Source organism: Micromonospora sp. CPM1 (genome assembly GCF_023896895.1).
GTDB classification, from domain to species: Bacteria; Actinomycetota; Actinomycetes; order Mycobacteriales; family Micromonosporaceae; genus Micromonospora; species Micromonospora tulbaghiae.
On sequence record NZ_JAMHIU010000026.1, the window covers coordinates 1 to 56,137 of the forward strand.

The 56,137-nt window shown below is 73.4% G+C and carries 52 protein-coding genes, 1 tRNA gene and 1 pseudogene (1 of these 54 cut by a window edge); 24 read left to right on the plus strand and 30 right to left on the minus strand.

Annotated features, from left to right (window positions below):
- Positions 1–103 precede the first annotated feature (103 nt).
- Together M8C11_RS25480 and M8C11_RS25485 are read left to right on the plus strand one after the other, a co-directional pair.
- A complete protein-coding gene (locus M8C11_RS25480; RefSeq protein WP_120573303.1) occupies positions 104–775 on the plus strand; it encodes a BON domain-containing protein in 672 nt (223 codons plus the stop codon).
- 133 nt (positions 776–908) lie between these two features.
- Positions 909–1,967, plus strand: a complete 1,059-nt coding sequence (locus tag M8C11_RS25485; RefSeq protein ID WP_252453916.1) for a glycosyltransferase family 4 protein — start codon at positions 909–911, stop codon at positions 1,965–1,967.
- Positions 1,968–1,971: 4 nt separating this feature from the next.
- Here M8C11_RS25485 and M8C11_RS25490 read toward each other — a convergent pair whose 3' ends face one another.
- Positions 1,972–3,507, minus strand: a complete 1,536-nt coding sequence (locus M8C11_RS25490; RefSeq protein ID WP_252453834.1) for a serine/threonine-protein kinase — start codon at positions 3,505–3,507, stop codon at positions 1,972–1,974.
- A 177-nt stretch (positions 3,508–3,684) separates the two neighbouring features.
- On the opposite strand from M8C11_RS25490, the gene M8C11_RS25495 reads away from it, so the two are divergent.
- The 5 genes from M8C11_RS25495 (at position 3,685) to M8C11_RS25515 (ending at position 10,011) form a co-directional block, all read left to right on the plus strand.
- Entirely contained in the window at positions 3,685–4,518 is an 834-nt protein-coding gene (locus M8C11_RS25495) for a patatin-like phospholipase family protein (protein WP_091422409.1), read from the plus strand.
- A complete protein-coding gene (locus tag M8C11_RS25500; protein WP_252453836.1) occupies positions 4,519–5,544 on the plus strand; it encodes a 1-acyl-sn-glycerol-3-phosphate acyltransferase in 1,026 nt (341 codons plus the stop codon).
- A 56-nt stretch (positions 5,545–5,600) separates the two neighbouring features.
- Positions 5,601–5,921 carry a divalent-cation tolerance protein CutA gene (gene cutA, locus M8C11_RS25505; protein WP_104114519.1) on the plus strand — a complete coding sequence of 107 codons (321 nt, stop codon included), beginning with the start codon at positions 5,601–5,603 and terminating at the stop codon, positions 5,919–5,921.
- Between the two features lie 47 nt (positions 5,922–5,968).
- Positions 5,969–9,385, plus strand: coding sequence for an SCO7613 C-terminal domain-containing membrane protein (locus M8C11_RS25510; RefSeq protein ID WP_252453839.1), 3,417 nt, complete (start codon positions 5,969–5,971; stop codon positions 9,383–9,385).
- 257 nt (positions 9,386–9,642) lie between these two features.
- Complete coding sequence (locus M8C11_RS25515) at positions 9,643–10,011, plus strand: hypothetical protein (protein WP_252453842.1); 369 nt, start codon at positions 9,643–9,645, stop codon at positions 10,009–10,011.
- Positions 10,012–10,117: 106 nt separating this feature from the next.
- Here M8C11_RS25515 and M8C11_RS25520 read toward each other — a convergent pair whose 3' ends face one another.
- Positions 10,118–10,897, minus strand: a complete 780-nt coding sequence (locus M8C11_RS25520) for a glucose 1-dehydrogenase (RefSeq protein WP_308212784.1) — start codon at positions 10,895–10,897, stop codon at positions 10,118–10,120.
- Between the two features lie 285 nt (positions 10,898–11,182).
- On the opposite strand from M8C11_RS25520, the gene M8C11_RS25525 reads away from it, so the two are divergent.
- Complete coding sequence (locus M8C11_RS25525; protein ID WP_252453848.1) at positions 11,183–12,235, plus strand: acyl-CoA desaturase; 1,053 nt, start codon at positions 11,183–11,185, stop codon at positions 12,233–12,235.
- A gap of 120 nt (positions 12,236–12,355) precedes the next feature.
- Positions 12,356–13,504 (plus strand): FHA domain-containing protein, encoded by a 1,149-nt coding sequence (locus tag M8C11_RS25530; protein ID WP_252453851.1) that lies wholly within the window; start codon positions 12,356–12,358, stop codon positions 13,502–13,504.
- Between the two features lie 78 nt (positions 13,505–13,582).
- Here the strand turns inward: M8C11_RS25530 and rocD are convergent, their stop codons facing one another.
- The 5 genes from rocD to M8C11_RS25555 form a co-directional block, all read right to left on the minus strand.
- Positions 13,583–14,797: an ornithine--oxo-acid transaminase gene (gene rocD, locus M8C11_RS25535; protein WP_199733096.1), complete on the minus strand. Its 1,215-nt coding sequence runs from the start codon at positions 14,795–14,797 to the stop codon at positions 13,583–13,585.
- Positions 14,797–15,612, minus strand: a complete 816-nt coding sequence (ddaH, locus tag M8C11_RS25540) for a dimethylargininase (RefSeq protein WP_199733097.1) — start codon at positions 15,610–15,612, stop codon at positions 14,797–14,799. The genes rocD and ddaH overlap by 1 nt, the downstream gene beginning before the upstream one ends.
- A gap of 289 nt (positions 15,613–15,901) precedes the next feature.
- Positions 15,902–16,798: a thrombospondin gene (locus M8C11_RS25545; RefSeq protein WP_252453854.1), complete on the minus strand. Its 897-nt coding sequence runs from the start codon at positions 16,796–16,798 to the stop codon at positions 15,902–15,904.
- A gap of 135 nt (positions 16,799–16,933) precedes the next feature.
- Complete coding sequence (locus M8C11_RS25550) at positions 16,934–18,391, minus strand: RICIN domain-containing protein (RefSeq protein WP_252453857.1); 1,458 nt, start codon at positions 18,389–18,391, stop codon at positions 16,934–16,936.
- 5 nt (positions 18,392–18,396) lie between these two features.
- Positions 18,397–19,146, minus strand: a complete 750-nt coding sequence (locus M8C11_RS25555; RefSeq protein WP_252453859.1) for a cellulose binding domain-containing protein — start codon at positions 19,144–19,146, stop codon at positions 18,397–18,399.
- Between the two features lie 274 nt (positions 19,147–19,420).
- Here M8C11_RS25555 and M8C11_RS25560 point away from each other — a divergent pair, with 274 nt between their 5' ends.
- A complete protein-coding gene (locus tag M8C11_RS25560; RefSeq protein ID WP_252453861.1) occupies positions 19,421–20,230 on the plus strand; it encodes a DNA-formamidopyrimidine glycosylase family protein in 810 nt (269 codons plus the stop codon).
- A 1-nt stretch (position 20,231) separates the two neighbouring features.
- Here M8C11_RS25560 and M8C11_RS25565 read toward each other — a convergent pair whose 3' ends face one another.
- The 4 genes from M8C11_RS25565 to M8C11_RS25580 all read right to left on the minus strand — a co-directional run bounded on the left by M8C11_RS25565 (position 20,232) and on the right by M8C11_RS25580 (position 25,234).
- A complete protein-coding gene (locus M8C11_RS25565) occupies positions 20,232–21,104 on the minus strand; it encodes an aminoglycoside phosphotransferase family protein (RefSeq protein WP_252453863.1) in 873 nt (290 codons plus the stop codon).
- Between the two features lie 57 nt (positions 21,105–21,161).
- Positions 21,162–22,583 (minus strand): WGR domain-containing protein, encoded by a 1,422-nt coding sequence (locus M8C11_RS25570; protein WP_047892010.1) that lies wholly within the window; start codon positions 22,581–22,583, stop codon positions 21,162–21,164.
- 78 nt (positions 22,584–22,661) lie between these two features.
- A complete protein-coding gene (locus M8C11_RS25575) occupies positions 22,662–24,044 on the minus strand; it encodes an FAD-dependent oxidoreductase (protein ID WP_252453865.1) in 1,383 nt (460 codons plus the stop codon).
- A gap of 41 nt (positions 24,045–24,085) precedes the next feature.
- Positions 24,086–25,234: a glutamate--cysteine ligase gene (locus tag M8C11_RS25580; RefSeq protein WP_252453867.1), complete on the minus strand. Its 1,149-nt coding sequence runs from the start codon at positions 25,232–25,234 to the stop codon at positions 24,086–24,088.
- Positions 25,235–25,409: 175 nt separating this feature from the next.
- Here M8C11_RS25580 and M8C11_RS25585 point away from each other — a divergent pair, with 175 nt between their 5' ends.
- The 4 genes from M8C11_RS25585 to M8C11_RS25600 all read left to right on the plus strand — a co-directional run bounded on the left by M8C11_RS25585 (position 25,410) and on the right by M8C11_RS25600 (position 29,777).
- Positions 25,410–25,694, plus strand: a complete 285-nt coding sequence (locus tag M8C11_RS25585) for a DUF6412 domain-containing protein (RefSeq protein ID WP_252453868.1) — start codon at positions 25,410–25,412, stop codon at positions 25,692–25,694.
- Between the two features lie 126 nt (positions 25,695–25,820).
- The gene (locus M8C11_RS25590) at positions 25,821–26,567 is read left to right on the plus strand and encodes a membrane protein insertase YidC (protein ID WP_120573316.1); all 747 of its coding nucleotides are present in this window, start codon (positions 25,821–25,823) and stop codon (positions 26,565–26,567) included.
- A 76-nt stretch (positions 26,568–26,643) separates the two neighbouring features.
- Positions 26,644–28,068 (plus strand): carbohydrate-binding protein, encoded by a 1,425-nt coding sequence (locus tag M8C11_RS25595; protein ID WP_252453870.1) that lies wholly within the window; start codon positions 26,644–26,646, stop codon positions 28,066–28,068.
- 143 nt (positions 28,069–28,211) lie between these two features.
- Entirely contained in the window at positions 28,212–29,777 is a 1,566-nt protein-coding gene (locus M8C11_RS25600) for a cellulose binding domain-containing protein (protein WP_252453872.1), read from the plus strand.
- Positions 29,778–29,790: 13 nt separating this feature from the next.
- Here M8C11_RS25600 and M8C11_RS25605 read toward each other — a convergent pair whose 3' ends face one another.
- Together M8C11_RS25605 and M8C11_RS25610 are read right to left on the minus strand one after the other, a co-directional pair.
- A complete protein-coding gene (locus M8C11_RS25605; protein ID WP_252453875.1) occupies positions 29,791–30,453 on the minus strand; it encodes a DedA family protein in 663 nt (220 codons plus the stop codon).
- Between the two features lie 70 nt (positions 30,454–30,523).
- Positions 30,524–31,117 carry a DUF1349 domain-containing protein gene (locus M8C11_RS25610; protein ID WP_252453878.1) on the minus strand — a complete coding sequence of 198 codons (594 nt, stop codon included), beginning with the start codon at positions 31,115–31,117 and terminating at the stop codon, positions 30,524–30,526.
- Between the two features lie 53 nt (positions 31,118–31,170).
- Between M8C11_RS25610 and M8C11_RS25615 the strand changes: the two genes are divergently transcribed.
- Both M8C11_RS25615 and fabG read left to right on the plus strand, forming a co-directional pair.
- Positions 31,171–32,823 (plus strand): alpha-amylase family protein, encoded by a 1,653-nt coding sequence (locus M8C11_RS25615; protein WP_252453881.1) that lies wholly within the window; start codon positions 31,171–31,173, stop codon positions 32,821–32,823.
- A gap of 61 nt (positions 32,824–32,884) precedes the next feature.
- Positions 32,885–33,643, plus strand: a complete 759-nt coding sequence (gene fabG, locus M8C11_RS25620) for a 3-oxoacyl-ACP reductase FabG (RefSeq protein WP_013288301.1) — start codon at positions 32,885–32,887, stop codon at positions 33,641–33,643.
- On the opposite strand, the pseudogene M8C11_RS25625 reads toward fabG, so the two are convergent.
- A pseudogene (locus tag M8C11_RS25625) lies at positions 33,616–34,085 on the minus strand (hypothetical protein). The gene fabG and the pseudogene M8C11_RS25625 sit on opposite strands and share 28 nt — an antisense overlap.
- The gene (locus tag M8C11_RS25630; protein ID WP_121683832.1) at positions 34,078–34,488 is read right to left on the minus strand and encodes a hypothetical protein; all 411 of its coding nucleotides are present in this window, start codon (positions 34,486–34,488) and stop codon (positions 34,078–34,080) included. Before M8C11_RS25630 ends, M8C11_RS25625 begins: the two are co-directional and overlap by 8 nt.
- Positions 34,489–34,619: 131 nt before the next feature.
- Between M8C11_RS25630 and M8C11_RS25635 the strand changes: the two genes are divergently transcribed.
- A complete protein-coding gene (locus M8C11_RS25635; RefSeq protein ID WP_252453884.1) occupies positions 34,620–35,516 on the plus strand; it encodes a Gfo/Idh/MocA family protein in 897 nt (298 codons plus the stop codon).
- 12 nt (positions 35,517–35,528) lie between these two features.
- Here M8C11_RS25635 and M8C11_RS25640 read toward each other — a convergent pair whose 3' ends face one another.
- On the minus strand, positions 35,529–36,467 hold the full coding sequence (locus M8C11_RS25640) for a hypothetical protein (RefSeq protein ID WP_252453886.1): 939 nt from the start codon (positions 36,465–36,467) through the stop codon (positions 35,529–35,531).
- A 472-nt stretch (positions 36,468–36,939) separates the two neighbouring features.
- On the opposite strand from M8C11_RS25640, the gene erm reads away from it, so the two are divergent.
- Positions 36,940–37,746, plus strand: coding sequence for an ErmE/ErmH/ErmO/ErmR family 23S rRNA (adenine(2058)-N(6))-methyltransferase (gene erm, locus M8C11_RS25645; RefSeq protein ID WP_252453888.1), 807 nt, complete (start codon positions 36,940–36,942; stop codon positions 37,744–37,746).
- On the opposite strand, the gene M8C11_RS25650 is transcribed toward erm, so the two are convergent.
- Complete coding sequence (locus tag M8C11_RS25650) at positions 37,730–37,924, minus strand: DUF2795 domain-containing protein (protein ID WP_091422483.1); 195 nt, start codon at positions 37,922–37,924, stop codon at positions 37,730–37,732. The genes erm and M8C11_RS25650 overlap by 17 nt on opposite strands.
- Positions 37,925–38,013: 89 nt before the next feature.
- Here M8C11_RS25650 and M8C11_RS25655 point away from each other — a divergent pair, with 89 nt between their 5' ends.
- A complete protein-coding gene (locus M8C11_RS25655) occupies positions 38,014–39,270 on the plus strand; it encodes an erythromycin esterase family protein (protein ID WP_252453890.1) in 1,257 nt (418 codons plus the stop codon).
- A 34-nt stretch (positions 39,271–39,304) separates the two neighbouring features.
- Here the strand turns inward: M8C11_RS25655 and M8C11_RS25660 are convergent, their stop codons facing one another.
- From M8C11_RS25660 to M8C11_RS25670, 3 genes are all read right to left on the minus strand, one after another.
- The gene (locus M8C11_RS25660; RefSeq protein WP_252453892.1) at positions 39,305–41,485 is read right to left on the minus strand and encodes an MMPL family transporter; all 2,181 of its coding nucleotides are present in this window, start codon (positions 41,483–41,485) and stop codon (positions 39,305–39,307) included.
- Between the two features lie 28 nt (positions 41,486–41,513).
- Positions 41,514–42,059 carry a TetR/AcrR family transcriptional regulator gene (locus M8C11_RS25665; RefSeq protein ID WP_120574154.1) on the minus strand — a complete coding sequence of 182 codons (546 nt, stop codon included), beginning with the start codon at positions 42,057–42,059 and terminating at the stop codon, positions 41,514–41,516.
- A 91-nt stretch (positions 42,060–42,150) separates the two neighbouring features.
- Positions 42,151–42,741 carry a PadR family transcriptional regulator gene (locus tag M8C11_RS25670; RefSeq protein ID WP_252453894.1) on the minus strand — a complete coding sequence of 197 codons (591 nt, stop codon included), beginning with the start codon at positions 42,739–42,741 and terminating at the stop codon, positions 42,151–42,153.
- A 56-nt stretch (positions 42,742–42,797) separates the two neighbouring features.
- Here M8C11_RS25670 and M8C11_RS25675 point away from each other — a divergent pair, with 56 nt between their 5' ends.
- Entirely contained in the window at positions 42,798–43,976 is a 1,179-nt protein-coding gene (locus M8C11_RS25675; RefSeq protein ID WP_252453896.1) for an NAD(P)/FAD-dependent oxidoreductase, read from the plus strand.
- A 1-nt stretch (position 43,977) separates the two neighbouring features.
- On the opposite strand, the gene M8C11_RS25680 is transcribed toward M8C11_RS25675, so the two are convergent.
- Entirely contained in the window at positions 43,978–44,379 is a 402-nt protein-coding gene (locus tag M8C11_RS25680; protein WP_252453898.1) for a helix-turn-helix domain-containing protein, read from the minus strand.
- Between the two features lie 89 nt (positions 44,380–44,468).
- Here M8C11_RS25680 and ligD point away from each other — a divergent pair, with 89 nt between their 5' ends.
- Together ligD and M8C11_RS25690 are read left to right on the plus strand one after the other, a co-directional pair.
- Positions 44,469–45,428: a non-homologous end-joining DNA ligase gene (gene ligD / locus M8C11_RS25685; protein ID WP_252453900.1), complete on the plus strand. Its 960-nt coding sequence runs from the start codon at positions 44,469–44,471 to the stop codon at positions 45,426–45,428.
- A 119-nt stretch (positions 45,429–45,547) separates the two neighbouring features.
- Positions 45,548–46,744 carry an NAD(P)/FAD-dependent oxidoreductase gene (locus M8C11_RS25690; RefSeq protein ID WP_135241828.1) on the plus strand — a complete coding sequence of 399 codons (1,197 nt, stop codon included), beginning with the start codon at positions 45,548–45,550 and terminating at the stop codon, positions 46,742–46,744.
- 104 nt (positions 46,745–46,848) lie between these two features.
- On the opposite strand, the gene M8C11_RS25695 is transcribed toward M8C11_RS25690, so the two are convergent.
- Positions 46,849–47,580 (minus strand): DUF1275 family protein, encoded by a 732-nt coding sequence (locus M8C11_RS25695; RefSeq protein WP_252453901.1) that lies wholly within the window; start codon positions 47,578–47,580, stop codon positions 46,849–46,851.
- On the opposite strand from M8C11_RS25695, the gene M8C11_RS25700 reads away from it, so the two are divergent.
- Positions 47,573–48,013 (plus strand): hypothetical protein, encoded by a 441-nt coding sequence (locus tag M8C11_RS25700; RefSeq protein WP_252453903.1) that lies wholly within the window; start codon positions 47,573–47,575, stop codon positions 48,011–48,013. The genes M8C11_RS25695 and M8C11_RS25700 overlap by 8 nt on opposite strands.
- Entirely contained in the window at positions 47,997–49,148 is a 1,152-nt protein-coding gene (locus tag M8C11_RS25705) for a cupin domain-containing protein (RefSeq protein WP_305884566.1), read from the plus strand. Before M8C11_RS25700 ends, M8C11_RS25705 begins: the two co-directional genes overlap by 17 nt.
- Before the next feature lie 46 nt (positions 49,149–49,194).
- On the opposite strand, the gene M8C11_RS25710 is transcribed toward M8C11_RS25705, so the two are convergent.
- The 8 genes from M8C11_RS25710 to M8C11_RS25745 all read right to left on the minus strand — a co-directional run.
- Positions 49,195–51,153, minus strand: coding sequence for a LuxR family transcriptional regulator (locus M8C11_RS25710; RefSeq protein ID WP_252453905.1), 1,959 nt, complete (start codon positions 51,151–51,153; stop codon positions 49,195–49,197).
- A 138-nt stretch (positions 51,154–51,291) separates the two neighbouring features.
- The gene (locus tag M8C11_RS25715) at positions 51,292–52,269 is read right to left on the minus strand and encodes an ABC transporter permease (protein WP_252453907.1); all 978 of its coding nucleotides are present in this window, start codon (positions 52,267–52,269) and stop codon (positions 51,292–51,294) included.
- The gene (locus M8C11_RS25720; protein ID WP_252453909.1) at positions 52,266–53,165 is read right to left on the minus strand and encodes an ABC transporter ATP-binding protein; all 900 of its coding nucleotides are present in this window, start codon (positions 53,163–53,165) and stop codon (positions 52,266–52,268) included. Before M8C11_RS25720 ends, M8C11_RS25715 begins: the two co-directional genes overlap by 4 nt.
- Positions 53,162–53,557, minus strand: coding sequence for a GntR family transcriptional regulator (locus tag M8C11_RS25725; protein ID WP_252453918.1), 396 nt, complete (start codon positions 53,555–53,557; stop codon positions 53,162–53,164). Before M8C11_RS25725 ends, M8C11_RS25720 begins: the two co-directional genes overlap by 4 nt.
- Positions 53,558–53,688: 131 nt before the next feature.
- Positions 53,689–53,760 (minus strand) — tRNA-Arg (locus M8C11_RS25730).
- A 76-nt stretch (positions 53,761–53,836) separates the two neighbouring features.
- The gene (locus tag M8C11_RS25735) at positions 53,837–54,532 is read right to left on the minus strand and encodes a winged helix-turn-helix domain-containing protein (RefSeq protein WP_026267749.1); all 696 of its coding nucleotides are present in this window, start codon (positions 54,530–54,532) and stop codon (positions 53,837–53,839) included.
- A gap of 405 nt (positions 54,533–54,937) precedes the next feature.
- A complete protein-coding gene (locus M8C11_RS25740) occupies positions 54,938–55,612 on the minus strand; it encodes a DUF305 domain-containing protein (RefSeq protein WP_120573334.1) in 675 nt (224 codons plus the stop codon).
- Positions 55,613–55,622: 10 nt separating this feature from the next.
- Positions 55,623–56,137, minus strand: partial view of a DUF3105 domain-containing protein gene (locus M8C11_RS25745; protein WP_120573335.1) — the 3' portion only. The gene runs 322 nt beyond the window's last position; the window shows 515 of its 837 coding nt (coding positions 323–837); its start codon lies off the right edge, out of view — the gene reads right to left on this strand; the stop codon is at positions 55,623–55,625.

Sequence of the window (56,137 nt, forward strand, 5' to 3'; positions counted from 1 at the left end):
GTGACGGAGCCAAGGGGGTTGGCTCCGTCACCCGCCGCCCCTCCTCGTTTCTCACCCGGTACGGGTGAGCACGCCTCACCCGTACCGGCGGCAGGCTCGGGGCATGACCACCACGTCCGCCGTGCGTACCGACCAGGAGATCCAGCGCGACGTCCTCGCCGAACTGGACTGGGACGCGCAGACCCGGGCCACCGAGGTCGGCGTGACCGTGTCGCGGGGCGTCGTCACGCTCACCGGGCAGGTGGACAGCTACGCCCGGCGGTGGGCCGTCGAGCGCTGCGCGCACCGGGTACGCGGCGTACGGGCGGTCGCCAGTGACCTGGCGGTCGACCTGCCCGCCACGGACCTGCGTACCGACGCCGACATCGCGATCGCGGCGAGCCGGGCGCTGGAGTGGGACAGCTTCGTGCCCGCCGAGCGGCTGGACGTGACGGTGGCCGACGGCTGGGTGATGCTGCGCGGCGAGGTCGAGTTCGGCTTCCAGCGCCGTACCGCCGAACGGGAGCTGCGCCGGCTGCGCGGCGTACGCGGCGTGACGAACCTGGTCGAGGTGCGGCCACCGACCCCGCCGAGCGACGAGCAGAAGCGGCTCGACCTGCGCAGCCTGCTGCTGCGGCGCACCGGAACCGAGCGGATCGACGCCCGGGTCGACGGCGACACAGTGGTGCTCGACGGCGTGGTGAGCGCCTGGTGGCAGCGGGAGGACGCGGAACGGGCCGCCTGGGCGCTGCCCGGCGTACGGGAGGTGCACGTCGGGATCGTGGTGGCCGGCTGAACGGCTGTCGTTTACCGCGGGCCGGGTCGGGAACCCGCGCCCAGCGGGGTACGCCGGGGACCGACGGGGAGGACTCGTGGCCGTGAACCAGCAGTCCCCGGAGCGCGCGTGGGCCGGTCCGTTGCGGATCGCCATGGTGGTGCCGCCGTGGCTGTCCGTGCCGCCGCCCGGCTACGGCGGGCTGGAGACGGTGGTGGCGGGCCTCGTCGACGCGCTCGTCGACCGGGGGCACCGCGTCACGCTGTTCGGCGCCGGCACCGAGCACGGAACCGCCGCCGACTTCGTCTCCACCTGCGACGACCTCCAGTACGAGCGGATGGGCGAGTCGCTGCCCGAACTGGCGCACCTGGCCCACGTGGACCGCCTGGTCGACCCGGCCGGCTTCGACCTGATCCACGACCACACCACGATCGGCCCGATGGTGGCCGGCCGCCGCCGGGTGCCCACCGTGGCCACCGTGCACGGCAACCCGGTCGGCGAGTACGGCACGGTGCTCGGCAACACCGACAACGGGGTGGGGCTGGTCGCGATCTCGCACACCCAGCGCCGGGCGAACCCGGGGCTGCCCTGGGCCGGCACCGTGCACAACGCGATGCCGCTGCGGGACATCCCGCGCAAGCGCAGCCCGGGCGCGGGCCCGGTGCTCTGGCTGGCCCGGTTCAGTCCGGACAAGGGCCCGGACGTGGCGATCGCGGCCTGCCGGGCGGCCGGGCTGCCGCTCACGCTCGCGGGCAAGTGCAACGAGCCGGCCGAGCGCCGCTACCTGGAGCAGGTGGTCCGGCCGCTGCTCGGCGACGACGTGACGCCCGTGGTGAACGCCGACCGGGCGACCGCGCTGCGGATGCTGCTGGACGCCCGCTGCCTGATCATGCCGATCCAGTGGGCGGAGCCGTTCGGCATGGTGATGGTGGAGGCGATGGCGACCGGTACGCCCGTGGTGGCGCTGGGCCGGGGCGCGGTGCCGGAGCTGGTCCGTGACGGGGTCACCGGTTTCGTCTGCGACGACCCGGGCGAGCTGCCGGCGGCGTTGCGGGCGGCGGCGGACCTGGACCCGGCGGACTGCGTGGCGCACGTGGCGGAGAACTTCTCGGTGGAGCGGATGGCCGCCGACTACGAGGCGGTCTACCGGGGCTTCCTGGCCGCGCGGAAGCCCGCACGGGCACCCCGGACGGTCGCGCCGGCCGTCGGCTGACCCGTCAGGTCTGCCCCGCCACGAGTTCCGCCGCTGCGGCATCGAGTCGCCGCGCGTACCCGGGGCTGATGCTGCCCTCGCGGCGACGCTCGTCGATCTTGCCGCGGAGCCGGTCCACGGCGGCGGTCACCTCGGTCTCGCCGTTCGCGGCGACCGCGTTGCGCAGCAGGTTCCGCAGGTCCACCCCGACGTCCTCGCGGATCTGGCCCTCGGTCAGCCCGGCCTCGATCAGCCCGTCCACCCGTTCGGCGGCGTCGGCCTGACCGGCGGCCGGCGGGCGGGCGCCGCCCGTCGACGGCGGAGTAGTCGGCGCGGCCGGCGGCGTGGTGGCCGGCGCCTCGGCCACCGGCGGTTCGGCGGTCGACGGCTGTACCGGCCCGGCGGTCGGCAGCACCCGGGGGCCGGCGGGCCGGTCCGGTGTCAGCGCGGATGCCAGCAGCACCGCCGCGGCGACCACTGCGACGCCGACGGCCGCCAGCGTGAGGGTCCGGCGCCGGCCCGGCGCGGCGGCCGGGACCGGCGGCGCGTCGGGGACCTGTCCCGGCTCCGGAACCGGCGGCGCGGCGGGAACCTGCCCCGATTCCGGGACCGGCGGCGCGGCGGGAACCTGGTCCGGGGCCGGCGGCGCGGCCGGGCCGGCCGGCGGCGGGGAGGTCAGGGCGGGCAGCGTCATGGTCGGCGCCAGCATGGTGGCCGCCTGCGGGTCCGCGGGCAGCATCTGGTCGCGCAGCACGGCGGCGACCCGGCGCGCGGTGGGCCGGCGACGCGGGTCGCGGGCCAGGCAGCGCAGGCAGATCTCCGCGACCGGGCCGGGCAGCCCCGGTACGTCGTCCAGTGTGGGCTCCGGGCTGTCCGCCAGCGCCGCGCTCAGTTGCTCCCAGGTCTCCGCCGGGTACGGCGGCTGCCCGGTCAGCGTCTCGAACAGCAGCACGCCGAGCGAGTACACGTCGGTGGCGGGCTGGGCGGGCGCGCCGTCGAGCCGTTCCGGGGCCACGTACGCCGGGGTGCCGAACGTGCCGCCGTCCTCGTCGTCGTCCGGCGTGCCGATCCGGGTGGCGATGCCGAAGTCGAGCACCTTCGCGCCGGTGGCGGTCATCATCACGTTGGCCGGGGTCACGTCGCGGTGCACGATGCCGAGCCGGTGTGCCGCGGCCAGCGCCTCGGCCACCTGCGCGCCGGTCTCCACCGCCGTCGGCCAGGGCAGCGGCCCCTGGGTCAGCAGGTGTTCCAGCTCCTCGCCGCTGAGCAGCTCCATCACCACGAACGAGGTGATCGAGCCGTCCGGGGCCACCGTCTCGCCGTAGTCGTGCACGGCGGTGACGTGCGGATGGTCGAGCTGGGCGGCCGAGCGGGCCTCCTCGCGCACCATGTCGCGGAACCGCGCGTCGGCGGCGAGCGAGGGGGCGAGCACCTTCACCGCCACCACCCGGTCGAGCACCTCGTCGCGGGCACGCCAGATCACCGACATGCCACCGGCGCCGATCCGGTCGATGAGCCGGTACCGCCGGGCCAGCAGACGGCCGGCCTGGAGTGTCGCCATCAGCTCGCACCTGCCTGGGCTCGGGAGCGCTATCAGGTTGCGTGAATGTGTCTTACCTGTCAACAGTCCCCGCGGAGCCGATTGCGCGGCGCGCATCAGCGATGGCTCGCGGTGACGGCCGGGACCAGCGGGGACGGCCCGCCCGGCCGATTGTGGGCCGCGTGCCAGGATGAACGCATGGCAGCGGGTCCGGTGGCGTTCGTGCTCGGCGGCGGGGGAGTGCTCGGCGCGGTCGAGGTGGGGATGCTGCGTGCCCTGTTCCGCGCGCGGATCAAACCCGACCTGGTGCTGGGCACGTCGATCGGCGCGGTCAACGGCGCCCTGGTCGCCGCCGACCCGACCGAGGCGGTCACCGACCGGCTGGTCCGGCTCTGGGCGTCACCCGAGGCCAGCGAGGTGTACGGCGACTCGGTCGCCCGGCAGCTGCGCCGGTTCGCCGCCCGTACCCACCTGCACTCGCCCCGCCCGCTGTACCGCCTGCTGGAGAGCACGCTGGGCGAGGAGACCACCTTCGCCGACCTGGCCGTGCCGTTCCGCTGCTGCGCCGCGAACATCGAGCGTGCCGCCGAGCACTGGTTCCACACCGGACCGCTGGTGCCGGCGGTGCTCGCGTCCGCCTCGGTGCCCGGTCTGCTGCCCCCGACCCAGATCGACGGTCAGCACTACATCGACGGCGGGGTGGTCAACTCGATCCCGGTCGGCGAGGCGGTCCTGCTCGGCGCGAAGCAGATCTTCGTACTCCAGGTGGGCCGGATCGAACGCGAGCTGAGCCCGCCGCGCCGCCCCTGGGAGATCGCCCAGGTGGCGTTCGAGATCGCCCGCCGGCACCGGTTCGCGCGGGAGATGGCGGCACTGCCCGAGGACGTCGAGGTGCACGTGCTGCCCACCGGCGGGCTGGAGCCGCGCGACGACAGCCCGTGGGCGTACCGGGACACGGCGGCGGTGGGACGGCGGATCAGCCGGGCGTACACTGCCTCCCGCCGATACCTGGACACCGCGCTGGAGCGCTGAATGCCGCTGCCGCCCCGCTGGCTACGCCGGCTGGTGCTCGCTCCTGGAGTGGTGCTGCTGGCCGTCCTCGTGGTGACCACGCTGCCCGGCTGGGCGCTGCTGGCGCTCGCCGCGTCCCCGCTGGTGCCGGGACGGCTGCGCCCGCTGCGGCTGCTCTGGATCGGCACCGTCTACCTGGTCTGGGACGCCGCCGCGCTGCTCGCCCTGTTCCTGCTCTGGCTCGCCTCGGGCTTCGGCGCGTACAAGCGCGCGCCGGCCCTCCAGCGGGCCCACTACGTGCTGGCCGGCTGGTTCCTGCGGTTCATGTTCTGGCAGGCCCGGTGGACGCTGCGGCTGAGCATCGACGTGGTCGGCACCGACCCGGACACCGCCCTGCCGGGCCGCCCCGAACTGGTGGTCTGCCGGCACGCCGGGCCGGGCGACTCGTTCATCCTGATCCACGCGCTGGTGAACTGGTTCAAGCGGGAACCCCGGATCGTGCTCAAGGAGACGCTCCAGTGGGATCCGGCCATCGACGTGCTGCTCAACCGGTTGCCCAACCGGTTCATCGCGGCCGGGCCGGACGGGCGGGGCTCGGTGGTGCGGCAGATCGCGCACCTGGCCACCGGCCTGGACGACGACGACGCCTTCGTGATCTTCCCGGAGGGCGGCAACTTCACCCCGTCGCGGCGGCTGCGCGCGATCGACCGGCTGCGGTCGCTCGGCCTGGAACGGATGGCGCGGCGGGCCGAGCGGATGCAGCACGTGCTCGCCCCGCAGCCGGGCGGGCTGCTCGCCGCGCTCGACGCCGCGCCGGACGCCGGGGTGATCTTCGTGGCGCACACCGGCCTGGACCAGATGCTCACCGTCGCGGACGTGTGGCGCGAGCTGCCGATGGACAAGCGGATCGTGATGCGGTTCTGGTCGGTGCCGCCGGAGGAGGTCCCGACCGGCGAGCAGGAACGCATCGACTGGCTGTTCGACTGGTGGGCCCGCATCGACACCTGGATCGCGGCCAACCGCAACGGCGCGGCCGACGACGCCTGAGCGGAATCGCCGCGCGTGTTCAGCGCGGTGCCAGGTCCGCCGCGTAGGGTGCGCTGGTGGACCAGATCTGCGTGGTGACGACTGTGGTGGACGCCCGCGGGGTGGCGGACGTGCTGGCGGCCGCGGCCGTCGCCGGCCGGCTCGCGGCCTGCGCCCAGGTCGGCGGCCCGGTGGACAGCACCTACTGGTGGCAGTCGGCGATCCAGACCACCGCCGAGTGGCAGGTACGGTTCAAGACCGCACCGGACCGGGTCGACGCCCTGGTCGACCAGCTCCGCGCCAACCACCCGTACGAGGTGCCGGAGATCCTGGTCAGCCGGGAGGACAGCGGCAACCCCGCGTACACCACCTGGGTACACGAGCAGACCCGGCCCTAGGTACTCCTACTCTGTCCGTCCGCCCCGCCGCTGACGAAGCTGGCGGGGTGGAGAACACCGGCTACCCCTGCCCCGGTTGCGGCGCCCCGGCCGACCTCGTCGCCGGCTGCCGCACCTGCGGCCGTCCGCCCTACCCGCCCGCCGCCGAGGTGGTCCGGCTGGACCGGGAGATCGCCGAGCTGGCGCCGCGCGTCGAGGCGGCCCGGCTCGCGTACCAGGATCTGTCCGGCCGGCTGGTCACGGCCCGGCAGCGGCGGGCGGCGCTGGCCGCCCGGATCCGCCAGGAGATCCCCGCGCCGCGCGCCGCCGGTCCCGCGCCGCTGCCGGCGCCGACGCCGCCGCGTCCGGTTCCGGTTCCACCCACCCCCGCGGTACGCCCCGGCGGCGCGGAGACCTCCACCCGCGCGGTCCAGGGCCTGCTGTTCGTCCTCGGTGGACTGCTGCTCGGCACCGCCGCCGTGGTGTTCACCGCCGTCGCGTGGGCCACGTTCGGGGTGGCCGGCCGGGCGCTGATCCTGCTCGCCGTCACCGCGCTCGCCCTGGTCGCGCCGCTCGTCGCCCGGGCGCGCGGGCTGCGCGGCACCGCCGAGACGCTCGCCTCGGTGGCGCTGCTCCTGGTGGTCCTGGACGGGTACGCCGCCTGGTCGGTGGACCTGTTCGGGGTGACCGGCCTGCCCGGCAGCCGGTACGCGGCGCTGGTGACGGCGATCGGTGCGGCGGTGGCGGCCGGGTACGCCCTGGTCAGCCGCCTCACCGCACCCTGGTTCGCGGCGTGGCTGCTCGCGCAGCCGGTGCTGCCGCTGGCCGCTGCGGCGTTCCGGCCGACTGCCGCCGGCTGGGCGCTGGTGCTGACCGCCGTGGCGCTCGGCGACCTCGCGGTGGTGGTCGCGCTGCGCCGCCGTACCTCCGGCACGCGCGCGGCGCTGGTGGCCGGGCGGGTGCTGGGCTGGACCGGGCACGGCGTGGCGCTGGTCCTGGCGGCCGGCTGCGCGCTGGTGCCGCTGGCGCTCGGCCACGCGGCGGGTACCCCGCTGCTGGCCGGCGGTCCGCTGCTGGTGGTGGCGCTGGCAGTGGTCGCCGGCGCGCTCGCCGCCGGTGGCCGCCTCTGGCGCGGGACGGCCGCCGGGCTGCTGGTGCCGGTGCTCGCGGTCGCGTTGGTCCGGCCGGTCGGCGAGCTGCGTCCCGGTCTGCTGCTGCTCGCCGCCGGCCTGGTGGTGGCGGCGCTCGCCGGTGCGGTCCGGGCGCTGCCGGCGCCGGTCCGGACCGGCCCGCTCGTGGGCGCGCTCGCCGTGGCCGCCGCGCTGGGCCAGGTCACGGTCGTGCTCACCGGCATGGTCGGCGCGGCCACCGCGACTGCCGGCTTCCCGGCCTGGCAGGGCGGCCGGGACGTGCCGGTTCCGTCCTGGGGCTGGCAGCTCCCGGTGGCCCTGCTGCTGACCGCCGGGGCGGTCGCGCTGCTGACGCCCCGGGCCGTCCGGCCGCTCGCCGGCGTGGCGGCCGCCGGGCTGGTCGCCCTCGCGGTGCCGGCCGTGACGGTGACGCCGTGGCCGCTGGTGCTGGTCGTGGACCTCGCGGCGGCCACCGCGCTGCTGCTGGCGGCGGTGGTCCGGCCGCGCGGGGGACGGGTCGTCGTGCCGGCCGCCGCGTCGGCCGGGGCGGTGCTGCTCGGGCACGCGCTGCTGGTCGGCTGCGCCGCCCCGGCCAGTGCCGTCGCCGTACTCGCCGTCACGGTGGTGCTCGGCGCGGCGCTCGCCACGCTGGGCCGGCGCGGACAGGGCGCGCAGCCGGTCGTCGGCGGCGTCGCGCTCGCGGTGGCGCTGATCGCCGTACCGGCGGGCGTGGCGGTCGCGCTGCTCGGCCTCGGCGCGCCGGCCTGGTGGCAGCTGCGCGGTGCGACCGCCGCCGTCGTGGTGCCGGTGGTCGTCGTCCTCGCCGTCCGTCGCCTGTGGACCGACCTGAGCGGGTACGCCTCGACGGGGCTCGCCGTGGCGCTCGCCGGGGTCGGCCTCGGGCCGCTCGTCGCGCCGGGCGGGGAACCGGTGGCGCTGTACGCCGCGGTGGGGGTGCTGCTGGCGCTCGCCGCCGGTGCCGGCTCCCGGCCGGCGGCCGCGCCGCGTGCGGTGGGTGCCGCGCTTGCCGGATTGGCTCTGCTGGCCGGCGCGCGGACCGTGCTGCTGGTGTTCGCGAACCTGCCGGTGCGGCCCGGGGCCGGGGTGCCCGCCGCCGCGACGGCGTCCGCCGAGACCGCCCGCGCCGGGCTGGTGCTGCTGCTCCTGGGTGCCGCCGCCGGGGCGTACGCCGCGACGGATCACCGCGTCGCGTGGTGGCTCGCCGCGTCGCCGTTCGGCGCGGTGGCGCTGCCCGTGCTGGCGGAGGCGGCCGGGGCGCCGTGGCCGGTGGTGCCGGCTGTGGCGTTCGGGATCGGGCTGGCCGCGCTGCTGGCCGCCGCGCTCACCGGTGCGCACCGCGCGGTGCTCGTGCCGCTGGGCGTGGTGCTGGCCGTTCCCGGGTTCGGCGGCCTGCTCGCCACCCGCGCCGCGACGCTCGCCGCGCTCGGTGTGCTGGTGGTGGCCGGTGCGGTGACAGGGGTGGCCGGACGGCCGGCGGTGGTCCGGATCGTGGGGTGGCTGGGCGCCGTCACGGCGGCCACCGGGTTCGCTGTCGTCGCGTCACTCACGGCCGGCCAGCCGCTGCGTACCGGAGCCTTCGCGGTCCTCGCCGTCGCGGCCGTGACGCTGCACGCGGCGCCACTGCTGCGGCTGATCCGATCGGGCGGCCCGGACGGCGTCGGCGCAGAGCGGGCCGGCGCGTGGGCGCTGGAGGCGGCGGCGCAGGCCGTGGCGCTGCTCGCGCTGCTGCTCGCGAGCGGCTCGTTGCGGCACGCGGCGGCGGTCTGCGTGCTGTGGGGCGTGGCCGTCGCGGTCCGGGTGCTGCGCCGGGGCGAGTCGCCGGCCGGGCGTCGCGCGCTGGCGGCGGTGGCCGCGGGCAGCGAGCTGGTCGGCGGCTGGCTGGTGCTCGCCGCGCGCGGGGTGGTCGTGCTGGAGGCGTACACGCTGCCGGCGGCGGCGCTCGCCCTGGGCGCCGGGGTGCTGGCGCTGCGGCACCGGCCCGGGCTGACCAGCTGGCTGGCGCTCGGCCCCGGGCTCGGCGCGGCGTTGCTGCCGAGCCTGGTGTCGGTGCTGGTCCTCGGTGAGCCGCAGCCGTGGCGGCGGCTGGCGCTCGGCGCGGCGGCAGTGGCAGTGGTGTTCGCCGGGGCGGCCCGGCGCTGGCAGGCGCCGGTGGTGCTGGGTGCGGCCACGCTGGTGCCGCTGGCGCTGCACGAGTTGGCCCGGGGCTGGGACCTGCTGCCGCGCTGGATCTTCCTCGGCCTCGGCGGGCTGCTGCTGATCGGGCTGGCCGCCACCTACGAGCGGCGCCGGCGCGACGTGGTCCGGCTGCGCGACGCCGTCGCCCGGCTCGGTTGAGCCGAGCGACGAAGCCCTCTCACCCACAGTGGTGAGAGGGCTTCGTCGCGTCAAAATTGATCGACGGCAATTATTGCTCCGTAACATCGACGCCGCGAAGGGGGCAGGGAAAGCGGGTCCCGAGAGCTCAACGCGTAGCGGGGCCGGCGTGGGTGCCGGCAGGGCGAACAAAGAAGGGCGTGTGCCATTGAGCAAGATCCGACGAACGCCCATATCCCTCTCAGCGAGTGGCGAGGCTGGTCGTCCTGGAGCAAGCCATGAGTGAGGTCCGGTTCCCTGACTTGAGGAACGAGATGGTTCGGGCCGTCAAAGCCCTGGCAGACCCGGCTTATCAGTGGTCGGCATGGGTTCGAAGGGAACTGCCGCCCGGCGGATACGACGAGTTCACCCATCGCATCCATATCCTTTACGACGACACGCAGGTCCTGGAGGATCCGGATGCAGCGATCGGCATCTACCTCAGATCTCAGGAGGAAGCTGATGCACTGCGGGGATTGGCGCAGGCGCTCGATTCGCTGTTCGACGAGTGTGGCACCGAGCTTCCTGACGAAGCCTACCTGCGGGCACCTGGTTGGCCGGCGGTGGTGGAGGCTGCGAACAGGACGTTGTCCAGCTTCGACGGATAGCGCGTAGCAGAAGAGTTCGCCGTGGCTCGCGGGCCGGGTGGCGTCTGAACGAGACGCCACCCGGCTTCCGCGACCGGGAACCGGGCTCGGATGGCACCGGTGCGTCTCACCTGATCGGCGAACCACCGTCGACCGGGATGGTGTGGCCGTGGATGAAGGACGCGTCGTCGCTGGCGAGGAAGCAGACCGCGCGGGCGATCTCGTGCGGCTCGCCGTACCGGCCGGCGGGCGCCTGCATGGTCAGGTCGTAGAACGGGAAGTCGCTGGTGATCTCCGCACCCTCGAAGGCGGCGGTCTTGATCACGCCGGGGCCGATGCCGACCGCGCGGATGCCCTGGTGGCCGTAGTCGTAGGCGATCTGCTTGGTGAGCCCGATGACGCCGTGCTTGGCGGTGGTGTACTCCGCGCCGACCTCGCTGGCGACCACGCCGGACGCCGACGACACGTTGATCACCACACCCTTGCCGTGCTCCAGCATGTGCGGCAGCGTGGCCTTCGTGGCGAGGAAGACGCCCTTCAGGTCGACCTCCATGACGCGGTCCCACTGGTTGTTCTCGATCTCCAGCAGCGGCACGTACGCGCCGAACACCCCGGCGTTGTTCACCAGCACGTCGATGCGCCCGTACGCGTCGAGGGCGGCGCTCACCATGGCGCGGACCGAGTCCTCGTCGGTGACGTCGGCCGCCACCGCGACCGCGTCGCCGCCGGCTTCCTTGACGCGCGTGACCGTCGCCTCGGCGCGCTCCAGGGAGAGGTCGGAGACGACCACCTTCGCGCCCTCGGCGGCCAGCTCGACGCACATGGACATGCCGAGTCCGGAGCCGACCTGGTCCGGGCTGAAGCCGCCGCCCGTCACCAACACCACCTTGTCCGTCAATCCACGCACCGCGCTGTCTCCCGTCTGTCGATCATCGTGCGGCCTGCACCTCGGCCGTTCGGATGAATGGCCCTCATCTTTACGTACAGATTAGCTGGTCAGAGGGGGTGCGCCCACCGGCGGCAGGGTTCGCGACGATGTGACGAAGATCGTTTGCGGTGCTCCGGCCCGGAGGGGTAGGGACAGCACCACCCCGGAGCCGGGGGTCTGCGGGATTACCCAGGGCGACGATCATCGCAAGAATCGGTGACGGAGAGTCGCGTACGGAGCGTGGCTCGCGGCATCGGGGGAGACATGACTACTTCCACGTCGACGGAACCCGCGGCACGGCGGGGCAGCGACTACGCGCGGCTGTCCCGCCGGGTCGCCGAGGCGGGACTGCTCGAGCGGCGGCCCGGCCGGTACGCGCTGCGGATCGCGCTCACGCTCGGCGCGTTCCTGACCGGCTGGCTCGTGGTGGCGCTCGTCGGCGACTCGTGGTGGCAGGTGCCGCTGGCCGTGGTGATGGCGGTGGCCACCACGCAGGTGGCGTTCCTCGGCCACGACGCCGGGCACCGGCAGATGTTCCGCCGGCGCGGGCCGAGCGAGGCGGCCGGACTGGTCGCCGGCAACCTGGCGGTCGGGCTCAGCTACGGCTGGTGGGTGGACAAGCACAACCGGCACCACGCCAACCCGAACCACACCGACGAGGACCCGGACGTCGGCGCGGGCGCGCTGGTCTGGACGTACGAGCAGGCCACGGCGACGCGCGGCCTGAGCCGGTGGATGGCCCGGCGCCAGGCGTGGCTGTTCTTCCCGCTGCTCCTGCTGGAAGGGCTGGCGCTGCACGTGGCGAGCGTGCAGGCACTCGTCGGCCGGGAGCCGGACGGGCGGTGGCGGGTGCCGATGCGGCACCGGGCGGTGGAGGCGCTGCTGCTCGCCGCGCACGCCGCCGGCTACCTCGGTCTGCTGTTCGCGGTCATGTCCCCGGCCAAGGCGCTGCTGTTCGTCGCCGTGCACCAGGGGCTCTGGGGGCTCTACATGGGCTGCTCGTTCGCCCCGAACCACAAGGGGATGCCGATGCCCACCGCCGACGACGAGCTGGACTACCTGCGCAAGCAGGTGCTGACCTCGCGCAACGTCCGCGGCGGCCGGTTCGTCGACCTGGCGCTGGGCGGGCTCAACTACCAGATCGAGCACCACCTGTTCCCGAACATGCCGCGCGCCAACCTGCGCCGGGCCCGGCCGCTCGTCATGGCGTACTGCGCCGAGCAGGGCGTCCCGTACGCGGAGACCGGGCTGTTCGAGTCGTACCGGCAGGCTCTGGCGCACCTGCACGACGTGGGCCGGCCGCTGCGCGCGGGCTGACCCGACCGGCTGCCGGTAGGGTCGTCGCATGGTGGAGGGCGCGCCACGGTGGTGGCGCGCGGCGCGGCGGGCCGACCGGCCCCGGCCGCGTCACGGGACGACATCGTGCGGAGCTGCGGCATGAGATTCGAGATCAGCAAGGTGCTCGACGCCATCGAGGGTCGGGTCTGCACCGACCCGTCGCTGGCCCGGGCCGTGGTCGACCTGGCCGAGGTCATCCGCTGGCAGAACCTGGACGGCGGCCGTCCGGCCAGCCTGCTGCGGCTCGGCATGGTGATCGACGCGCTGTCCCGGCAGATCGGCGAGGACAGCGTCCCGGTCTACGCGATCGTGCACCGGGCGCTGCTGTCCGACGCCGACCTGACCTCCAACGAGCGGATGGTGGTGCGTCGGTGGGCCGACGACGGCCTGGTGGAGGTGCTCGACCAGCCCGGTGACCGGATGCTGGAGGTGGCCGACCTGCTCGGCCTTCCGGTGCTCACCCGGGCGCGGCTGGACGGGCTCGTCGGGCGGTACCCGTGGATCGGGCAGGCGGGCCGGGTGCTCGCCCCGGTGCCCGGCGCCGGCGGGCCGGTCTTCATCGCGCACGTCGGCGGCGGCCAGGACCCGGCCACCGGCAGTCGATCGCCGGCCGGGGTCAAGGTGCTCTCCCGGAAGTGGCGCTGCCCCGAGCCGGGCTGCGCGCTGTTCGGCGGCGGCGGGGGCGGCGGCGCGTTCGCCGACCTGGCCGCCGTGGACCGGGTGCCGGCCGAGCAGCCGCCGCCCACGCTGCGTACCGGCGCGCCGACCTGCCCCCGGCACGGCGCGCGGCTCTCCGACGCCGGCCCGCGCCCGCGTACCGCTGTGCTCGCCGTGCGCATCGGCGGGCTGGTCCGCAAGCGGTTCGCGCTCACCGAGACCGAGCCGGTGGCGGTCGGCCGGGCGCCGGACGGGCCGGGCGGGGTGACGCTCGGCCAGTGGCTCAACGACGAGGCCCGGCGCTGGATCAGCCGCAGCCACATCCGCCTGGAGCTGCGGGTGGGCGAGGTGGTGGTCACCGACACCAGCACCAACGGCTCCGGCGTACGCCCGGGTGGCTCGATGGCCGAACAGGAGCGGCTCGCGCTGGCGCCGCAGCAGTCCCGGGTGCTCGCCGAGGGCGACCTGATCGAGCTGTACCCGGGCGTGCAGGTGGGCCGCGCCGACGACATGAGCAGCGACGCGAAGTACACCCCGAACTCGGTGATGGCCGAGGCGCCGACCATGGCGATGCGGCTGCCGCGTCCCTGACCGCACGTGCGAAGGCGCCGGGACCGTCGCGGTCCCGGCGCCTTCTCGCGTACGGAGTGAGCCTCGTCGCGTACGGCCTCAGCCGGCCAGCACGGCGGCGAGCTGCGCCACCGCGTGGTCGATCTCGTCGGCGGTGATCACCAGCGGCGGGGCGAGCCGGATGGTCGAGCCGTGCGTGTCCTTGGCGAGCACGCCCCGCTCCATCAGCCGCTCGCACGCCTGCCGGCCGGTCATCAGCGCCGGGTCGATGTCCAGCCCGGCCCACAGCCCGCGACCGCGTACCGCCACCAGGCCCTTGCCGATCAGGCCGCGCAGCCCGGCGTGCAGCCGTTCGCCCAGCTCGGCCGAACGGCGCTGGAACTCGCCGGTGGCGAGCAGCCGGACCACCTCGGTCGCGACCGCGCAGGCCAGCGGGTTGCCGCCGAACGTCGAGCCGTGCTGACCGGGCTGGAGCACACCCAGCACGTCGCGGTTCGCGGCCACCGCCGACACCGGCACGATGCCGCCGCCGAGCGCCTTGCCCAGCAGGTACATGTCCGGCTCGACGCCCTCGTGCTCGCAGGCGAACGTCGCGCCGGTACGCCCCAGGCCCGACTGGATCTCGTCGGCGACGAACAGCACGTTGCGCTCGGTGCAGACCCGGCGCACGCCCGGCAGGTAGCCCTCCGGCGGCACCACGACGCCCTGCTCACCCTGGATCGGCTCCAGCAGCACGGCCACCGTGTTCTCGTCGATCGCGGCGGTGAGCGCGTCCAGGTCGCCGTAGGGGACCACTGTGAAACCCGGGGTGTACGGCCCGAAGTCGGCGCGCGCGTCCTCGTCGGTGGAGAAGCTGACGATCGTGGTCGTACGGCCGTGGAAGTTGCCCTCCGCCACCACGATGTTGGCCTGGCCCGGCGTGACGCCCTTGACCTGGTAGCCCCACTTGCGGGCGACCTTGATGCCGGTCTCGACCGCCTCGGCGCCGGTGTTCATCGGCAGCACCAGGTCCTTGCCGCACAGCGCGGCCAGCTCGCGGCAGAAGTCGGCGAACTGGTCGTGGATGAACGCGCGGCTGGTCAGCGTGAGCCGGTCGAGCTGCGCGTGCGCGGCCTCGATCAGCTTCGGGTGCCGGTGGCCGAAGTTCAGCGCCGAGTATCCCGCCAGGCAGTCCAGGTAGCGGCGGCCGTCCACGTCGGTCAGCCAGGCGCCCTCGGCCGACGAGATCACCACGGGCAGCGGGTGGTAGTTGTGCGCCGTGTGACGCTCCGCGTCCCGGACCGCGGACGGAGTCCGCAGCATATCGTCGATGATCACTTGCTCGCCTTTCCCTGACGGAGTCGCAACGTGCAGCACTTCGGTCCGCCGCCGGCCTTGCGCAGCTCGGACAGGTCGATCCCGATGGTCTCGTAGCCCCGGTCGCGCAGCTTCGCGGCCAGGTCGGTGGCCTGCGCGGGCAGCACCACGTGCCGCCCGTCGCTCACCGCGTTCAGGCCCAGCACCTCGGCGTCGGCCATGGTGGCGTGGATCGCGTCCGGGAACAGCCGGCGCAGCACCGCCCGGCTGCCGGGGGAGAAGGCCTCCGGCAGGTACGCCACGGTGCGCTCGTCGAGCACCGTCAGCGCGGTGTCCAGGTGGTAGAAGCGGGGGTCCACGAGCTGCATGGTGATCACCGGGTAGCCGAAGACCTCCTGGAGCTGCGCGTGCGACGCGTGCGCGGTGCGGAACCCGGTGCCGGCGAGCAGGTGGTCGCCGGCCAGCAGGACGTCGCCCTCGCCCTCGTTGACGTGCTTCGGGTCGTACATCTCGAAGCCGGCGCCCTCGAACCAGGCCCGGTACGCGGGCGCCTCGTCGGCGCGCTGCGGGTCGCGGAACTGCACCGCCATGGCCTTGCCGTCGATCACGGTGCCGCCGTTCGCGGCGAAGACCATGTCCGGCAGGCCGGCGACCGGCTCGATCAGGTCGACCTCGTGGCCCAGGTCGAGGTACGTGCGCCGAAGCTGCTCCCACTGCCGGACCGCCAGGTCGGCGTCGACCGGGGCGGTGGGGTCCATCCACGGGTTGATCGCGTAGTCGACGGCGAAGTACGTCGGCCGGCACATCAGAAAGCGCTGGCGGATGGCGTCCATCGTCATGTCGTGCTCCCAGTGTCGGGCGCGCCCGGCCACGGTCGGCCCACGGGCTGGCGCCGTGGTCCAACGTTATGCGGCCCGGGTAGACGACATCCACCGCGAGAAGTTGCGTTGAGCAGCGAATCGTTGCGTTGAATCGGTCAGCGGTGAGCGATCATTGCGTCGACGCCGGACACACTTCGGGGGCGGCGAACCGCCGCCCCCGAAAGAGGTGTTGCCCGGCCGGTGAACCACCGGAGCTGATCAGGCTGCCGACGCCCCGCGTCGGCGATCGGGACAGTGCCCGTCAGAACCAGTTGCCAAACTGTGAGTCAAGCCACTCGCGGAACCGGCCCACCCAGTCGCCGTCGGTGGTGGGCCAGTCGAACTGGCCGGTCATCGCCACGATGCCGAGCACCACGGCGGCCAGGCCGACCGCGATGCCGATGAGCGCGTCGGTCTTGCCCGCCACGTGCCGGCGGCGGGTGGCGATCAGGCCCAGCACGGCGAGCACCGCGCCGGCCGCGCCGACGCCGATGCCGTACCCGGCGAGCGTGCCGGAGAGCACGAACAGCGCCCCGACCACCGAGACGATCAGGCCGAGCGTGGCGAGCAGGCTGGCCCGGGGACGCTTGGTGGTGTAGGGCTCCGGCCGGTCCACCCGGCCGTCGCGGTCTGCGTCCGTACCGTCGGGCCGGCCGTCCCGGTCCAGGTCGGTGCGGCCGTCGCGGTCGAGGCCGGTGCGGTCCGGGCGGCCGTCACGGTCCAGGTCGACGGTGCGCTCGGCGGCGGGCGTCGGGCCGACGGTCCGGGCGTCGGTCACCGGAGCGGTCCGCGTGTCGGCGTCGGCCCGCCGGCCGGTGACCGCGCGCGCCGCCGCGGCCCGGTCCGCGGCCCTCCGCCGCGCCTCCGCGTCCCGCTCGTCGTCGGCCGTCGCGATCCGGCCGTCGGTCGTGGTGGCCGCCGTCCGGCCGTCGCCGGCCGTCTTCGCGTCGAGGTCGCGGGCGTCCCGGTCGGTCGCCGCGTCCCGGGCGCGCTCGTCGTCGGTCGCCGTGGCGGCGCTGCGGTACGTGGTCCGCTCCTCGTCGCGGTCGGTGACCACCGGCCGGTCGGCCGGCTGCTCGGCGGTCCGGTCGCGCTCGTCGACCACGCCGTCGCCGTTGGTATCGGTCGCCGGAGAGTTCCGGCGGGACAGGATCTTCACGATGGCACCTCCTGATCCAGGCGCGGAGGCCGCGCATGACATGCAGGAAGTACCCAGGTGTGCCGAAATCGACACCCGCGGCCCGCTCCGCACGCTCCGACGACCGGCATCGGAGCGTGCGGAGATCGTCGGCGGTCAGGACACGGTGCGTGACCACTGCTGGTTGGTGCCCGCACCGCAGGTGTACTGCTGGACGTCCGCGCCGTCGCCGGTGCCGGCGTTCACCACGTCCAGGCACTTTCCGCTGTGCCGGGCCCGCAGCTGGAACCAGCCGCCGAGCGCGGCCCACTGCCACTGCTGGTTGGCGCCGCTGCCGCAGGTGTACTGGATGATGTTGGCGCCGTCGGCGGTGGACGCGTTCGCGACGTCCAGGCACTTGCCGCTCGCGGCGTTGACGAGGCGGAACCAGCCGCCGCCGGCGTCCTGGAACTCCCACCTCTGGTTGCCGCCGCCGTTCCAGCTCCACTGCTTGACCTCGGCGTTGTTCGCGGTGGAGCCGTTGATCACGTCGAGCACCCGGCCGCTGTGCCGGGCCGTGACGCGCTGGTACGCGGGCGAGTTGCCGGTGACGGTGCCCGCCGCGGTGTCGACTGTGACGGACGGATACCAGGTCAGGCTCATGCTGGTGGCGGTCGGGAAGCTGATCGGCAGCCACACGTACTGGGAGTCGTTGGCCGGGCCGCCCCAGGCACCCGCCCACCGGTCACCCAGATAGAGGTAGCCGGTGCCGGACGTGCCCTGGATCGGCAGCACGAAGGCCGGCTGGGAGTTGAACGTGGTGCCGTTGCCCACGTCGGTCCAGCCGCTCCACGGTCCCGAGATGCTCGGCGCGGTGGCGTACCGGGCCTGGTTCGGGCTCCAGCCCGTCGCCCCCGAGGTCAGCAGGAAGTAGGTGCTGCCCCGCTTGAACATCGCCGGCGCCTCCCGGTGCGCGCCGTCCCAGAAGTTGCCCACCAGAGCGGCGACGTTCAGGTAGTCCGACGTGAGCCGGTAGATGTGCAGGTCGTAGTTGTCGTCGGCGGCCGAGATCATGTACGCGGTGCCGTTGTCGTCGTAGAGCGTGATGTCGCGCGACATGTGCTGCCCGAGCGGCCGGAAGCTGCCGTGGTAGGTGTAGTTGCCGTCCACCGTGGCCGACGAGGCGACGGCGGCCCGCGCCTCGTTGTAGTCGGACCCGTTCTCCTTGTGCATCCACATCACGAACCGGCCGGTGCCGGCGTTGTAGACGACCTTCGGCCGCTCGATGTTGGCGACCCGCAGTTCGGCCGCCGACGACTGGGTGAGCACGTTGTTGCGGAACTCCCAGGTACGCAGGTCCGTCGAGCGGTAGACCGACACCGCCCGGAACGTGTTGTCCGGGTTGCGGTTCTCGCCGAACCAGTAGTAGTAGTCGCCGACCTTGAGCACGCCGCCGCCGTGGGCGTGCACCACGGCGCCGGTGGTGTCGGTGAACTGGGTGCCGTTGGTGACGGTCACCGGCGCCGCCAGCGCACCCGCCGGCGGCCCCAGCACCGTCGCCGCGAGGGCCACGGCGAGCACCAGCCCTGCCGCGAGGAGACGGCCGCTGCCGCCGTGCCGTGCCGTCCACCGCATGCCGGTCACCGCCCGCAGACCGGCGTGATCGTGGCAGGCGTCGCGCTGCTCGCCACCAGCAGGCCGAACGTGGTCGACGCGCCGGGCGCCAGCGTCCCGTTCCAGGAGGCGTTACGGACCACGATGTCCTGGCCGGAGCCCTCGGCCACCCCACCCCAGACCGACTGGATGCGCTCGTCACCGGCCCACCGCCAGGAGACCAGCCAGCCCGGGACCGGCTCGGTGCCGCCGTTGCGCACCGTCACCGTGGCGACGAAGCCGCCGCCCCACCTGCTGTCGATCGTTGCCGTCGCGGAGCAGAGCGACAGCGTGCGCGCCGGTCCGCCGATCACGTACGGATCCCGCGTGCCCTTGGTGTCGCCGAACCGGAACCAGTACTCGGTACCAGTGGCCAGGCCGCCGATGGTCACCGTGCCCGACCGTTCCGGCCCGGTGACGGCCTCGGCCACCGGATCGCGCCACGCGGTGGCGTCCTCGCGGCTGGCGAAAAGGCTGATGAGGAGCGGCGGGTCGTAGCCGCAGGGCGGGCTCAGCACCATCCAGTAGGTGATGCTGACGCTGGTCGTGGTGGCCCCCGTCACCTGGCCGGTGACCGGCAGCGCCGGCGGGCACGCGAACGTGGGCGTCGGGGTCGGCGTCGCCACCGAGGCGAGCGTCATCGTCGTGGTGGCGGGGGACCGGTCGGCACCGGCCGAGGCGGCCAGGCCGGTCAGGGCGAGGGCGGCGGCCAGTGCCGCGCCGAGCGTACGGAGCATCTGTCTCTCCCGAGCTGGGGGCGCCGGGGGCGGTCGGCGCCGGAGTGGTGGACCGCGATGTCGCCGCCGTGGCGGCACGGCGGAGTGCCGGAGACGACTGCCCGGCACCGGGGTGGCGCATCACCCCGCGCTTGTCCCTCCGGCGAGATCGAGCTGCTCGCAATGGCTCCCGAGCGCTACCGCCGCCAGTCTTTCAGTCGACGGACATCGATTCAATGTCGTCCCAGCGCCCGAAGTCGCCGACGGTGCCGTCCGCTGACTACGCTTGGCGGTCGTGCCAGAGGGACACTCCATCCACCGCCTCGCCGCCCGGCACGCCGAGCTGTTCGCGGGCGACAAGGTGCACGCCGACAGTCCGCAGGGCCGCTTCGCCGAGGGCGCGGCCCGCCTGAGCGGCACCGTCCTGGACGGCACCGAGGCGTACGGCAAGCACCTGCTGCACCACTACGCGGGCGAGTTGACGCTGCACGTACACCTGGGTCTGTACGGGAAGTTCGCCGACGGGCCGGGGGAGCCGCCCGCCCCGGTCGGGCAGGTGCGGCTGCGGCTGCACAGCGACCGGCACTGGCTGGAGTTGCGCGGCCCAACCGCCTGCGAGCTGCTGACGCCGCCCGAGGTGGCGGCGCTGCGGGACCGGCTCGGGCCGGATCCGCTGCGCGCCGACGCCGACCCGGACCGGGCGTACGCGCGGATCCGCCGCAGCCCCACCCCGCTGGCCGCGTTGCTGCTCGACCAGTCGGTGGTGGCCGGCACCGGCCTGATCTTCGTGACCGAGGCGCTGTTCCGGGCCGGGCTGCCGCCGCTGCTGCCGGGCCGGGAGCTGACGCCGGCCGGCTGGGCCGAGCTCTGGGCGGACCTGGTGATGCTGATGACCCGCGCGGTCGAGCGGGGCCGGATCGACACGGTGCGCGACACCGACCTGCCGGAGGTGACCGGCCGCGCGCCGCGCGTCGACCGGCACGGCGGCGAGGTGTACGTCTACCGCCGCCCCGGCGCGCCCTGCCACGTCTGCGGCACGGCGGTCAGCCGGGGCGCGCTCGCGGGACGCAACCTCTACTGGTGCCCCACCTGCCAGGCGGGCTGAGTCACATCTCGTCGAGCAGCCAGCGGGCCGCCTCGACGTTGCCGGGGAACACCTGGTCGCCGCCGATGCTCCAGGCCACCGTCTGCCCGATCGCCCAGCCGCGTACCCGCTTCCGGTCCAGGCCCAGCTCGGCGCTGAGCCGGTCGAGCCGGTGCCGGACCGCCGCCGGGGAGTGACCCAGCTCCGCGCCGCGCACGAGCGGCACCACAGCGAACTCCCGCTCGCCGACCAGCGGCTTCGGGTCGATCACCAGCCACGGCTCGCGCCCGGCGGCCAGGACGTTGCCGGCGTGCAGGTCCTGGTTGACCAGCACCTGCTCGCCCTGGCTCGGTGCCAGGTCGGCGAGCAGCCCGAGCGCGGCGTCGAGCAGGCGCCGCTCGTACGGGCGGCCGGCCCGCCGCCAGTTACCAGGCATCCGTTCCGCCCAGCCGGCCGCCTCCTCGGCCAGCGGCGTGAACGGCGCACCGGCCGGGACCGTGAGCCCCGGCAGCAGGCCGATCGCGACGTCGAGCGCCGCGTCGGCCGTCAGGGAGTGCAGCGGCGTGCCGGGGTCGCACCGCTCGACGAGCAGCGCGCGCCGGTCGGCGTCGTGGGCGAGCAGACGGATCGCGCCCCGCCCGTCCCAGTGCGCCAGCGCGGTGGCCTCGTGGACGCTGTCGTCGTCCGGGTACTGGAGCTTCAGGACCGCCCGGGTGCCGTCCGGCAGCGTCGCGGGCAGCGCCAGCGAGGCGAACGCGTACGCGAACGGCGGCCCGACCGTCAGCTCCCACCGCGCGACGCAGTGGGCCAGCCGGCCGGGCAGCTCCGCGAGCCACGCCCGGCCGGCCTCCGTCCGCTCGACCCAGCGCAGCCCTTCGGGAATGTCGCACCGCATCGGGACATCCTGACCGGTGCGGCGACGATCCGCAGGCCCGGCCCGGCCGGTGTCTCGTCAGCGCAGCCGGCGGATGTCCCCGTACGCCCGGTAGAAGCCGCCCCGGCCGGACTCGCGGACCTCGGTGACCAGGTAACGCGCGCCCGGCTCGCGGATGCCCTTGGGGAACTGCACCGACCAGTCCCGCCGGTAGCCGTCGGCGAGGACGTGGACGCGCAGCCGGCCGCCCTGCTCGACACACTGCACCAGCACGCCGTCGCGGTCGTCCGTGGTCACCTCGACCGACGTCCAAGCGGCCGTCTCGGGCATCCGGGCCGGCGCCTTGACGTCGACCACGTCGGGCACGCTGCCCGCCTCGGCCGCCCGGATCGCCGCCTCGCTCGCGTCGATGCAGGCCAGGTAGCCGCTCGTGGTGACCACGTAGAGCCGGTTGTCGTGGTACTGCATCGAGTACGCCGAGCCGCAGCCGGTGCCGAGCTTCCACAGCCGGTTGCCGGCCTGGTCGAAGCAGTAGATCGAGGAGGCGCTGTCGCCGGCGAACACGTACCGGCCGCCCTCGGCGGTGGCGCAGGAGAAGACCGCCGAGTCGCAGCGGTAGACCTGCTCGGCCCGGCCGTCCTTGCGCAGGCGCACCACCTCGCGGGTGCCGGTGCCGGCGAAGACGGCGTCCCGCTCCTGCCAGCCGAACAGGACCGCCCCGGTGCCGGTGTGCCACAGCTCGCGGCCGGTGCGCCAGTCGTAGCCGGTGACCCCCTGCGAGTGGCCGTGGTAGAGCGCGTCGGCGTCGCAGCGCACCATCCACGCCGACCGGCCCCGCCCCGGCCGGCGCCAGAGGAACTCGTCCTCGTGGTCGATCGCCGAGATGCCGCCGTCGCGGTCGGACACGCCCAGCACGCCGTCGTGGATGTCCAGCCAGTAGATGTCGATCTCCGGCGCGATCGCGTACGCCGCGCGGGGCACCTTGCCGGACAGGTCGTAGACGTTGCCGTCGTCGCAGCCGGCGTAGACCCAGGCGTCGTCGGCGACGATGCACTTCACCCCGTCGGGGAGCCGGACCTGGTTGACCAGCCGGGCGTCGTGGTCGAGCGTGGTGATCACGCCGTGCTCGTTGCCGACCATGCAGTGCCGGTCGTCGACGAAGATGCCGAAGGCCGGCGCGCCCGAGGCGTACCGCCAGAGGACCGGGGCGGTGCGGGCGGTCGAGCGGGTGCTGACGATCTGCCGGCGCGACACGGTCCGCTTCTGGCGTACGCCGGGCACCGCCGGGGCGTACCCCTTGCGGACCTTCTCGCCGATCTTCTTCGCGGCGGCGGCGCGGGCGCGGGTGTTGTCCGGGTAGGTGCTCGTCTTCACCTGGCCCTGGTCGCCGATCCGCCCGTAGCGCACTGTCATCGCGGTGTCGTCGACCACCACCTCGTAGAACTTGTGCGCTCCACCGTCCACTTCGGACAGTTCGAGGTAGGTCGTCTCCTGCGACATGGGGGGTTACCTCCGAGGGGAAGTGCCGGACCGGCAACGCGACAGCGCGCACACGCTAACGCCGGCCACCGACACTTCTCATCTGCCGCCGGCGGCGAGCGCGTCGACGGCCTTGCGGGCGGCGATGAGCACCGGATCCCAGACCGGGGCGTACGGCGGCGCGTAGCCCAGGTCGAGCGCTGTCATCTCGTCCACTGTCATGCCGTTCCACAGCGCCACGGCCAGCGCGTCGATCCGCTTGGCCGCCTCGGACCAGCCGACGATCTGCGCCCCGAGCAGCCGCCCGCTGGGCCGCTCGGCGATCAGCTTGACCGTCATCGGCCGGGAGCCCGGGTAGTAGCCCGCCCGGTTCGTCGACTGGGCCAGCACGGTGACGAACTCGAAGCCGGCCTCCCGCGCGTCCCGCTCGCGCAGCCCGGTGCGGCCCACCTCAAGCTCGCAGACCTTCGTGACGGCGGTGCCGATCACGCCGGGGAAGGTGGCGTACCCGCCGCCGATGTTGATGCCGACCACCCGGCCCTGCTTGTTGGCGTGCGTGCCGAGCGGGATGTGCACCGGCATGCCGCTGACCCGGTGCAGGGACTCCACGCAGTCGCCCGCCGCCCAGACGCCGGACGCGCCCGGCACCCGCATCCGGCGGTCGGTCCGGATCGCGCCGGAGGGACCGATCGGCAGGCCGGCGGCCTCGGCGAGCGCGGTGTTGGGGCGTACCCCGAGACCCAGCACCACGACGTCGGCCGGGATCGGCCCCTCGTCGGTGACCACCGCGGAGATCCGCCCGTCCCGCTCCTCCAACCCGGTGACGGTGAGGCCGGTGCGGACGGCGATGCCGGTGCCGCGCATCGCGTCGGCCACCAGCTCGCCCATGTCCGGGTCCACTGTCGACATCGGCTGGTCGGCCTGCTCCACCAGTTGGACGGAGAGCCCGCGCTGCACCAGCGCCTCGGCCATCTCGACGCCGACGTAGCCGCCGCCGACCACCACCGCGCGCCGGGGCCGGGGCTCGCGTTCGAGCCAGCCGATCAACGCCGCGCCGTCGTCCAGCGTCTGCACGCCGAACACGCCCGACACGTCGTCGCGCGCCCAGTCCGGCTGCACCGGGGACGCGCCGGTGGCGTACACCAGGGTGTCGAAACCGGCGCGGACCTCGCCGCCGCCGTCCAGGTCCCGCGCGGTCACCTCGCGGCGGTCCAGGTCGATGGCGGTGACCTCGTGCCGGGTACGGACCTCGATGCCGAACTCGTCGCGGAAGGTCTGCGGGTCGCGGCTGATCAACTCGTCCCGGTCCTCCACCAGGCCGCTCACCCAGTAGGGGATGCCGCAGGCCGAGTAGGAGGTGAAGTGCCCTCGCTCGAACGCGACGATCTCCAGGTCGGACCGGTCGCGGCGGCGGCGCCGCGCCTGCGACGCCGCCGACATGCCGGCGGCGTCGCCGCCGATGACGATCATGCGCTCGGCCACGTCGCCCATCCTGTCACGCCGGGCCACGGCCGTGCGGCCGCTCAGCCACGGGTCTGCCGCGCCACGTCCGCGACCACGTCGACGAGGCTGCCGGTACGCGCGAACACCGCCCGCTGCCGCGCCGCGCCGCTGCCGTGCCGGCGCAGCCCGCCGAGCAGATCGGTCACCCGGTCCAGGTCGCCGTGCCGCTCCAGTTCCGGGCGCAGCCGGTCGATCAGCCGGTCCAGCAGCTCCCAGGCCGGGCGCAGCTCACCGTCGGTGAGGTCGACGCCCTCGCCCTCCAGCCCGTCGTGCGCCGCGCGCCAGTGCGCCGCCACCAGCAGGTGGTGGTCGGTGTTGACGGCGGGACGGCCGGCCGCGATGTCGGTGAGCGCGGTGGCGACGAGCGCGCGGACCAGCGCCGCCACCAGCACCGCGTCGTCCACGGACGGACAGACGTCGCCGATGCGGATCTCCACCGTGGGGTACTTGGCGGAGAGCCGGGCGTACCAGTAGAGCATTCCCTCGTCCAGCATCACGCCGCTGGCGATGAGCTGCCGGATCAGCCGCTCGTAGTGCTCGTGCGACTCCAGGAACGGGGTGGGCGCGACCGACGGCCAGCGTTCCCACTCCACCGAGCGCCAGCTCGCGTACCCGGTGTCCTCGCCCCGGGAGAACGGGGAGTTCGCGGTGACCGCCTGCAGGATCGGCAGCCACGGCCGGACGTGGTTGAGCACCTGCACGCCGGTGTCCGGGTCGGGGATGCCGACGTGGATGTGCATGCCGTTGTTGCCGGGACCGGGCACCAGCAGCCGGAACCGCTCGATCATCCGGTCGAAGCGCGGCTTGTCCACCACCGGCGGCACCGGCCCGTCGACCGGTCCGGTACCGATCGCGAGCAGCCGTACGCCCGCACGCTCGGCCGCGTCGGCCAGCTCGGCGCGCAGCATCGACAGCGAGTGCCGGATCGAGGACAGCTCCAGCCCGGGCGGGCTGCCGATCTCGATCTGGCTGGTCTGGAACTCGCGTTCCACCTGACCGCGCAGCTCGGCCGGCACCTGCTCCATCACGAGGTCGACGGCGGGTACGGCGGTCCCGGTGTGCGGGTCGGCGAGCAGGAACTCCTCCTCGACGCCGACTGTCAGCAGGTCGGTTCCGCCCGGTGCGGCGCTCCGCTCCCGCTCCGCCACTGAGCCACTCATCGTCACCACCGTCTCTCCGGACCGCTCACGGCACCGTGCCGCGTGGTCGAGATCCTGTTACCCACCGTGTCCGTTTCGGGAAACGTGCCGGCGGGCGTGTCGGCACCGGTTCGCCCGATCGGGTCGGCCGGGCGCGTTCGCGCATGGGCCCGCCGGGCGTGACAACGCGGGCTAGGGTGGTCGCGTGGCGGGGATCCTGGCGGTGCTGACGGGAGCGTGGGCGTACGCCCTCGCCCTGGTCGCCGACCGGCCGGCCGGGCTGCTCGCCGGTGCGGCCGTCGTGGCCGCGCTGCTGCTCGCCACCCTGCTCGCGCTGCGGGTCCGCGCGCTGCCCACGTCACCCGGCACCCGGTTCGCCGTCGCGCTGCGCGCTCGCGCCCGCCGTCGCGGGGTGCCCCGGCAGGTCGACCCGGACGCGCCGGGGCGTCCGCGCCCTCGCGCACCCGGCCTGCACCCCTCGGCCGCGTAGCCACCTCCCGGCCCGCGTCGGCGGGCCTCCGTTCCAGGCTTTCGCGGCCGATTCCGTCGTCATCCGTCCCGCCGCGCGGCACGTCGCCGCCCGGGACACCCGGAATCGTCATCGAGGGGTCCACCCATGCTCGCCTTCGCACCGTTGCACTCCGCGGCCTCGGCCGCGGCCACAGTCGTCACCTGGCTCGCCGACGTGCTCGCCCCGCTCACCGGCGGCGCCGCCACAGCCGCCGCCATCGTCCTGTTCACGGTCGGCGTCCGGCTGCTGATCTCGCCGCTGACGGTGGCCCAGGTCCGCGGGGAGCGGCGTCGCACCGCGCTCGCCCCCGAGGTACGGGAACTCCAGCGCCGGTACGCCGACGATCCGGCGCGCCTCCAGAGCGAGGTGTTCGCGCTCTACCGCAACGCCGGGGCCAGCCCGGTCGCGGGCTGCCTGCCGGCCCTGTTGCAGGCGCCGTTCTTCCTGGTCATGTACCGCCTGTTCGCCACCGGCGACGGCGCGCCGGAGCTGCTGGGGGAGCGGCTCGCGGGCGTACCGCTGGGCTGGCACCTCGGCGACGGGCTGGCCGGCCCGGTCCCGCTGGTGTTCGGGGTGCTGCTGGCCGCGCTGCTCGCGCTGGCCTGGTGGTCGTCGCGGCGGATGCGCCGGGCGGCGGCCGCCACCGGCACGGTGGCCGGGACGCCGACCGAGGGTCCGGGCGCGGCGGTGCTCGGGCGGCTGCTGCCGCTGCTGCCGTACGCCACTGTGCTCGTCGCGCTCGTGGTGCCGCTGGCGGCGGTGCTCTATCTGGTCACCACCACGGCGTGGACGGCGCTGGAGCAGGTGGTGCTGCGCCGGCCGCAGCCGGCGGCGGCCATCGACAAGCGTTGACAAGTGCGGGGGCGGCGCGTAGAAATCGCCTCAGAGAGCGCTCTCCCGGACCCGTCCCCGCAGAGAGGCACCCCGAATGAACCCGATCCCGGCGGCCCCGGCCGCCTCCGCCACCGTGCCCCGATCACGCCGCCGGCTCGCCCTGGCCGCCGGCGTCCTCGCGCTCACCACAGCCCTCGCGGGCGTCTCGATGACCGCCCAGGCGGCGGTGCCCCCGACGCCGTCCGGCTGGAACCTGGTGTGGAGCGACGACTTCACCGGCCCCTCCGGCACGCTGCCCTCGTCCGCCAACTGGATCATCGACACCGGCACCAGCTACCCGGGCGGCCCCGCCAACTGGGGCACCGGCGAGATCCAGACCTACACGTCCAGCACCGCCAACCTGGCCCACGACGGCTCGGGCAACCTGCGCATCACGCCGCTGCGGGACTCGGCCGGCCGTTGGACCTCGGCCCGGATCGAGACGGTGCGTTCCAACTTCAAGGCGCCGTCGGGCGGCGTGCTGGCCCTGGAGGGCCGGATCCAGATGCCGAACGTGACAGGCGCGGCGGCGTCCGGGTACTGGCCGGCGTTCTGGGCGCTCGGCTCGCCGTACCGGGGCAACTACCAGAACTGGCCGGGCATCGGCGAGTTCGACGTGATGGAGAACGTCAACGGGATCAACTCGGTCTGGGGCGTGCTGCACTGCGGTGTCGCGCCGGGCGGCCCGTGCGGGGAGTTCAACGGCATCGGCGCGTCCCGGGCCTGCCCGGGCAGCACCTGTCAGTCGGCGTTCCACACCTACCGGTTCGAGTGGGACGCCTCGGTGAGCCCGCAGCAGCTGCGCTGGTACGTCGACGGCCAGCTCTTCCACACCGTCGGGCAGAACCAGGTCGGTGAGCCGTACTGGAGTCAGATGACCAACCACGCCGGCTACTTCCTGCTGCTCAACGTGGCGATGGGCGGCGGATTCCCGGACGGGGTGGCCGGCTCGGCGACCCCCACCGCCTCGACCGTGCCCGGCCGGTCGATGCTCGTCGACTACGTGGCCGTCTACACCCGCGGTGGCGGGAGCAACCCGTCGCCCACGCCGACCACGCCGCCGCCGGGCGGGGTGCGTGACGCCTACTCGACGATCCAGGCCGAGTCGTTCAACGCGCAGAACGGCGTGCAGGTGGAGACGTGCGCCGAGGGTGGCCAGGACATCGGCTGGCTCGCCAACGGTGACTGGGCCCGCTACGACAACGTCGACTTCGGCTCGACGCCGCCGCGCGACTTCGTGGCCCGGGTCGCCTCCGGCGCGGCGTCCGGGGTGAGCGGGCTGGTGGAGGTCCGGGTGGACAGCCCGACCGCGCCGCCGATCGGCAGTTTCGCGGTCGGCAACACCGGCGGCTGGCAGACCTGGCGCTCGGTGCCGGGCAACGTCGGCGCGGTGACCGGGCGGCACACCGTCTACCTGACGTTCAGCAGCGGCCAGCCGTCCGATTTCGTCAACGTCAACTGGTTCACCTTCCGCCGCTGAGGCGCGGCCGGGGCGCGGCCCGGGCCCTCGGTCCGGGTCGCGTCGAACCGGTGCTGGACAGAAACAGTTAACACTCCTAATAATAGGCGCACGTCGACGGTTGTGAATTCCTCTCCACCCCCGCCCGTCCCCTGGAGGACGCCGTGAGACTCCGCCCCCGCCTGGCGACGCTCGCCGCCGCGCTGACCACCGCCGTGGTCGCCGGTGCCCTGCTCGCCGCGCCGCCCGCCTCCGCCGCCACCGCCGCCTTCGTCCGCACCTCCAGCTGGAGCAGCGGGTACGAGGCACGGTTCACCGTCACCAACGACAGCTCCGCCGCGATCTCCTCGTGGAACGTCCAGTTCGACCTGCCGTCCGGCAGCACGCTCGGCTCCTTCTGGGACGCCCGGCTGACCACCTCCGGCCAGCACGTCACCGCCGTCAACCAGTCCTGGAACGGCGCGCTCGCCCCGGGCGCCAGCACCAGCTTCGGCTTCGTCGTCAGCGGCACCGGCGACCCGGTGAACTGCACTGTCAACGGCGCCTCCTGTGCCGGCGGCGGCAACCCCGGCAACCCGGGCGCACCGGCCACGCCGGGCGGGCTGCGGGTCACCGGCACCACCGCGTCGTCGGTCTCGCTCGCCTGGAACGCGGTCTCCGGGACGGTCACCGGCTACCGGGTGTACGAGGGGACGACCGTCAAGGCCACCGTCACCGGCACGTCGGCAACCGTCTCCGGGCTGGCCGCGTGCAGCGGGCACAGCTACACGGTGACCGCGTACAACGGCACCGGCGAGTCGGCGAAGTCGGCGGCGGTCGCGGCCACCACCAGCGGCTGCACCGGTGGCGGCGGTGGCGCGATGGCCGCCGCGCCCTACCTGTACCCGGGCTGGGGCGACCCGCCCGCGCCCGCCACGGTGATGGGCGCGACCGGGATCAAGTGGTTCACCATCGCGTTCGTGCTCTCCGGCGGCGGCTGCACCCCGGCCTGGGACGGCAACGGCCCGCTGACCGGCGGCACGCACGCCGCCACCATCGCCGCGATCAAGGCGGCCGGCGGCGACGTCATCCCGTCCTTCGGCGGGTGGAGCGGCAACAAGCTCGGCCCGAACTGCTCGACCGCCGCCGCCCTGGCCGGCGCGTACCAGCAGGTCATCAACGCGTACGGGCTGAAGGCGATCGACATCGACATCGAGAACAGCGACGAGTTCGAGAACGAGGTGGTGCAGGACCGCATCCTGGACGCCCTGAAGATCGTCAAGCAGAACAACCCGGGCATCAAGACGATCATCACGTTCGGCACCTCGACCACCGGGCCGTCGTACTACGGCACCCGGCTGATCAACCAGGCCGCGGCAAAGGGCGCCGGGATCGACGTGTTCACGATCATGCCGTTCGACTTCGGCGGCGGCGCGAACATGTACCAGAACACCGTGAACGCGGCCGAGGGCCTGAAGACCGCGCTGCGCAACGCGTTCGGCTGGTCCGACGCCACCGCGTACGCGCACATGGGCCTGTCCGGCATGAACGGCCTCTCCGACCAGCAGGAGCTGACCTCGCCGGCCACCTGGACGCAGATCCGCGACTGGGCCAAGGCGCGCGGCCTGGCCCGGTTCACGTTCTGGTCGGTCAACCGGGACCGGCCCTGCCCCGGCGGCGGCGTGGTCGCCAACTGCTCCGGCATCGCGCAGAACACCTGGGAGTTCACCGGCATCACCGCGGGCTTCTGAGCCCGCCCGGCGGTCAGCGCCCGGTGGTCACCGACTGCCGGGCGCGCCGCCGGCGCACCTTCTTCACCGCCCAGCTCACGATCATGAAACCGAAGACGGCGAAGATCGCGTAGTTGAACCACTGGCTGTACCTGTCGACGTCCTCCCACCGCGAGCCGAGGACGTAGCCGGCGCCGACGATCAGCGCGTTCCAGACCCCGCTGCCCAGCGTGGTGAGCAGGATGAACTCGCCCAGCGGCATCCGGTTGGCGCCGGCCGGGATCGAGACCAGGCTGCGGACCACAGGCACCACCCGGCCGATCAGCACCGCCCACCGGCCGTGCCGCTCGAACCAGCGGTCGGCCTTCTCCAGATCCTCCAGGTCGACCAGCGGGATGTGGTCCAGCCAGCGCTTGAGCCGCTCCTCGCCGAGCGCCGCGCCGAGCCAGTAGAGCACCAGTGCGCCGAGCAGCGAGCCGGCGGTCGCGGCGACCACGATCAGCGCGAGGTTGAACCGGCCCTCGGCGGCCAGGTAGCCGGCCATCGCCAGCACGATCTCGCTCGGGATCGGCGGGATGATGCTCTCCAGCGCCACCAGCAGCGCCACGCCGACCGCGCCGAGCGAGTCGATCACACTCGCCACCCAGCCGGTCAGCCCGGTGAACTGGTTCGGGTCGACGTCCTGGGCCAGGGCCATGGCGGTCCTTCCACGCGAGAGCCGGAGATCCGAAGGTGTTACCCGGACCGGCGGCCGTCACACCTGTGACTCAGCCCTCCGGGTGCAGCGCGGCGTCCGCCGGACCCCGCCGCCAGCCGGTGAAGCGGACCAGCAGGCCGCCCCGGCTGGGCGAGCAGCAGTACGGCCCGGCCGAAGCCGCCGCCGCCGGATCGAGGGGGGCGACGCGGACCAGCCGCCACGGCTCGTCCTCGCACCGGGCCCGCACGGTCAGCGCGTCGCCGGCCCGGCTCACCCGGACCGTCACCTCCCGGCCCGACCAGTCCGGCACCGGCGCCACCGACCAGTCGGAGAACTCGTCGGTGACCACGGCGCCCACCTGCGGCGAACCGTCGCTCACCTCGACCCCGGCCTTGGTCCATCGCCGCTCGTCCACCCGCACCAGCACGCCGGCCTGGTCGAACTGGGCTGCGTAGTCGAGGACGAAGGACACCTCCACGGCGCCGCCCACCGGAAACGGCGCGAGCAGCGCCGAGCCGTCGTCGTGTACGAAGCCGTAGCTGGTGCGCCGCCAGAAGTCGCTGCCGCCGCGCGGCTGCACCAGCAGGCCGCCGTCGACCGGCTCGGCCCGCTCGGGCGGGTTCAGCCAGGTGCCTGCCGACCAGTCGTACGCCTCCTCCTGCATCCCGGCACCGTACCGGGTTTGCCGCCGCGCGCGATCGGAGAAGTAGTAGCCGCATGGGTGACAGGTGGTATCAGGAGGCGGTCGTCTACTGCCTCGACGTCGACACGTACGCGGACTCCGACGGCGACGGGGTGGGTGACTTCCAAGGGCTGATCGGCCGGCTCGACTACCTGGCCCGGCTCGGCGTGACCTGCCTGTGGCTCAACCCGATCAACCCCTCGCCGAACAAGGACGACGGGTACGACGCCACCGACTTCTACAACGTGGACCCGCGGCTGGGCACGCTCGGCGACTTCGCCGAACTGCTGCACCAGGCGAGCAACAGGGGCATCCGGGTGATCATCGACCTGGTCGTCAACCACACCTCCGACCAGCACCCGTGGTTCCAGTCCGCCCGCTCCTCGCCGGATTCGCCGTACCGGGACTGGTACGTCTGGGCCGACCACGAGCCGGACGACCGCCACCAGGGCATGGTCTTCCCGGGCGAGCAGCACGAGACCTGGACCTACGACCGGACCGCCAAGGCGTGGTACTACCACCGCTTCTACAAGTTCCAGCCGGACCTCAACATCGAGAACCCGCGGGTCCGGGCGGAGATCAAGAAGATCACCTCGTTCTGGCTCCAGCTCGGCGTCTCCGGCTTCCGGATGGACGCGGTGCCGTTCATCATCGAGCGCACCGAGCCGGGCAACCCGAACTCGCCCAAGGATTTCGAGTTCCTCACCGACCTGCGCCAGCACGTGCAGTGGCGGCGCGGCGACGCGGTCCTGCTGGCCGAGGCGAACGTCGAGCCGGACGAACTGCCGGTCTACTTCGGCGACGGCAGCGGCTCGGGCAACCGGATCCACATGCTGTTCGACTTCATGCTCAACGGCCGCCTGATGCTCGCCCTGGCCCGGGAGGACCCGGAGGTGATCATCGAGGCGTTGCGCGACACCCCGAAGCTGCCCACCGGTGGCCAGTGGGCCACGTTCCTGCGCAACCACGACGAGATCGACCTGTCCCGGCTCACCGCCGACCAGCGCAACGACGTGCTGGCGAAGTTCGGTCCGGACGAGAACATGCAGCTCTACGGCCGGGGCATCCGCCGCCGGCTCGCCCCCATGCTCGGCAACGACCGCCGCCACATCGAGCTGGCGTACTCGCTGCAGTTCTCGCTGCGCGGCACGCCGGTGCTGCGCTACGGCGAGGAGGTCGGGATGGGGGAGGACCTGTCGCTGGACGGGCGCGACGCGATCCGTACCCCGATGCAGTGGTCCTACGCCGACAACGCCGGCTTCTCCACGGCCGATCCGGAGAAGCTGGTCCGCCCGGTGATCGACAAGGGCGAGTACGGCTACCAGAAGGTCAACGTCACCGCCCAGCGCAAGGACCCGCGCTCGCTGCTCGGCTGGTTCGAGCGGATGATCCGGACGCTGCGCGAGGCGCCGGAGACCGGCTCGGGCAGCACCACCCACATCGACGTGCCGATGCCGCCGGGCGTGCTCGCGCACCGCGCCGACGGGCGTACCGGGACCATGGTGTTCCTGCACAACCTCGGCACCGAGGACGTCGAGGTGGACCTGAGCACGCTGGCGCCGGAGGCGGACCTGCCGATCGACGTGCTGAGCGACCGCAACTACGAGGACGTGGGCAAGCTCGACCGGCTCAAGCTCGGCGGGTACGGCTACCGGTGGATCCGGCTGTGCCGGGGCCACGAGCGGTAGGGGGCGGCGTACCGGCGGGTTAAGCTCCTTCGATCGAGCCACAAGTTACCGGGAGGTAAGCATGTCGGAGGAGCCCCGCGTCGCCATCGTCACCGGAGCCGCGCGCGGCATCGGGGCCGCGACCGCCCGCCGGCTGGCGGCCGACGGCATGGCCGTCGCCGTGGTCGACATCGACGAGTCCGCCACCAAGGAGACGGTGGACGCCATCGGCTCGGCCGGCGGCCGGGCGCTCGGCGTCGGCGCCGACGTGTCCGACCGGGCCCAGGTCGAGGCCGCCGTGGAACGGATCGCCGCCGAACTGGGCGCACCGACAGTGCTGGTCAACAACGCGGGTGTGCTGCGCGACAACCTGCTGTTCAAGATGACCGAGGGCGACTGGGACACGGTCATGGGCGTGCACCTGCGCGGGGCGTTCCTGTTCAGTCAGGCCGCGCAGAAGCACATGGTCGAGGCGAAGTGGGGCCGGATCGTCAACCTGTCCAGCACGTCCGCGCTCGGCAACCGGGGCCAGGCGAACTACTCGGCCGCCAAGGCCGGCCTCCAGGGCTTCACCAAGACGCTGGCGATCGAGCTGGGTCCGTTCGGGGTGACTGTCAACGCGGTCGCGCCGGGCTTCATCGTCACCGACATGACCGCTGCCACCGCGGCGCGGATGAAGGTCGACTTCGACGACCTGCAGAAGCACGCCGCCGCCGAGATCCCGGTACGCCGTCCCGGCCGCCCGGAGGACGTCGCGCACACCATCTCGTTCCTGGCCAGCGAAGGCGCGTCCTTCGTCTCCGGCCAGGTCATCTACGTCGCCGGCGGTCCGAAGGACTGACCGGCCCCACCCGGCGCGGGCCCGCTCAGGCGGGGTCGCGCCGGGTGCGCCAGAGCCAGAACAGGCCGAGCACCGGCAGCACCAGCGGTACGTAGCCGTAGCCGCTGCCGAAGTCGGACCAGACCGTCTCGTCCGGGAACAGTTCTTTGTCGGCGATGCTCAGCACGCCCACCCCGAGCACCCCGACGAGTTCGACGGTGCAGCACGCGAGCGCGATCCGGCGGCCGGCGTGCCCGGCCCGGGCCAGTCCGACCGCCGCCACGATGTAGATCAGCGCGGCGAGCGCGGAGAGCAGGTACGCCACCGGCGCCTCGTCGAACTTCGTGGCGATCTGCAACCCGGCCCGCGAGGTCGCGGCGATGGCGAAGACGATGTAGACGGCGATCAGCAACCGGCCCGGCCCGCGGTTGGTGGCGCGCTGCTCGGTCGTGGTCTCAGCCACCGAGGGCCTCCCAGGTCTGCTGGAGCCGTACCGCCACCACGGGCGTGACCAGGCAGATCGCGCAGACGATGCCCGAGCCCCAGCGGGTCGGCTCCATCCGGGCCAGCACCCAGGCCAGCGGCGGCAGGCAGACCAGCGTCGCCAGGTAGCCGAAGAACGCGCCCGGCTCGCCCGGCCGGTCCCCGCCGCCGAGCGCGACGAGCGCCGTCACGGTGAGCGCGAGCAGCGCCACCTCCAGCACAGCCAGGCCGATGAACTGGATCCGGTCCGGCGGCCGGTGGCGTACCGCCGCCACCAGGGCCCAGACGGCGACCGCCAGCGAGATCACGATCGCGACCGTGGCGAGCGGCCCGTCCACCGGAGAGGCGGCCGCCGCGCTGGTCGTCGACACGGTGTCGTTCACCGGCACAGCCTACTAACCGGTGTAGTAGCGGCTCGCCCGCCGGGTCGTGGCGCGCCGGACGGGCCGGGGGACTAGCGTGGATCACGGTCCCGGCGCACGCCGGTGGCGGCCGTCGACGGTAGGGGGTCGGGGTGCGGATCGGGTTGTTCGGCACGGGTTACTGGGCGGCGCAGACGCACGCCGCGGCCATCGAGGCGCACCCGCGGGCCCGGCTCGCCGGCGTGTGGGGGCGCAACCCCGCGAAGGCGGAGGAACTGGCGACCCGGCACGGCGTGCCGGCCTTCACCGACGTCGACGCGCTCATCGACGCCTGCGACGCGGTCGCCGTGGCGCTCCCGCCGGACGTGCAGGCCGACATCGCCGTCCGGGCCGCCACCGCCGGGCGGCACCTGCTGCTGGACAAGCCGCTGGCGCTCGACCTCGCCGACGCCGACCGGGTGGTCGCCGCGGCGCAGGCGTCCGGGGTGGCCTCGGTGGTCTTCTTCACCCAGCGCTTCCACCCGAACGTCACCGGCTTCCTCGCCGCGACCGCGGCGGCCGGCGGCTGGCAGCACGCCCGCGCCACCATGTTCGCGTCGATCTTCCAGCCGGGGAACCCGTACGGCGACTCGGGCTGGCGGCGGGAGCGCGGCGCGCTCTGGGACATCGGCCCGCACGCGTTGTCGCTGATCCTGCCGGTGCTCGGCCGGGTCACCCGGGTCGCCGCGATGGACGGCCCGAGCGGCCTGGTGCACCTGCTGCTCACCCACGACGGCGGCGCGACCAGCTCGCTCTCGCTCACCCTGGACGCGCCGTCCGAGGCGGTCACCCGGGACTTCGTCTTCTTCGGCGAGAACGGCACCGAGACGGTGCCGCCCGGCGACGGCAGCGCGCTCCAGGCGTTCGGCGCCGCGCTCGACCAGTTGCTGGAGGAGGTCGACGCGGGCACCCGCGACCACCGCTGCGATGTGCGGTTCGGCCGCGAGGTGGTGGCGGTGCTGGACGCCGCGCAGACCGCCCGGGCGCAGGGACGCACCGTCGACCTGTAGGGAAGGGCCGGGTCACGAGCCGGGACGGCCGCGGTAGCCGATGGGTCCTTCCCCGGTGCGCTGGTACGTGCCCAGGAATCCGTCGTCGGCGAAAGCGACGGTGCCGTTGTTGCCGTTGCCGTGGCGCCAGCTCATCCTGGTGACCGCGTGCCCGGGCACACCCACCGCGACGAGCAGGTCCCCGGAGCGGTGCCACCCACCGCTCCAGCCCTCCTCCGTGGTGAACCGCCGAGCCTGCTCGGCCCTGGAGCCGCGCCCGGCGAGCCGGCCGCGGAACTCCCTCGGCCGCTGACCCGGCTGCCGGCGCCAGCCGTAGAAGGCGGCCTGCTGCTTTTCGAACGTGATCGCGTACTCCGCGCCGGACGTGTCCGCCCACGCCACCTGGTCGAGGAGGGCTTGTTCGCCGCGATCGATGAGAATGGTGACCTCGCCGGCGTCGGTCGCGTACCGCAGCACGGGCTCGGCGATCGCCTGCCGTGCCAGCGCCAGGCCCGCCTGGTCGTGCGCGTGCATCGGATCGATCGTCACCCGGTACAACCACAGCATGCTGCGGGCGTCGGCGCCGCTGTCGATCCGCAACGTGTTCCGGCCGGCGACCAGGTCCTCGGCGGGGACCGCGAAGACCAGACGCTGCGGCAGACCACCGCCGTTCGGGATCCGCATCCGGTCGGCCAGCGGTCTGCCGTTGAGGCGAACGGTGAGCGGGGCGTATCCGGGCTCGCGGGAGAACATCGACGTGAGCGCCCGCAGGGCGACACAGGCCTCCCGGACGACGACCGGGTCAGGCACGTCGAACTCCAGCTCGACCGATCCGCCGGCGCCGATTGCCAGGTGGTCGCCGGCAGCCGAGGACCGCTCGACACCGGTGATCGTGACATTCCCGGTACGTGGCGGTTCGGAACCGAAGTCGGCGTAGGTCGGTTCCATCTGGACCTCGGCATATTTGTACATTCCACAAAGGATAGATCAACGGGGGTCGGCCGGCGCACCGTCGAGCTGGAGAAAACCGGTCGCCCGGGCCGGACCCGGGCGTTAGCGTGGCGGCATGTTCACGCATGCCCTGATCCGTGTGGCCGTCGCGCCGGCCGCGTGTGGGCTCCTCCTGGACGCCCGTCCGCGGTTCCGGCGCCCGGCCCTGGCCGGCCGGTACGCCGCCCGCGTCTGACCTGACCGCCGGTTCCCGACCCGCCCCGAGGGGCGCCGGTCGTGCCACCTCGCCGAGGTGGCGGTACCCGTGGTTCGTCCACGCCACCTCGCCGAGGTGGCTGTCTCCGGCATGCGCCGCGTCCCGGCCACTCCCCAGGGTCCGAGTCCCGATCCGCTCGGACCGCCCGCCCGATCCGCCCCACGCCGCCTCGACGGCGGGGGACACCCGCGCAGCGGTCCGTACCCGTCGCCGTCCGGCGACAGTCAGGACGAACCCGTGGCGCCCCGCCGAAACACCGCACGCGACCGGTCCCGTCGCGTACTGTCCCAGAACTTCCTCGCCGACCCGGCCGCCGTCGCGCGGATGGTCCGCGCGGTCCGGCCCGGCCCGGACGACCTGCTGCTGGAGGTCGGCGCCGGTCGCGGCCGGCTGACCCGGCCGCTCGCCGCGCGGTGCGGGCGGCTGATCGCGTACGAGGTCGACCCGGCCGTGCTCCCCGAGCTGACAGCGGCCTGCGCTCCGCTGCCGAACGTCGAGGTACGGGCGGCCGACTTCCTGGCCGCGCCCCCGCCCGCCGGGCGGTTCTCGGTGGCGGGCAACATCCCCTGGTCGCTCACCGCGGCGGTGGTCCGCTGGTGCCTGGCCGCACCAGGGTTGCGTACCGCGACGCTGCTCACCCAGCTCGACTACGCCCGCAAGCGCACCGGCGACCACGGCCGGTGGAGCCGGCTCACCGTGCTCACCTGGCCCGAGTACCACTGGCGGCTGGCCGGGCGGGTGCCCCGGACCGCGTTCCGGCCGGTGCCGGGCGTGGACGGGGGCATCCTGCGGCTGGAGCGCCGGACGACGCCACTCGTGGCGCCGGCCGCGCTGCCCGCGTACCGGCGGATGGTGGAGCTGGGCTTCGGCGGAGTCGGCGGCTCGCTCGCGGCCTCGCTGCGCGCGGGCCATCCCCGGCCGCGGGTCGACGGCGCGTTGCGGGCGGCGCGGATCGCGCCGGACACCCCGGTCGGGCTGGTCTGGCCGGAACAGTGGCTGGTGCTGTTCCGGCTGCTGCACGCGCCGCTCAACCGGCGAGCGTGACCAGCGCCTCGACCAGTTCGGCCGGGGTGTCGAACTCCTCGGCCGGCAGTGTGCGCAGCCGCTGGAGCGTCTCGGTGCTGGCGCCGTTCTCCTGGCCCCAGCGGACCAGGTCCTCCCGGGAGACCGGGTAGTCCAGCCCGGCCAGGAACTCCTGCAACTGCGCGCCGGTGACGGTCATGCCGCCCGGCTACCCGCTGGGCCCGGCGGCATGCCCGCCGCCGGGCCGCGGCGGCGGTTTGTCCCGGCGGGCCCCGGGTAGCCGCGGACATGCTGGTACAGCGGCTCGGCGCGCCGAGCGACTTCGACCCCTTGCTGGACCGCGTGCGGGACGCCCGGGTGGTGATGATCGGCGAGGCGACGCACGGCAGCTACGACTACTACCGGCTGCGGGAACAGTTGACCCGGCGGCTCATCGCCGAACAGGGGTTCGACTTCGTGGCGGTGGAGGGGGACTGGCCGGACTGCGACCGGGTGCACCGGTCGGTGGTCGGCGCGCCGGACGGGCCGGCCGATCCGCTCGTCGCGCTGGAACGGTTCGAACGCTGGCCCACCTGGATGTGGGCGAACGCCGAGGTGGCCCGCTTCTGCCGCTGGCTGCGGGCGTGGAACCTGGAACGCCCCGAGGGGGAGCGGGCCGGCTTCCACGGGCTGGACGTGTATTCCCTCTGGGAGTCGATGCAGGCCATCTTCGACTACCTCGGTGAGGAGGACCCGGCCTCGCTGGAGGCGGCCCAGGAGGCGTACCGCTGCTTCGAGCCGTACGGCAAGCGGCCCGAGGAGTACGGGATGGCCAGCCGGTTCGTCTCCGCCCGGTGCGAGGAGGAGGTGGTCCGGCTGCTGGCGCGTACCCGGGAACAGGCCGCCGCGGACGGCCCGGACCGCTTCTCGGCCTGGCAGAACGCGGAGGTGGTGGCCGGCGCGGAACGGTACTACCGGGCCATGGTCGGCGGCGGTCCCGAGTCGTGGAACGTCCGCGACGTCCACATGGCCGACACGCTCGACCGGCTGCTCGACCGGTACGGTCCGGGCTCGCGGGGCATCGTGTGGGCGCACAACACGCACGTCGGCGACGCCCGGGCCACCGACATGGCGGCGGACGGCATGGTCAACATCGGGCAGCTCGGCCGGGAACGGCACGGCCGGGACGCGGTGGCGCTGGTCGGCTTCGGCAGCTGGCGCGGCAGCGTGGTGGCCGCGCCGCGCTGGGGCTCACCGGCCGAGACGATGGTGGTGCCGCCGGCCCGGGAGGGTTCGGTGGAACACCGGCTGCACGAGCTGATGCCGGAGCGGGCGGTGCTGGTCTTCGGCGGCGACGACCAGCCGGAGTGGGTGACCGGCGAGGCGGACCACCGGGCCATCGGGGTGGTGTACGACCCGAGCTTCGAGTCCTGGGGCAACTACGTGCCGACCCGGCTGGGTGAGCGCTACGACGCGTTCATCTGGTGCGACGAGACGACGGCGCTGCACCCGCTGCCGGCGTGCGTCACACCCGGCGAGATGGAGACGTATCCGGCGGGTGTGTGACGGGTGGGGCCCCGCGGGGCCCCACCCGTGCGGGTCACACGTTCGCGTGCTGCTTCTCGGCGAGGTGGGCGCGCAGGCCCTCACCCTCGACGTCCACGTTGGGCAGGATCTTGTTCAGCCAGCGCGGCAGCCACCAGGCGGCGTTGTTCAGCAGCGACATCACCGCCGGCACGATCGTCATCCGGACCACGAACGCGTCGATGGCGACACCGATCGCGAGCGCGAAGCCCATCGACTTGATGATCGGGTCCTCCAGGAACACGAAGCCGCCGAACACCGAGATCATGATGAGCGCGGCGGCGGTGACCACCCGGGCGCCGTGCCCCATGCCGTTGATGGTGGCCTGCTGGGCGGTGTCGCCGTGCACGAAGTCCTCGCGCATCCGGGAGACCAGGAAGACCTCGTAGTCCATGGCCAGGCCGAACAGGATGCCGATGAGCAGGATCGGCAGGAAGCTGACCAGCGGGGCCGGCGTGTCCAGGCCGACCAGGTCGGCCAGGTGGCCCTGCTGGAACACCGCGACGGTGATGCCGAACGTGGCCGCCACGGTGAGCAGGAAGCCCAGCGCCGCCTTGACCGGCACCAGGATCGACCGGAACACCAGCATCAGCAGCAGGATCGACAGGCCCACCACCAGCAGCAGGTAGACCGGCAGCGCGTCGGAGAGCTTCTCCGACACGTCGATGCCGACCGCTGTGACGCCGGTGAGCAGCACGTCGGCGTTCTGGATGCCGGAGACCTGCTTGCGGATGTCGTGCACCACGGTCTCGGTGGCCTCGTCGGTCGGCCCGGTCTTCGGGATCACCCCGATCAGCGCGGTACGCCCCGACGGGTCGACCTGCGGCGGGGCCACCGCCAGCACCCCGTCGGTCTTCTGCACCAGCGCGGTCACCTGCGGAATGGCGGCCTGGGTGTCCTGCGGCGAGTCGGCGGTCACCACGACGGCGAGGCGGCCGGTGAAGCCGGGGCCGAAGCCTTCCCGGATCAGGTCGCTGCTGACCCGGGCCGGGGTGCCCTCGGCGGCGGCGGAGGCGTCCGGCAGCGCCAGGCGCATGTCCTGGGCCGGGATGGCGAGCAGGCCGAGGCCGAGCAGCCCGACCAGGATCACCGGGATGCGCAGCTTGGTCACCCACCGCGCCCAGCGGAAGCCGAAGCCGGAGCGGTCCTCCGAGCCGGTGGTCGGGTCCTCGACCGCCTTGCGGTCACGCAGCTTGCGCGGCAGCACCTTGTGGCCGGCGAAGCCGAGCAGCGCCGGGGCCAGCGTGATCGCCACCAGCACGGCGATCGTGACGGTGCCGGCCGCGGCCAGGCCCATCACGGTCAGGAACGGGATGCCCACCACGGCCAGGCCGGCGAGCGCCACCACCACGGTGGCGCCGGCGAAGACCACTGCCGAGCCGGCGGTGCCGACCGCCCGGCCGACCGCCTCCTCCGGGGAGAGCCCGTCGAGCAGGTTCTGCCGGTGCCGGGAGGTGATGAACAGCGAGTAGTCGATGCCGACCGCGAGGCCGAGCATCAGCGCCAGGATCGGCGCGGTGCTGGTCAGCTCGACCGCACCGCTGAGCGCGAACAGACCGGCCATGCCGACACCCACGCCGATCAGCGCGTTCAGCATGGTCATGCCGGCCGCCACGAGCGAGCCGAACGTGATCACCAGGACGATCGCCGCGACCAGCACGCCGATCGCCTCGGTCGAGCCGACCTCCGGCTCGGCGTTGAGCACCTCACCGCCGGGGGCGATCTGCCAGCCCTGCGTCTCGGCCTGCGCGCCGACCTTCTCGTACGCGTCGCGCTGCTCGTCGGTGACGTCGTCGGCACCGCCGGCGAACTGCACCTGGATCAGCGCGTACCGGCCGTCCGGGGTGAGTGCCTGCGCCTGGTACGGGTCGACCGCGCCGACCACGCCGGGCAGCGTGGCCGCCTCCTGCGTGACCTGCTTGACCACCGCCTGACCGGCGGGCGTGGTCAGGGCGCCGTCCTGTGGCGCCTTGATCGCGATCGTGCCGGTGGCGCCGCTGGCCGCCGGGAAGCGGTCGGCGAGCAGGTCGATCGCCTTCTGCGACTCGGTGCCCGGCATGGTGAAGTTGCTCGCCGTCGGGCCCCGCAGCGTGGCCGCGGCCAGGCCGAGGCCGACGAGTACGACGAGCCAGACGACGGCGACGAGTCGCCGCCGGCGCAGGGATGCCCGGCCGAGCCGGTACAGCAGGGTCGCCATGGACCTTCCTTGTCCTCGCAGGAGCGGATCAGGTGGTGACTTCGAGCGCGCGGTACGCCACGGCGAGCAGTGCGGGTCGCAGCTGTTCGTCGGGGATGTCCAGGAACTCGCCGCAGGTCTCGGCGATGCCGGCGAGCACGACGAGCGCCGCGACGCGTGCCTCCGGACGGTCGGAGAAGCCGGCGAACGCGGCGACGAGCCGTTCGGAGATCTGCTGGATGTGGGCGAACGCGGGCTGCTGGAGCAGGTCGGGGAACTCTCCCCGGAGCAGGGCGATCTCCCGGCGGAAGCGGACCGCCAGGTCGACGAAGCCGTCTGCGGCGACGCGCTGGGCCTCTGCGCCGGTGTGCGCCGCGATCCGGGCGTCCAGCTCCTCCAGCACTGTGATGGCCGGGGCCATCAGCTCGCAGAGCAGGGCGTCCTTGCTGGCGAAGTGGTAGAGCACCGTCGCCTTGGAGCAGCCCACGTCGCGGGCGATGTCCTGGAGAGAGGTGCCCTTGTACCCGGTGACGGCGAAGCGGCGAGCGGCCGCGGCCAGCAGCTCGTCGTGGGTGGCGGTGGTGGGTCGCGCCATGTCCTCCAGCATGCCTGACCGATCGGTCAGGTGCTGACCGATCGGTCAGATCCACCGCGTGGCGTTCACCACAACGGCCTGTTTCCGCAGGTCAGGCCGGTTTTCCGGTCCAGTCGTCCAGCCATCCCCCGGACCAGGTGAGCGCGCCGGAGCGCAGGTCGGCGACGAGTTCGCGTACCCAGTCCAGCTCGGCGCGGAGCAGGGTCAGCTGGTACTCGTCCTCGACCAGGAAGAGCCGGGGCAGTCGTACCCCGGCCGGCGCCGACTCGCGCTCGCGCAGCCGTGCCTCGATGGCGCCCGCCCGCTCGTCGAGCCGCCGGGCCGCCTCCTCGGGCGGCAGGATCGGCAGGAACGACAGGGCGGCGGGGAACTCCGGGAACTCCCGGGCGGGGGTGGCTAGGGCGTCGGCGAGCCAACCGTCGAGCGTGCTCCGGCCGGCCGGCGTGAGCGCGTACACGGTGCGCTCCGGCCGCCCCTCCTCGCGCCTGGTCTCGGCCACCCGGATCAGCTCGTCGCGGCGCAGCCGCTCGATGGTCTGGTAGATGCTGTTGCGCTGCGCGACGTTCACCACGTCCTGCTTCTCCCGCTCCCGGATGAGCTGCTGCATCCGGTACGCGTGCATCGGCTCCTCGACCAGGAGGGCCAGCACCATCATCGCCAACGGCGAGCGACGAACCGTCATGGCCCCACCCTAGGTGCCCCCTGTCGCAGCATAGTCATTTTATGTATAGTCATGACATGACTAAAGCTGTCGTCGTCGGCGCCGGACTCGCCGGCCCGGTCGCCGCCATGGCGTTGCGGCGCGCCGGCATCGACGCCTCGGTGTACGAGGCGTACCCGCGGGACGCGGTCGGTGTGGGCGCGTTCCTGACGCTCTCGGCCAACGGGCTCGACGCACTGCGCGCGATCGACCTCGACGACCTGGTGGCCGGGCTCGGACACCCGACACCCCGGATGTCCATGCACAACCACCGAGGGCGCCGGCTCGCCGAGTTCGGCGCCCCCGGCAGCCGTACCGTCGGCCGTTCCGACCTCTACCGCGCGCTGCGCGACGAGGCGCTGCGCCGGGGCGTCGAGTTCGTCCACGGCGCGCGCCTGACCGGCGCCGACACGACCGGCGGCGGTGTGACCGCCCGGTTCGCCGACGGCCGCACCGCCCACGGCGACCTGCTCGTCGGCGCCGACGGGCTGCGCTCCCGGGTCCGCGCGCTGATCGACCCGGCCGCGCCCGCGCCGCGCTACGTGCCGCTGCTGAACGCCGGCGGCTTCGCCCGCGGGCTGCGCCTGCCCGACGAGCGCGGCGTGATGCAGATGATGTTCGGCCGACGCTGCTTCTTCTGCTGGATCGTGGTGGGTCAGGACGAGGTCTGGTGGTTCGCCAACCCGCCGCAGCCGGCCGAGCCGAGCCGGGAACAACTCGCCGCGGTCGGCCCGGACGAGGCCCGGTCCCGGCTGCGCGCGCTGCTCGCCGCCGATCCCGGGCCGGCGGCGGCGATCCTCGACCACACCGCGCGCATCGAGTACGGCTGGCCGACGTACGACCTGCCCTCGGTGCCGGTCTGGCACCGCGACCGCATGATCGTGATCGGCGACGCGGCGCACACCGCCGCCCCCTCCTCCGGGCAGGGCGCGGCGATGGCCTTCGAGGACGCCGTCCAGCTCGCCCGCTGCCTGCGCGACCTGCCGGACGTGCCGGCCGCGTTCCGGGCCTACGAGCGGCTGCGCCGCGACCGGGTGGAGCGGGTGGTCGCGCAGGGGCGGCGGACCAGCACCACGAAGGTCGCCGGACCGGTCGGGCGGCTGGTCCGGGACCTGGGCATGCCGCTCGCCGCCCGCTACCTGGCGCGCGACGGCGGCGCTGCCCAGGCCTGGCTGTTCGACCACCACATCGACTGGGCGGCTCCGGTACGGGACTGAGTCAGGCCGGTGGGCCGCCGTGCCGCCGGTCGTACTCGGCCCGGGCCGCGCTGATCGCCTCCCGGTGCCGCTCCGCCCAGCTCGTCAGCGCCACCAGCGACTCGTACAGCTCCCGGGCCATCGGCGTCGCGGTGTACTCCACCTTCGGCGGCACCGTGGGATGCACGTGCCGGTCCAGCAGCCCGTCGCGCTCCAGGTTGCGCAACGTCAGCGTGAGCATCCGGCGGCTGATCCCCTCCACCCGGCGCTCCAGCTCGGTGAAGCGGACCGGCCCGGCCGAGGCGGCGATCAGGATGCCGATGGCCCACTTGCCGCCGACCCGGTCCAGCGCCTCCCGCACGGTGCACGCGCTGGCCTGCCCGGCCGCGCCGGCCCCGCACTCGTCCGACTCTGCCTCACCCACGCCCCGATCGTCGCAGGTGCGGGCCGGCGAGGCGCGCCGGGCACCGTGTCGGGGTTGCCGAGCCGGGCCCGGCCCGGGATGGTGGTCCGATGGGTGCCGCCGACGAGACCCGGGCCGGAGTGTCGCTGACCAACCTCGACCAGCCGCTGTTCGACGGCGCCGGGGCGACCAAACGCGACCTGGTCGACTACCTCGACGCGATGAGCGACCGGATCCTGCCGGAACTGCGCGACCGGCCGCTGTCGGTGCTGCGGGTGCGGCCCGGCCAGGAGCCGTTCATGCAGAAGAACCTGCCGAAGTACACGCCCGACTGGGTGCGCCGCACCGAGGTCTGGGCGGAGGCGTCGCACCGGCGGATCTCGTACGCCCTCTGCGACGACCGGCGGACGCTGCTCTGGTTCGCCAACCAGCGGGCGGTGGAGTACCACCCGACGCTCGCCCGCGCCGGGCAGCCCGAGCATCCGACCCACCTGGTGCTCGACCTGGACCCGCCGGAGGGGGACGCGTTCGGCGCCGTGGTGCGGGTCGCGCTGCTGGTGCGGCAGGCGCTCGCCGACGCCGGGCTGGCCGGCGCGGTGAAGACGAGCGGGGCGAAGGGGCTGCACGTGATCGTGCCGGTCGACCCGGCCACCACGGCCGAGGAGGCCGCCGCGGCGACCCGGGCGCTCGCCGCCCGTACCGAACGGCTCGACCCGGCGGCCGCGACCACCGCGTTCATCGTCGCCGACCGCGGCGGCCGCGTCTTCGTCGACTCCACCCGGGCGTACGGGGCGACTGTGGTGGCCGCCTACAGCCCTCGGATCCGGCCCGGCGCCCCGGTGTCGTACCCGGTGGGCTGGACCGACCTGGAGAGCGCGAGCCCGGCCGACTTCACCGTGCGGACCGTGCCCGCGCTGCTGGGCGACCGGGATCCGTGGGCGGAGGCGCTGCCCGCGCCGCAGCGTCTGCCGGAGGAGCTGGTCGAGCAGGGGCGGACCATCCCGGTGGCCCGGGTCCAGGCGATGCACGAGGGCAAACGCCGCGCCAAGGCCCGCCGCGAGGCCGGGTGAGCCCTGGGCGGACCAGCGCCGATTCCTTCCACGACTGACCGGTGACCTGAGCCACTTCTGTCACACGGTGCGCCCGGCCGGTGTCTTGGGTGCGAACCGTCAGCGGAAGGAGTTCAGGCATGACCGGGTACACCAGGGTGGTAGTGATCGGCGGCGGTTTCGCCGGTGTCATGGCGGCCAACCGGCTGATGCAGCGCGACGACGTCAGCGTGACAGTGGTGAACCCACGACCGGACTTCGTCGTCCGGCCGCGGCTGCACCATCTGGTCGCCGGATCGCACGAGGCGGTGGTGGACTACCGGGAGGTCCTGCACGAGCGTGTTCAGTTGGTTCAGGACGCGGTCACGGTGATCGACTCGACCGAGCGCCGCGTGGCTCTCGCGGAGACCGGCGCACTCGGCTACGACTATCTCGTCTACGCGGTGGGCAGCGCGAGCGCCGAGCCGCCCGTTTCCGGAATGGCGGAGTTCGCCTATCCGATGGCCACCATCGAGGCGGCGCAGCGGCTGCGCTCGGTCATCGGCGAAAGCCCGGCGGGGACCGCGGTCACGGTCGTCGGAGCGGGGCCGACCGGCATCGAGACCGCCGCCGAACTCGCCGGACGCGGCCACCGGGTGAGTCTGGTCTGCGGCGGTACGCTCGGCGCGTACCTGCATCCACGCGCGCGGCGCGCGGCCGCCAGGTCACTCGCCAGGCTCGGTGTGACGGTCCTCGACGGACCCGGCACCGAGGTCACCGCTGTCACGCGTGATGCCGTGCGGCTGCGTGACGATCGCGTTCTGCCGAGTGCGATCACCGTCTGGGCAGCGGGCTTCGGCGTGCCGGATCTGGCCGTGCGCAGCGGACTGCGGACCGACGGCATCGGGCGGCTGCTCACCGACGAGACACTGACCAGCATCGACGACGACCGCATCGTCGCGGCCGGAGACTCGACCGCACCCTCCGGCGTGCCCTATCGGATGAGCGCGTACACCGCGGGCTGCCTCGGCGCGCACGCCGCCGACACGTTGCTGCGGCGGATGGCAGGCCTCCGGCCTGAGCCGGCCAGCGTCTTCTTCAACGCCATGTGCGTCGGCCTCGGGCCGCAGGCCGGCATCTACCAGCTCGCCGGCCGGGACGACACCGCGATGAGACTGTTCATCGGCGGCCGGCTCGGCGGGAGACTCAAGGCGCTCACCTACAAGTTCGGCGTCGGTCATCTCACGAACGAGGCCCGCAAGCCCGGCTCGCACCGGTGGCTGCCCAACAACAAGCGCGGGCAACTGGTACAGGCACAAGCGAACGGGGATCCGGGCGTGGCCCGGCAGTCGGCGTAAGCCCGAAGGGCGGACCGGCACCCCCGAGAACGGGGACGCGGGTGAGCCCCAATCACCGAAGGCCCTCGACCATGCTGGTCGGGGGCCTTCGGTGATTTGGTCTGTCAGCGACGCCGCGTCGCGGTGGCCGGTGGGCGCTTGCCCCAGGTGAGCGCGATCAGCACCACGGCCAGGGCCCAGGTGACGATCATCGTCCAGATCGGGCGGGTCTCGGTGGCCGCGCCGACGAACCCGCCGATCGCGTAGCTGACCAGGCAGAGCAGGCCGGTCGCGGCGAGCCGCCCGGTCGCGCTGCGGCCCTCCGGCTCGAACACCCAGTCGGCGATGCCCTTCGTGGTGCGCAGCACGGTGCCGGTCTGGTACGACGTGGCGGTCTGCACGCCGAACGTGCGGACGATCAACCCGCCGAGGATGCCGACCGGGAACGCCAGCAGCGCGGTCAGGATCGTGCGCTCGGTCAGCGAGTCGCGCCCCGAGTCGAGGGAGCGGTCCACCAGGCCCCAGAGCACGAGCAGCGCCAGCATGGCGAGCAGTTCCATGCCCGGCGGGGTGAGCGGGCCGGCCGGGCGCAGGCGGCGGATCCCGGCGCCGAGCAGGCCGCCGAGGCCGAACGCGACAAGCGACGCCACCGCGGCCGGCCAGGGCGGAAAGTGATCGGCGGCACCCATTCCGACGAACGCCACATTGCCGGTCTGAATACCCACGAACACCTTGTACTTGAGGAACGAGAATGCGTCGACAACACCGGCGAGGCCGGTGGTGAGCGCGAGTGCCAGAAACGGTACGTGGAAGTCGTATTCCCCCACCCGCCAGCGATCCTCCGCGTTGTTGGACATCGCCCTCCCTACCCTTCGTTGTACCCGTGAAACCGGTGCCGCGCGCGATGCGCGGAAGTGCCGGGAAAAGGGTTTCCCGTCCGTTCCGGTGAATGGCGCGATCGCGCTATTCACCGTGGGGATCCGATTCGGCAGCATCGCAATTGCGTCTCGACGGCGAGACTCGAAGCCGAAGGAGGCCGAGCGCATGTTCGTGCTCCCCGTCGCCAGAATCCGCGTCACGTTCTATTCGATCGCGGCCCTGGCCGTCGCCGGAGTCGCCACGGATGCTCCGGTCTGGAGCATCGCGGCGTCGCTGTTCCTCTGTGTCGCGATTCCGCTCGCGGTGGCCTTTCAGAGCCGGGAACACCTGCGGGCGTTGTTCGTCCCGTCCCGGGCCGCCGAATCGGCGGCCCACACCCGGAAGGAAATCCGTCATGCCCAGATCCACTGACCCGGTCGGCAAGGGATCGCCGAAGGACCACCAGATGGTCGGCACGGTCCCGCGGAATCCGGCGATCGACCAGTCACACCCCGACCTGGTGAACCCGCCGTCGACCGACCACGGCCTCATGCCGAACCTGGTGTTCCCGTTCTCGCTGGCGCACACCCGTCGGGAGAGCGGCGGCTGGACCCGGGAGGTCACGAACCGCCTGCTCCCGATCGCCCACGACCTGGCGATCGTGAACATGAAGCTCGACCCCGGTGCCTACCGGGAACTGCACTGGCACATCCAGTCCGAGTGGGCCTTCATCCTGTCCGGCAGTTGCCGGATCGCGGCCGTGGACCAGGAGGGCCGCAACTTCCTGGAAGACGTCAAGGCCGGCGACCTCTGGTATTTCCCGGCCGGCATTCCGCACCACATCCAGGCGTTCGAGGAGGGCGTCGAATTCCTGCTCGTCTTCGACGACGGGTGCTACTCCGAGGACGGGACGTTCCAGCTCACGGACTTCTTCGCGCACGTGCCCAAGGAGGTCATCGCGAAGAACTTCGGCTGGACCATGCAGCAGATGGCCAACTTCCCGCCGGAGTCCGAGCGGTACATCTTCCCGGGGCAGGTCCCGCCGCCGCTGGCCGAGGACCGGGTCTTCAGTCCGACCGGCGACGTGCCCCGCACGTTCAAGCACAGCCTGCTCGCCCAGACACCGGAGAGGTTCGAGGGCGGCAGCGTACGGATCGCCGACTCGAGCAACTTCGCCGCAGCGGTCACCACCACCGCCGCGCTGGTGGAGATCGAACCCGGCGCGATGCGGGAACTGCACTGGCACCCCAACGGCGCGGAGATGCAGTACGTCATCTCGGGCAAGGGGCGGATGGGCGTCTTCGCCAACCACGCCACGGCCCGCACCTTCAACATGGAGACCGGCGACGTCGGCTACGTGCCGATCTCCATGGGCCACTACATCGAGAACATCGGCGACAAGCCCTTCGTCTACCTGGAGCTGTTCCGGACCGCGAAATTCGAGGACGTGTCGCTCGCGCAGTGGCTGGCGAACATCCCGCCGGAGGTGGTCGCCGACACGATCAACGTGCCGCGCGAGCTGATCGAGGCGCTGCCGAAGACGAAGAGCCCGCTGCAACGGCACTGAGAACGCGGTGCCGAGCGCGGACGCCACAGGGTCGTGGCGTCCGCGCTCAGCCGTCCTCCCGGGACTCCCAGACCAGCGCCAGCTCCACCCGGTTGTGGACACCGAGCTTCGCGTAGATCGAGCGCAGGTGGGTGTCGACGGTGTGGAACGAGACGAACAGGTCCCGGGCCGCCTCCTGCTTCGTCATGCCGACGGCGAGCAGTTCGGCCACCCGTACCTCGGCGGGCGTCAGCGCGGCCACTGCCGGGCGGCCGGCGTCCTCACCGGCCGTGCCGTCGGGTTCCCGCATCCCGTCCCCGGCGCCCATCCGGGTGTACATCGCGGCGCACTCGGCGAGCAGGCCGGGCACCTCCGCCGGCGGCAGCCCGGGCGACCGCGCCAGGTCGTGCAGCGCGTCGGCCAGGGCCGGCCGGGCGGAGGTGGTGCGGAGCAGCCGTACCGCCGCGCGCAGCGCCGCCGGATCGCCGGTCAGCAGCCCGTCGGCCTGGTGCGCCACCCCGCGCCAGAGCGCGTTGTTGGTCATGCCGGCGGCCCGCTTCAGGTGGTCGGCGAGGATCTCGGCCCGCTGCCGGTCGCCGAGCGCCAGCGCCGCGCGAACCAGTCGCGGGCCGTGGTGCGGCACCAGCAGCAGGGGAGCCGTCGAGCGGTCCGGCATGGCGAAGGCGGCCTCCAGGAGCGCGGCGTGCCGGCCCGGTTCCGGATCGCCCGCGGCGGCGCAGCCGAGCCGGAACCACTGCATGTCGTCGGGCCAGCCCACGGCGGGACGTTCGTCGGCGAGCAGATCCCGGGCCGCGGCCACCTCACCCCGGCGCAACAGCACCTCCACGACCGTGGCGAGCAGGTCCACCCGCGCCTGCCCCGGCAGGGCGGCGCCGCGTTCGGCCAACGTGAGCCGGGCGCGCGCCTGTGCCTCGGCCAGCTCGCCCGTGGCGAGCCGCAGGACGCAGTCCAGCGCGGTCACCAGCGGCTGCCCCACCGTGCCGAGCGTGTCGATCTCCGCCGAGACGCTGTCGAGCGCGGTCGCCGCGTCGACGTACCGGCCGAGCGCGATCTGGTTCGCCACCCGGTCGACGCGCAGGAAGACCGCCTGGGTGCGGGCGGTGGGCTCGCCCGCGTCCACCTCCCGCAGGATCCGCGCGGCGCGGGGCAGGTCGCCGGCCGCGGTGGCCCGGGACGCGTGCGCCAGGGCCAGGCGGATACCGCCGCCGGGGGAGGGGCTGCGTTCGTGGGCCCGCTCCGCCGCCGCCACCAGCTCTGCGGCGTCCGGGTGCCCGAACCGGGCCGCCAGCGACGCCAGCATGGTGAGCGTCCAGCTCCGCCCGGCGGCGTCCAGCTCCTGGTTGAGCGCCTGCCCGAGGTACGTCAGGGACAGCGAGGGACGCTGCGTCGCGTAGTAGGCCCCGAGTCGCCCGAGCAGCATCGCCCGCTGCCGTGGCCCGTACCGGTCGGCGGCGACCTCCCGGTGCAGCATGCGCAGCGTCTCGTCCACCCGGCCGGCCAGATAGAGGTTGTCGGCCACGTCGACCAGCCAGGCCAGGCGCTCGTCGGCCGGGCCGGGCGCGGGTGTGGCAAGCAGCAGATCCGCGGCGAGGCTCGGGCCGACCGCCGGGTCGCCGGCCAGCCGCGCGGCGAGCGCCCGGGCGGACCGGCTCACCGCCGGGAGCACCCGGAGGAGCTGCCGGGCGGCCTGGGCCGGGCGCCCGGCGTCGGCGAGCACCTCGGCCGCCGCCTCGCGCAACGCCTGGCGTACCGACGGCGGGGTGTCCCGCAGGACGTCGTCGCGCAGCGCGATCGAGGCCAGCCGCAGGCCGGCGGCGGTGTCGACGAGGAACCCGCGCGAGATCAGCTCCTCCACCGTCGCGTCGACCGGCTCGTCCGGTGCGGTGCCGGTGCGTGTGGCCACCGCTTCGAGGAACCACAGGCCGCAGGGGGCGTCGGCGACGGCGATGCCGCGCAGGACCCACCGTTGCGTGGTGGTCAGCGAGGAGGGAACGCCCGTGTGCATCTTGGGACGGTTGGTCAACGGCGTCTCGGGCAACTGGCTCACCTTCGCAGGTGCTGTGGTTCGACCCGTTCACCGCGAGGTTAGCCAGCTCACGACCGGCCCATCCCCGAATCGGGGGACAAAGGTGAGGGTGGCTCACTAGAGCACGCGGCGCCGGACCCGCCACACCACGACACCGACCAGGATCGCCGCGACGGCGACGAACACTGCCGCCTCGATGAGCTGGAACGTCCAGAACCGGTCGGCCGGATGGTAGACCCCGAACTGCTGGATGCCCCGCGCGTGCAGGAACTGGTTGACGTTGGCGCCGGCCCGGTTGGCGGCGTCCTCCAGCTCGTAGTACTCGACGCTGCTCAGCCTGTGCCCGGTGGCGTCCGCGTAGCCGCGTTCGATCACCCAGTCGGCGACGCCGGGCACGAAGCGGTGCCCCGCCTGGTCCGTCGCGCCGCCGGCGGGGACCGGCTCCATGGCCGTGAGCGGCGTGGCGTACGCCGGGCGGGCCAGCAGCGCGACCGACATCCGGGCGGCGAGGAACGCCCCGAACGCGACGCCGAACGCGGGCAGGCTGCGCCGCAGGATCGCCCCCGCCGCGGTGGCCACGCCGAACGCGAACAGCGCGTACGCCACCGGCACGAGCCCCTCCAGGTCGAAGGCGTCGTACTGGAACCGCCCCTCCCACGCGTCGAACGGCTGACGGAACCAGGTGAGCACCGCGGTGAACATCCCGGTGAGCACGACTGTGACGCCGGCCAGCGCCACGAGCTTGGCCGCCAGCCAGCGCATCCGCGGCACGGCCTGGGTCCAGGCGAGCTGCCAGGTGCCGTCCTCCAGCTCGCGCGCGAGCAGCGGCGCACCGAGGAACGCACCGATGACGACGGGGACCAGATAGAAGGCCGCCAGGAGGTTCTCGACGTACCCGTACTCGTCGTCGAGCCGGCGGAAGGAGGCCGCGCAGGCGTCGCCGACACCTGCTTCTCCCGCACAGCGGGCGGGACCGCCGGGGAACAGGTCGTGGGCCTGCGTCCCGAGCACGAGCAGGGCGACGCCGAACACGCCGACGAGCAGGCCCAGGACGCAGACCTCGGTCCGGTGCTGACGCCAGATCAACCACGTCACGCCGCCACCCCCGACGGGACACCGGCGCTCGGCTCGGACGGCCGGCGCAGGTACGCCAGCACCAGGTCCTCCAGCGCGACCGGCCGGGCCTGCCATCCCGGCGCGGCCGGGATCCCGCCGTCGCGTACCAGCAGGGTCGTGTGCCGATCGCTGTGGACGGCCTCCACGACGGCGGCGGCCCGATCGAGGTCGTTGGCCGTGCGCGGGCCGACGAGCAGCCGGTGCTCGGCGAGGAGGGTGTCGATGTCACCGGCGAGCGTGACCCGGCCCTGGTTGAGCACGACCAGGTGGTCGCAGACGCGCTCAAGCTCGTGCACGACGTGGGAAGAGAACAGGACGGTCACCCCGCCCTCGGCCACCGCGCCCATGAGGACCTGGAGGAACTCGTGCCGGGCCAGCGGGTCGAGGCTGGCCACCGGCTCGTCGAGGACGAGCAGCTCCGGCCGCTTCGCCAGGGCCAGAGCCAACGCGACCTGGGCCTGCTGCCCGCCGGAGAGCGAACCGGCCCTGCGGTCGAGCGGGATGCCCAGCTTCGCCAGCCGGCGCTCGGCCATCCCCTGGTCGAACCGCAGGTTGCAGGCCCGGCCGAAGCGGAGCATCTCGGCGACGGTGAAGCGCTTGTACAGCGGGTGGTCCTGGGCCAGGAACCCGACCCGGGACAGGGTCTGCGGGGTGCTCGCAGTGACGTCCCGGCCGAGGACCTCCACCGTGCCGGTGCTCGGCGCCAGCAACCCGACGACCAGGCGCAGCAGCGTGGTCTTGCCCGCGCCGTTCGGCCCGACCAGGGCGATCACGCCGCCCGCAGGCAGGGCCAGGGTGCAGTCGCGCAGCGCCCAGCCCTTCCGGTACCGCTTGCCCACACCGTCGGTGCGTAGCGCCAACCCGGTCGCTGTCACGCCACGTCCTCTTTCCTGGTCTGCTGGTGGACGGAGGTGAAGAGCGCGTCCACCGCCTGCTCGTCGAGGCCGGCCGCGTAGGCGCGGCGCAACCAGGTCTCCAGGCCGCGGCGCAGCGACGTGTACGTGGATGCCGACATCGCGGCCGACTGCTGCTCGTTGACGAACGTGCCCTGGCCGGGCCGGCCGGTGACCAGGCTCTCCTGCTCCATCTGCCGGTACGCCTTGGCGACGGTGTTCGGATTGATCGCCAGGTCCTCGACCACCTCGCGGATGAGCGGGAGGCGGTCACCGGGCTGGAGGAAGCCCAGCAGCACCGCCTGGCGGACCTGCTGGACGAGTTGCAGGTACGGCGGCACGCCGGAGTGGGTGTCGAGCCGGAAGACGAACACGGTGCTCCTCACTGCTTTACTAGTAACGTAGTAAAGCAGTGAGCCGGTGGTCAAGGAGGCCGGCTCGCCCGGAAACGGAACGAGCCCGGCAGCCAAGGTGGCTGTCGGGCTCGTGAAGGTCTTCTGTGAGGTGCCCCCGGCAGGATTCGAACCTGCGCTCCCGCCTCCGGAGGGCGGTGCTCTATCCCCTGAGCTACGGGGGCTCAGCGACCCGAGAAGAGTAGCAAACCCCCTCCCGGATCACCGAATCGGTACCCCCGCGAGTCGATCTTCGTCGGATCAGGCCGCGGCGACGGCGCGACCGCAGCTCGGCAGCGGGTGCAGCACGACCCGCCGGGGCAGGCGGCGAGGCCACTCGTTGCGCGGCCACGAGCCGTCCACGATCAGGTGCACGGTGCGCTCCTCGGCGCCGCTGAGCCGCAGCACGAAGTCCCGGGGCAGCGGCGGGTCCACCGACGGCGTGGTCACCATGAACCGCACCCGTCCCCGCGAGGACACCGCCGAGACCACGTCGGCGGCGGGCATGGTGCCGCGCAGACGTACCCGGCCGATCCAGTAGACCTCCGCGGCGTGCTCCTGGGCCGCCCGCGTGATCGCCGGGTACTCGCTGCGTACCCAGCGCTCGACCGCGCCGACGCACAGGCCGCAGGCCCGCTCGCGCGGCTCGCGCGGCCCGAGACCCCAGGCCCGGAGGTACGCCCCGACGGTGCCGGCGTCCATCGCCAGCCCGAACCGCCGCTCGATGAGAGCGGTCAGGCTCTGCCGTGTCCACAGCTCCTCGTCGAGGCCGAACTCGTCGGGGTGGACGCCCCGGAGCACGTCGATGAGTTCGAGTTCCTGTTCGCGGCTGAGCGTTCCCGGCTCGCCCTGCCGCAGTCCGCGACGGACGGCTGCCACCGCTCCGTCACCGCCGATGGTGTGGCGTCGGCACCAGCTGGTCACCGACCGCCCTGCGTCTCTGAGTGCAACCCCCACGTCTTGGGCAACGAGCCCGAATCGCAACTGGTCACGATATGTGGGTAGAAAACTCTCCAACCCCCTCAATGACCCGTTAACCCCAAACCGTTACAAACCCCCATACCGAACATTCCGGACAGCCCGCAGCCGTCCGCAGTCAAGATCTTGGTACGAAACGGCCCTCCCAGGGGCCCCTTCGTACCAAGATCTCCGCACCGCGACCCCCGCCCGGCGATCTTGCACTTGCGCCCCCTCGATAACGGGGCGAATCCGGCATCACCGGGGCAGTAACTGCAAGATCGCCGGCGCGGCGCGGCGCGGGGCGGCGCGGGGCGGCGCGGTGGCGGGTGGAGTGCGGAGACGGTGAGGCCCGGTGCCCCTGGGTGGGGGGACCGGGCCTCGGTGGATCGGGTGGGGCGGGTGTTACGGGGTGCCGCCCAGGCGCTTCAGTGCGGCGCTCAGGTTGGTCAGGTCGTTCTGCTGGGTGTTCTTCATCGTCTGCGCGACCGCCAGCACGTCGTCGTCGCCCCCCTCGTCGAGGATGCCGTCGATCATGTGCACCCCGCCGATGTGGTGGCGGATCATCATCTGGAGGAAGAGCACGTCGAACTCGCGGCCGCTCGCCGCGCGCAGCTTCGCCATCTCCTCCGGCGTCGCCATGCCCGGCATCAGGCCGTTCTTGATCAGCCCGCCGCCGTCCTTCATCCACGCCATCGGCGCCTGCTCGCCGGTCGGGTCCAGCTTCCAGGACCGCAGCCAGGTCTGCATGGTGCCGATCTCGCCCTGCTGGCCGGTGGCGATGTCCACTCCGACCTGGCGTACCTCGGGGTCCTGGCCCTGGCTGAACGCCAGCAGACCCATCGCCACGGCCTGGTTGTGGTGGGCGGTCATGTCCCGGGCGAACCCGGCCTCCGCCGAGTTCTCACCCGGACGGGTGAGCGTCGGGGTGAGCAGGCCACCCGCGTACCCGAGGACCAGCCCGACCACGAGGGCGGCGGCCACCGCCAGCAGGCCGTAGCGGCGCACCGCGCCCCGGCCGCCCTGGTCGGCGGCCGGAGCCTCGTCCAGTTCGCTGTCGGTGGTCACCGGAGCGGTCATCGCGGCGTCCTCACTGGGTGGGCTGCTGGGGCATGGTGTTCTGCAGGTTGTCGCGCGGGGCGGTGCCGGTGGCGGTGACGCCCTGGTCGCAGAGCGCGTTCGGGCCCTCGATGGAGGCGTTCACCCGCAGGGTCTTGATGAAGTCGTCGATCCGGCCGTCGTCGGCGTTGTCGACCTTGAGCTGGTAACCCCAGGCCTGGAGCGAGATCGGCTTGTCCAGCCCCTCGAACGGGCTGAGCATCGTCTTCTCCTTGCCCTGCACCTTGCTGCGGAGCTTCTCCACCTGGTCGGCGGGCAGGTCCGGGCGGTAGGTGATCCAGACCGTGCCGTGCTCCAGGCTGTGCACCGCGTGCTCGTTGGCGATCGGGGCGTCGTAGACGTCACCCATGCAGTTCTGCCACGCCTGGTTGTGCGGGCCGCCGACCGGCGGGAGGATGTCGTACTTGATCGCGCCGGGCTGGTGGTTGCCGCCCTTGACCAGGTCCTTGTCCTTGGCGCGGTAGTCGACGATGCCGTCGATCGCCT

What these genes read in the sequence shown, in the direction of transcription:
- M8C11_RS25555 (WP_252453859.1), bottom strand. Translation starts at nt 19,146, where the DNA reads ATGCTCCGTACGCTCGGCGCGGCACTGGCCGCCGCCCTCGCCCTGACC.
- M8C11_RS25650 (WP_091422483.1), bottom strand. Translation starts at nt 37,924, where the DNA reads ATGACCGTCACCGGCGCGCAGTTGCAGGAGTTCCTGGCCGGGCTGGAC.
- fabG (WP_013288301.1), top strand. Translation starts at nt 32,885, where the DNA reads ATGTCGGAGGAGCCCCGCGTCGCCATCGTCACCGGAGCCGCGCGCGGC.
- M8C11_RS25570 (WP_047892010.1), bottom strand. Translation starts at nt 22,583, where the DNA reads ATGTCGCAGGAGACGACCTACCTCGAACTGTCCGAAGTGGACGGTGGA.
- ddaH (WP_199733097.1), bottom strand. Translation starts at nt 15,612, where the DNA reads ATGGACGCCATCCGCCAGCGCTTTCTGATGTGCCGGCCGACGTACTTC.
- M8C11_RS25675 (WP_252453896.1), top strand. Translation starts at nt 42,798, where the DNA reads ATGACTAAAGCTGTCGTCGTCGGCGCCGGACTCGCCGGCCCGGTCGCC.
- M8C11_RS25690 (WP_135241828.1), top strand. Translation starts at nt 45,548, where the DNA reads ATGACCGGGTACACCAGGGTGGTAGTGATCGGCGGCGGTTTCGCCGGT.
- M8C11_RS25615 (WP_252453881.1), top strand. Translation starts at nt 31,171, where the DNA reads ATGGGTGACAGGTGGTATCAGGAGGCGGTCGTCTACTGCCTCGACGTC.
- M8C11_RS25640 (WP_252453886.1), bottom strand. Translation starts at nt 36,467, where the DNA reads ATGTACAAATATGCCGAGGTCCAGATGGAACCGACCTACGCCGACTTC.
- M8C11_RS25740 (WP_120573334.1), bottom strand. Translation starts at nt 55,612, where the DNA reads ATGACCGCTCCGGTGACCACCGACAGCGAACTGGACGAGGCTCCGGCC.
- M8C11_RS25665 (WP_120574154.1), bottom strand. Translation starts at nt 42,059, where the DNA reads ATGGCGCGACCCACCACCGCCACCCACGACGAGCTGCTGGCCGCGGCC.
- M8C11_RS25530 (WP_252453851.1), top strand. Translation starts at nt 12,356, where the DNA reads ATGAGATTCGAGATCAGCAAGGTGCTCGACGCCATCGAGGGTCGGGTC.
- M8C11_RS25610 (WP_252453878.1), bottom strand. Translation starts at nt 31,117, where the DNA reads ATGCAGGAGGAGGCGTACGACTGGTCGGCAGGCACCTGGCTGAACCCG.
- M8C11_RS25500 (WP_252453836.1), top strand. Translation starts at nt 4,519, where the DNA reads ATGCCGCTGCCGCCCCGCTGGCTACGCCGGCTGGTGCTCGCTCCTGGA.
- M8C11_RS25550 (WP_252453857.1), bottom strand. Translation starts at nt 18,391, where the DNA reads ATGCGGTGGACGGCACGGCACGGCGGCAGCGGCCGTCTCCTCGCGGCA.
- M8C11_RS25595 (WP_252453870.1), top strand. Translation starts at nt 26,644, where the DNA reads ATGAACCCGATCCCGGCGGCCCCGGCCGCCTCCGCCACCGTGCCCCGA.
- M8C11_RS25565 (WP_252453863.1), bottom strand. Translation starts at nt 21,104, where the DNA reads ATGCGGTGCGACATTCCCGAAGGGCTGCGCTGGGTCGAGCGGACGGAG.
- M8C11_RS25710 (WP_252453905.1), bottom strand. Translation starts at nt 51,153, where the DNA reads ATGCACACGGGCGTTCCCTCCTCGCTGACCACCACGCAACGGTGGGTC.
- M8C11_RS25480 (WP_120573303.1), top strand. Translation starts at nt 104, where the DNA reads ATGACCACCACGTCCGCCGTGCGTACCGACCAGGAGATCCAGCGCGAC.
- ligD (WP_252453900.1), top strand. Translation starts at nt 44,469, where the DNA reads ATGGGTGCCGCCGACGAGACCCGGGCCGGAGTGTCGCTGACCAACCTC.
- M8C11_RS25605 (WP_252453875.1), bottom strand. Translation starts at nt 30,453, where the DNA reads ATGGCCCTGGCCCAGGACGTCGACCCGAACCAGTTCACCGGGCTGACC.
- M8C11_RS25485 (WP_252453916.1), top strand. Translation starts at nt 909, where the DNA reads ATGGTGGTGCCGCCGTGGCTGTCCGTGCCGCCGCCCGGCTACGGCGGG.
- M8C11_RS25525 (WP_252453848.1), top strand. Translation starts at nt 11,183, where the DNA reads ATGACTACTTCCACGTCGACGGAACCCGCGGCACGGCGGGGCAGCGAC.
- M8C11_RS25660 (WP_252453892.1), bottom strand. Translation starts at nt 41,485, where the DNA reads ATGGCGACCCTGCTGTACCGGCTCGGCCGGGCATCCCTGCGCCGGCGG.
- M8C11_RS25695 (WP_252453901.1), bottom strand. Translation starts at nt 47,580, where the DNA reads ATGTCCAACAACGCGGAGGATCGCTGGCGGGTGGGGGAATACGACTTC.
- M8C11_RS25495 (WP_091422409.1), top strand. Translation starts at nt 3,685, where the DNA reads ATGGCAGCGGGTCCGGTGGCGTTCGTGCTCGGCGGCGGGGGAGTGCTC.
- M8C11_RS25670 (WP_252453894.1), bottom strand. Translation starts at nt 42,741, where the DNA reads ATGACGGTTCGTCGCTCGCCGTTGGCGATGATGGTGCTGGCCCTCCTG.
- M8C11_RS25590 (WP_120573316.1), top strand. Translation starts at nt 25,821, where the DNA reads ATGCTCGCCTTCGCACCGTTGCACTCCGCGGCCTCGGCCGCGGCCACA.
- M8C11_RS25655 (WP_252453890.1), top strand. Translation starts at nt 38,014, where the DNA reads ATGCTGGTACAGCGGCTCGGCGCGCCGAGCGACTTCGACCCCTTGCTG.
- M8C11_RS25515 (WP_252453842.1), top strand. Translation starts at nt 9,643, where the DNA reads ATGAGTGAGGTCCGGTTCCCTGACTTGAGGAACGAGATGGTTCGGGCC.
- M8C11_RS25705 (WP_305884566.1), top strand. Translation starts at nt 47,997, where the DNA reads ATGCCCAGATCCACTGACCCGGTCGGCAAGGGATCGCCGAAGGACCAC.
- M8C11_RS25490 (WP_252453834.1), bottom strand. Translation starts at nt 3,507, where the DNA reads ATGGCGACACTCCAGGCCGGCCGTCTGCTGGCCCGGCGGTACCGGCTC.